Below are 56,382 nucleotides of genomic sequence, written 5' to 3'. Positions count from 1 at the left end.
GGCGGTGCCGGCCGCGTTGACGTCCATGCACTTGCCGAGGGCGCGGATCGTGCCGTCGGTGCCGATGGTCCAGTTCTGCGCGGCGTTGCCGTTGCAGTCGGTGATCTGGATCGGCGTGAGGTTGGCGGTGCTGGCGCCCGCGACGTCGACGCACTTGCCGCCGATGCCGGTGATCCGCCCGGTGCGCCCGGACGGCGGGGTGGTGCCGCCGCCGGTGTCGTTGGTGACGTGGACGTAGTCGACGACCAGCTGCTGCGGGAACGTCGTGCTGCTGTTGGGGTCACCGGGCCAGTACCCGCCGACGGCGAGGTTGAGGATGATGAAGAAGTTGTGGTCGTAGACCCAGCGGTTGCCGTTCAGGTCGGACGGCGTGCGCGTCTGGTAGAGGTTGCCGTCGACGTACCACTTGATCTGGTTGGGCGCCCAGTCGACGGCGTAGGTGTGGAAGTCGTCGGAGAAGTTGGGGCCGTTGTAGGCCGCGCCGATGCCGCCGGCGCCGGAGTAACCGGGGCCGTGGATGGTGCCGTGCACGGTGTTCGGCTCGAAGCCGACGTTCTCCATGACGTCGATCTCGCCGTCGGTCGGCCAGTTGCCGCCGCCGAGCATCCAGAACGCCGGCCACATGCCCTGCCCGCGCGGCAGCTTCATGCGCGTCTCGAAGTGGCCGTAAGCCTGGCTGAATTTGCCGGAGGTGTTCATCCGCGCGGAGGTGTACTCGCAGCGGCCGTACCAGCAGTTGTAGTTGCCGGGGTTTTCCTTCTTGGCCGTGATCACGAGGTGGCCCTGGCCGTCGAGCTGGGCGTTGTTCGTGCCGGAGGTGTAGTACTGGCGTTCGTGGTTGTTGACGTTGTCGCCGGTTTCGAGCTGCCACTTGGAGCCGTCGACGGCGGACCCGGCGGGGCCGTTGAAGTCGTCGGTGAAGGTGGCCGCGGCTTCGGCGGCGGGTGCGGTCAGTGCTTGCTGCCCGAGGACGAGCAGCGAGCCGACGGCCAGTAGCGCCGCTGCTCTTCGCAACTTGCGGAATTTCGAGGTGGACATCTTTGTCGCCTCTCTCACCGTGGGGACCGGCGTTCCGCGCGCAGCACGGAACGCGGGGAGGGGAGGGTGGCCGTGCATGCCGGGGCGGCGGCAGGCGTGACCGGGCATCGCGGTGCCGTCCGCGGTCCGGGGCGGGTGGATCGCGGGCGACGAGGGGTTCTACAGGGCTTTGTTGTGCCTGGCAACAAAGTATGCATGGTCCAGACAAGTCGGGCAACAGTCGGACCGTCATTTTTTTTCAACCCGAATTAAGGGTGGGTTGCTGACGGGTGTGGGCAGCCCGAGGTGCCGCTGAGCTGCAGAAGCCGGGTTCCCGCTCAGCGGGGCATGGCGGTTGTCCACAGGGTTGTCGGGTTGTGGATGGGGGGTGCTTCTGGTGGGGCTTTCGCCGGGGGTTGTCGGGTGGGGTCGATACGCTGGAGCGGGGATGGACCCCCGGGGAGGGTGGGTGCCGCTCTGGGGTCCCGGCGCGGCCGACACGGTGGCGGGAGTGGCCGACACGGCGGCCGGCGTGGCCGATACGGCGACGGGTGTGGCCGACACGGTGGCGGGTGTGGCCGATACGGCGACGGGTGTGGCCGACACGGTGGCGGGTGTGGCCGACACGGCGACGGGCGTGGCCAACACGGTGACGGGAGTGGCCAACATGCCGGCCGGCGTGGCCAACACGGCGACGGGAGTGGTCAACACGGCGACGGGCGTGGCCAACACGGCGACGGGTGTGGCCGACACGGCGGTCGGCGTGCCCGGCACGCCGGGGGTGTCGGGGATACCCGGCGTGTTGGCCGCTCCGGTGAGTGTGTTCGCCGCTGCGGGCGCCGTGTTGGCCGCTCCGGTGAGAGTGAGGGCGAGGGTGAGAGCCCGGTCAGGCCGCGTCGGAGTTTGATGCTCCTGGCTTGGCCAGCCGAGACGTCGCTCCCTGCTCCAGCAGGTCCGCCACCGGCAGCGTCGCCGCGCCCGTCGCCACTGCGTCCAGGCCCAGGGACCCCAGCTGGATCGACGTCTGGCTGAACGGGTGCCGTAGTGCGTGCTCGCCCGCGGCCTCGCGGATCCTGGGCAAGAGCTGCTCGCCCAGGGCCAAGCCCGCCCAGCCGCCGATCACTATGCGTTCCGGGTTGAACAAGTTGATCAAGTTCGCGATGCCCGCGCCCAGGTAGCCCGCCGTGTCGTCCAGGACTCTCGCCGCCGTTTTCGACTTCGGGGCCGCCTCCAGCAGGGCCGAGAACTGCGCCTGCTCGTCCGCTCCCGGGATGTCCTTGCCGCGCGCCCTCCGGTACCGCGTCAGCACGCCCTCCGCGCCGATGTACGCCTCCAGGCAGCCGTGTGCGCCGCAGCGGCACTGTGCGCCGCCGTACGCGATCGTCGTGTGGCCCCACTCGCCCGCGCTGCTCGTCGAGCCGCGGTACGTCGAGCCGTCCGCCACCACCGCCGCGCCCACTCCCGAGCCGATCAGCGCTATCACCGCGTGCTTCGCGCCGCGGCCCGCGCCGAACCACATCTCCGCCTGGCCCTGGGTCTTCGCGCCGTTGTCGACGAACAGCGGCAGCGTCACCCCGGCGTCGCGCAGCAGGTCCGTGAGCGGGACGGCGTCCCAGCCGACCGTCGGCGCGTGCACCAGCACCCGCTCGCCCTGCTCGACCGTGCCCGGGACGCCGATGCCGACGCCGAGCACGGCGGAGTCCCCGATGCCCGCGCTGGCGAACACCTCGCGCAGCCCGGACGTCACCTGCTCGACCGCGGTCGCCGGGTCCGGCGCCGCCGGGAGCGGGTGGTCGACCGTCGCGAGGCGGTTCATCGCCAGGTCGAACAACTCGATCTTGACGCCGGTCTCGCCGATGTCGACGCCGACGACGTGGCCGTACGCCGGGTCGACGCGCAGCAGCACGCGCGGCCGGCCGCCGTCCGATTCCACCTGGCCCGCTTCGGTGATGAGCCGTTCCTCGCCCAGTTCGGCGGTGACGTTGCTGACCGTGGCGGCACTCAGTCCGGTCAGCTGGCTGAGCTCGTGCCGCGACAGCGGGCCGTCGAAGTAGAGTTTCGACAGCAGCAGGGAACGGTTGTGCCGCCGCAGATCGCGGACGGTGGTGCGCTTGCTCGCCATGGGCAACCCATCTGAACTCTTACCGGCTACTGACAGGATGCCTGATCACCCTAAGTTGTGGCCATGTATTAACTGGTGAACTAAGTCCCGAACTGATGGTCGCACCGCATGTGTCTGGCACAATCCCCACCGTGACCCAGGTGGTGCGGCAGACGACCAGAGACCTCCGGCGGCACAACCGTGCGGCGCTCCTCTCCACCCTCTACCTCCACGGCCCCGTCAGCAGACTGGAACTGGTAGCTGAATCGGGACTTTCGGCCGCCACCGTTACGAACGTCGTGGCCGAGCTGATCGCGGACGGCGTCGTCGCCGAAGCCGGATCGGTCGAATCGGACGGCGGACGGCCGCGGACGCTGCTGGCCGTGCGGCCGGATTTCGGCCACGTCGTCGGCGTCGACGTCGGCGAGACGCACGTCGAGGTCGGCCTGTTCGACTGCGCGCTCGGGACGCTGGGCACCGTGCGCCACCCCCTCGTCGGCACCCGGCTCGACCCGGGTGAGGTCGCCGCGCTGGTGCGCGCCGGCATCGCCGAGGTGCTCGAGGGCGGGGACGCCGCCGCGGTGTTCGGCGTCGGCATCGGCGTGCCCGGGGCGGTCCGCGACGGCGGGATCGTCCACGCGCCCACCCTGGGCTGGCGCGGCGTGGCCTTCGCCGACCTCATCCGCCCGCACGTCGTCGCGCCGCTGCACTTGGACAACCGCGCCCGCACCCTGGGCCAGGCCGAGAGCTGGCTGGGGGCCGGCCGCGGCGCCGGCCGCGCCATCGTCGCCCTGCTCGGCGTGGGGGTCGGGGCCGCGGTCGCCACGGCCGGGCCGTCGCACCCGGGCATCACGACCAGCGAGTGGGGGCACACGGTCGTCAAGGCGGGCGGCGCGGCCTGCCGTTGCGGATCGCACGGCTGCCTGGAGGCCTACGTCGGTACCGAGGCGGTCGTCCGGCACTACGCCGATCGGGTGGGGAAAGATCCCGTCATCGGGGACGAAAGCGACGCCGAACTGGCCCACATCGTGGCGGAAGCGCAGGTCGCCGGGCCGGCCGCGGAGGTGCTGGCCGAGACCGGCGAGTACCTCGGGATCGGCATCGCGAACCTCATCAACCTGCTCAGTCCCGACCGGGTGGTGCTTTCCGGCTCCGCAGGGGCGATCATGGGTCCGGCGATCCTGCCCGCCGTGCGTGACGCGGTCGGCCGGCACGCGCTCGGCTACCTCGCCGGGCGCACCGAAGTCGTCCTCGGCCGGCTCGGGCCGGAGGCCGTCGCGCTCGGCGCGGCCACCCTGCCGGTCGCGCAGCTGCTCGCCGCGGGCGGCCGGACCGGCTGAAACCTTTGCGTCGCAAGGGGTAAACCGCCGGTCGGCCCAAGCCTGCGAGTTCTTTCAGGACTTAAACTTAGGTACAAAACGTTACCGCCGTGTTATTGACGTGACCCGAGTCACCCGGGTTGACTCGTGACGTCGTTCGGTCGCCGGCGGTCGGGGCTCGCTACCAGTCGACACGGAGTAGTCGTCGATGACCAGGAGGAACCGATGCGAGTCAAGCGCTCCATCGTCGCAGCGCTAGTGGCACTAATGGCCCTGGGGGGCCTGACCGCGTGCGGGGGAGGTAGCTCGAGCGCAGGTCAGGGCAACCCCAACGCCGTGCTCAACGTGGGGATGCCGAACGGCCCGCAGTCGGAGAACAACAACCCGTTCCTCGAGACGTCGGCCGCGGCCAACCTCGGGTACCGGTGGACGATCTACGAACCCCTGGTGATGCTCAACCGCGTCAAGCCGCAGGAACCCGGCAAGCCGTGGCTGGCCACCAAGTGGGACTGGTCGGACAACTACAAGAAGCTGGTCCTGACCGTCCGGGACAACGTGAAGTTCTCCGACGGCCAGCCGATGACCGGCGACGACGTGGCGTACACGTTCGGCCTGCTGAAGGACAACAAGGCGCTGAACATCGACGCCGTCCCGTACAAGGACATCACCGCGGCCGGCAACCAGGTCACGCTGGGCTTCGACAGCTCCCAGTTCGTCAACCAGGTCAAGATCCTGCAGACGATCGTGGTGCCGAAGCACATCTGGCAGGGCATCAAGGACCCGGCGCTCGACACGATCAAGAACCCGGTCGGCACCGGCCCGTACACGCTCAAGTCGTTCACCCCGCAGACGGTGATCGTCAGCCAGCGCGAGGGCTACTGGCAGGAAGCGCCGAAGGTCAAGGAGATCCGCTACACGTCCTACACGGACAACAACGCGCAGGTCTCGGCGCTGGCCAGCGGTGCGGCCGAGTGGAGCTTCGTCTTCATCCCGAACTACAAGGCCGTCTACACGAACAAGGACCCCGAGCACTACAAGCTCTGGTTCCCCGCGCAGCTGGCCGTCCACGGCCTGTGGTTCAACACCGAGAAGGCCCCCTGGAACAGCGCGCCGCTGCGCCAGGCGATCAGCAAGGTGATCAACCGCGACGACATCTTCAACCAGGGTGAGGCGGGTTACTTCTACCCGAAGAACGACCAGGTCACCGGCATCCCGACGCCGGCGGGCGACCCGTTCATCGCGCCGCAGTACCAGGGCCAGACCGTCAAGGTCGACGTCGCGGCGGCCAAGGCGCAGCTCACCGGCGCCGGCTTCACGTTCAACGGCGACAAGCTGCAGGACCCGTCCGGCAAGCCGGTCACCCTCAAGCTCACGGTCCCGTCGGGCTGGTCGGACTACATCACCGACCTGGAGATCATCAAGGACAACCTGTCGCAGATCGGCATCACCGCGACGGTCGACAAGATGAACCAGGACGCGTGGACGAAGTCGGTCGACACCGGTGACTTCGAGGGCCTGATGCACTGGACCAACGACGGTGCGACGCCGTACGACATGTACCGCGACGTCATGGACGGCAACCGCTACAAGCCGACCGGCCAGGGCAACATCAACGGCAACTACGGCCGCTTCAAGAACGACGAGGCGACCAAGGCGCTCGAGACCTACGCCAACGCCGAGGACGACGCCTCCCGCACCGCCGCCATGGCGACGCTGCAGAAGATCATGATCGACCAGCAGCCGATGATCCCGACCTCGGCCGCGAACTCGGGTGGCGAATACAGCACGAAGAACTGGACGGGCTGGCCCGAGGAGGCGAACCCGTACGCCCCCGCGCAGCCCACCCTGCGCAACGCGCTGGACATCATCCTGCACCTGAAGCCCGCGGCCTGATCGATGGCGGACTCAGGTGTGAAGACCGAATACGGGGACGGCCACGGCGACGCCGCGGCCGCCCCGGCCCCCTCCGATCCGGCCGCGGCCGGATCGGAGGGGGAAACCCCCGGTGCGGTGGTCCTCGAGGCGGAGGGCCTGACCAAGCACTTCCCGGTGCGGCGCAAGGGACGCGCCGGGCTCACCGGCCCGCGCCGCGCCGTCCAGGCCGTCGACGACGTCTCCCTGACGTTGCGGCGGGGGCGGGTCACCGCTCTGGTCGGCGAGTCCGGCTCGGGCAAGTCGAGCGTCGCGCGGCTGCTCGCGGGGCTCTACCCGCGCACCGGCGGCGACATCCGGCTGCACGGCGAGACCGTGAACGTGCGGCACGGCAAGGCGTTCCGGGCCTACTGCCGCCGGGTGCAGATGATCTTCCAGGACCCGTTCGCGTCGCTGAACCCGGTGCACACCGTCCGGTACCACCTGACGCGGGCGCTGAAGATCCACGGCCGGGCCGGCGACGACCTGGAGCAGGCGCTGCACGACCTGCTCCTGCGCGTGCAGATGACGCCGCCCGAGCGCTACATCGACAAGTTCCCGCACGAGCTGTCCGGCGGGCAGCGCCAGCGCGTCGCGATCGCGCGGGCCCTGGGCGCCGACCCGGAGGCCCTGCTGGCCGACGAGCCGGTGTCCATGCTGGACGTCTCCATCCGGCTCGGTGTGCTGAACCTGTTGCGGGACCTCAAGGAACGCCTGCACCTCGCGATCCTCTACATCACGCACGACATCGCGTCGGCGCGCTACTTCGCCGACGAGACGATGGTGATGTACGCCGGCCGGATGGTCGAAGGCGGCGACAGCGAGACGATCACGCAGCGCCCGGCGCACCCTTACACGCGCCTGCTCATCGAATCCGCGCCCGACCCCGACCGGCTCCAGGTCGCCGCCGGGGACAGCGACCTCGCACCCGGTGAGGTGCCCGTCGAACGCGGGGCCGGCGAGCCGCCGAGCCTGATCGACCCGCCGTCCGGCTGCCGGTTCCACCCGCGCTGCCCGGTCGCGATGGAACGCTGCAAGACCGACCTGCCGCCGCGGTTCGAGGTCGACGACGCGCCCGGCCACTGGGCCGCGTGCTGGCTGTACGACGGGGCCGCCCGATGAGGTACCTGCTGCAACGGCTGGCCTTCTACCTCTTCACGGCGTGGGCCGCCGTCACCATCAACTTCTTCATCCCGCGGCTGATCCCGGGTGACCCGGTGCAGTCGCTGATCACGAAGAACCAGGGCACGCTCAGCGCCGACGCGATCCAGTCCCTGTACGTCCTCTTCGGGCTGGACAAGAACGAAAGCATGGTGACCCAGTACTTCCACTACTGGGCCCAGCTCTTCCGCGGTGACCTCGGGCTGTCGTTCACGTTCTTCCCGACGCCGGTCACCGAGGTGCTCGGCGACAGTCTGCCGTGGACGATCATCCTCGTCGGCATCACCACGATCATCGGCTTTCTGATCGGCACCGGCCTCGGCGTGGTCGCCGGCTGGAAGCGCGGTTCGTGGGTCGACGGCCTGCTCCCGGTGACGACGTTCCTCTCGTCGGTGCCGTACTTCTGGCTCGGCCTGATCGCCCTGACGCTGCTGGCCGGGCCGGGGAGCTTCTTCCCGTCGTCCGGCGGGTACGACCCCGGCCTGATCCCCGGCTGGGACCCCGACTTCATCGGCAGCGCGATCCAGCACAGCCTGCTGCCCGCGATCACCATCCTGATCAGCTCGATGGGCAGCTGGATCCTGGGCATGCGCAACATGATGGTGACCGTCGCGTCGGAGGACTACGTCACCGTCGCGCACGCCAAGGGCCTGTCCGAACGCCGGGTCGCGGTCGGTTACGCGGCGCGCAACGCGCTGCTGCCGAGCGTCTCCGGGTTCGCGCTGGCGCTCGGGTTCATCGTCGGCGGCACGCTGCTCGTGGAGATCGTCTTCTCCTACCCCGGGGTCGGCTTCGAGCTGTTCCAGGCGGTCGGCTCGCAGGACTACCCGCTGATGCAGGGCATCTTCCTGATCATCACGCTGTCGGTGCTGGTGGCGAACCTCCTCGCGGACGTCGCCTACCTCGCGCTCGACCCGCGGACCCGGAAGGCGGGCTGACATGGCGGTACCAGCAGCGGACGTCAAGGCCGCCCAGGCCCTCCCGGTCGACGCCATCGCCGGACGCGCCAAGCGGCGCCGGTTCCGGTTCCTCACCGGCGGCAAGACGATCACCGGGCTCAGCGTCATCGTGTTCTTCCTGATCATCGCGGTGATCGGTGAGTGGATCGCGCCGTTCGACCCGTCGGCCCGCAGCAACGACCTGCTCGAAGGGCCGTCGGGGCGGCACTGGTTCGGCACCACGCACCTCGGCCAGGACATCTTCAGCCAGGTCCTGGTCGGCACCCGCAGCGTCATGCTCGTCGGGCTGACCGCCGGCGTCGTGGCGACGATCCTCGCGGTCATCGTCGGCGTCACGTCCGGTTACCTCGGCGGGACACCGGGCGAAGGACTCTCCGCACTGTCCAATGTGTTCCTCGTGATCCCGGCGCTGCCGCTGATCATCATCATCGGCAGCGCGCTGCCGAGCGGTGGTGACTACCTGGTGGCGGTGGTCATCGGGTTCACGTCGTGGGCGTGGGGGGCGCGAGTCCTTCGTGCGCAGACCCTTTCGCTGAGAGGCCGGGAGTACGTCGAAGCGGCGCGCGCCACCGGCGAGTCGACGTGGCGGATCATCTTCTTCGAGATCCTGCCGAACCTGACGGCGGTGATCGCGTCCAGCTTCGTCGGCACGGTGATCTTCGGCGTGATGTCGGAGATCACGCTGGCGTTCGTCGGCGTCTCGAGCTTTTCGAACTGGAACTGGGGCACGATCCTGTTCTGGGCGCAGAGCCAGCAGGCGCTGGCCCAGGGCGCCTGGTGGTGGTTCGTGCCGGCCGGGTTGGCGATCGCCGTCCTCGGCACCGCGCTGTCCCTGCTGAACTTCGGCATCGACGAGTTCGTCAGCCCGCGGCTGCGCGGCAGCGGCAAAGCGAAGGTGAAGGACATCCACGGACGCACGCAGCACATGCGAGTGGGCTTCACGCCCGTGCTCGGGCGGGAGGAACAGGCATCATGACACCGGTCCTGGAGATCAAGGGCCTCGACGTCGACTACGGCGTCGGCGACGAGGCCGTGCGCGCGGTGCGCGACGTGCACCTGACGCTCAACCGCGGCGAAGTCCTCGGCCTGGCCGGGGAAAGCGGCAGCGGGAAGTCCACTTTGGCCTACGGGCTGACGCGGCTGCTCGCACCGCCGGGCGTGATCCGCGGCGGCGAGGTGATCTACCACCCCGAGAACGCCGAACCGTACGACGTCCTGAAGCTGACCCACAAGCAGCTGCGCGACTTCCGCTGGGCCGAGACGTCGATCGTGTTCCAGGGTGCGATGAACTCGCTGAACCCGGTGCACAAGGTCGTCACCCAGCTCGTCGACGTCATCAAGGCGCACGAGCCGGACACGACCCGCGCCGGGCGGGTGGCCCGGGCGAAGGAGCTGCTGAAGCTGGTCGGCATCTCGGCCGACCGGCTGGAGGCCTACCCGCACCAGCTCTCGGGCGGCATGCGCCAGCGCGTCATGATCGCGATGGCGCTGGCGCTCGAACCGCGCGTGGTCATCATGGACGAGCCGACCACCGCGCTCGACGTCGTGATGCAGCGCCAGATCCTCGGCCAGCTCGTGGAACTGCGTGAACGGCTGGGCTTCTCGGTCCTGTTCATCACGCACGACCTTTCGCTGCTGGTCGAGTTCTCCGACCGGATCGCGATCATGTACGGCGGCCGGATCGTCGAACAGGCCCCGGCGTCGGCGCTCTACCGGGACGCGCTGCACCCGTACAGCTACGGCCTGCTGAACTCGTTCCCCGCGCTGCGGGGTCCGCGACGCGAGCTCAGCGGGATCCCGGGTTCACCGCCGGACACGCGGGGCATGCCGGCCGGCTGCGCGTTCCACCCGCGGTGCCCCAAGGCCTTCGAGCCGTGCGACTCGAAGATCCCCGTGCTGGGCCTGCCCGGCGGCGACGCGTCGCGCGAAGTGGCGTGTTTCCTGCACCCCGTCGCAACCCCCTGAACGTCGCCCGTCCTGTCCGGTACCACTGGAGGAGAGCCGCCTTGACCGAGACCACAGCCGCGACCGCGCAGCAGCAGGCGTTGATCGACAGCCTGCCGCCGGACTTCCGCTGGGGCGTGGCCACCGCCGCGTACCAGATCGAAGGAGCGGTCTCCGAAGACGGGCGCACACCGTCCATTTGGGACACTTTCTGCCAGGTCCCGTGGGCGATCGACAACAATGACAACGGTGACATCGCCTGCGACCACTACCACCGGATGCCCGAGGACATCGGGCTGGTCAGTGAGCTGGGCGCGGACACCTACCGGTTCTCCGTGGCGTGGCCCCGGATCCAGCCGCGCGGCCGCGGCCCGGTCAACGAGGCGGGCATCGGGTTCTACGACCGGCTGGTCGACGAGACGCTCGGCAAGGGCATCACGCCGTGGCTGACGCTCTACCACTGGGACCTGCCGCAGGAGCTCGAAGACGCGGGCGGCTGGCCGGCGCGCGACACGGCGTACCGCTTCGCGGACTACGCGATGCTGGTGTTCGACCGGCTCAAGGACCGCGTGCGGCACTGGACGACGTTGAACGAGCCGTGGTGCTCGGCGATGCACGGGTACGTGCACGGCGTGATGGCGCCGGGCCGCCGGGACTACGCGGCCGGGCTGCACGCGGTGCACCACCTGCTGCTGGGCCACGGCCTGGCGACGCAGCGGATGCGTGAGGCCGCGCCGGCGGACACGGAGTTCGGCATCACGCTGAACATGTGCACCGCCGACCCGGCGACCGACGCACCGGAAGACGTTCGCGCGGCGCGGCAGGCGGACGGCCTGGGCGTCCGGATCTACCTGGACCCGCTGGTGCGCGGGGAGTACCCGGAGGACGTGGTCGAGGACCTGGCCGCGCGCGGTGTCAAGCTGCCGGTGCAGGACGGCGACCTTTCGGTGATTTCGACACCGCTGGACTTCCTGGGCGTCAACTACTACTTCGGCCAGCAGTTCTCCGGCGTCGACGAGCAGGGCAGCGCGGTCGACTCGGACGGCGTCCCGACGTCCCGCACGGTGCCGTTCGGCGAGCCGACGACGGCGATGGGCTGGGAGATCCTGCCGGACAAGTTCACCGAGCTGCTGACCCGGCTGGGCCGCGACTACCCGGGCGTCCCGATGTACATCACCGAGAACGGCTCGGCGTTCGACGACGACCCGGACTCGAGCGGCTTCGTCCGCGACGAGCAGCGCACGGCGTACCTGGCCTCGCACATCGCCGCGGTGGCGGCGGCGCGCAACGCGGGCGCGGACGTCCGGGGCTACTTCGCCTGGTCCCTTTTGGACAACTTCGAGTGGGCCTACGGCTACGCGAAGCGGTTCGGCCTGATCCGGGTGGACTACGAGACGCAGGAGCGCACGGTGAAGCAGAGCGGCCTCTTCTACCGCGACACGGTCCGCCGGGTCCGCGGCAGCTGAGCGACGTCCGTGAAGGCCTCCTTACCGGCTCTTATGGCCGGTAAGGAGGCCTTCACGGCTTTTCGGCGGTAAGGCGGGCCCCACCAGGGTGGCGGTGGTGGGCCCCATGGTCCGGTTCGGGGGGTTTCCCTAGTTTCGTACGCGTAGCCGACCCTTGGGGGAACCATGAGTGTCCGGACCGAAATCAGACCCGCGCCACCGCAGCGGCCGCCGTGGTGGCGACGGCCGTGGATCGGGCCGCTCGCGTTGCTCGTGCTCGCGTTCCTGGCCTTCTCGCTGCCGCCGTACCTCGCCTTCGATCCCGCGCGGTCGCGGGTGCCGCAGCCGGGCGGTTTCCCGGCGCACTACTGGTTCCTCGTCGCCCACGTGATCTTCGGATCCGTCGCCATGGTGGGCGCCGTGCTGCAGATCTGGCCGTGGCTGCGCCGGACGTACCCCGTTTTCCACCGTTACGCCGGCCGCGCGTACGTCTTCGCCGGCGTGCTGCCGTCCGGGGTGATGGCGCTGACCATCGGTTCGCAGAGCCCCTTCGGGCCCACGACGCGGGTCAGTGACATCGTCGCGGCGCTGCTCTGGCTGGGCTGCACCTTCGCCGGCTGGCGCGCGGTGCGCGAACGGCGCTTCGGCGACCACCGCAAGTGGATGATCCGCAGTGTGTCGCTGACGTTCTCCATCATCGTCAACCGGCTGATCACGCCGATCGCGATGGTCGTGCTGGAGCCGCAGATCCCGACCACGTTCGGCGGCAGCGAGCTGGCCTACTCCCAGAGCGTCGCGGCGATCTCGTCCTGGGGCGGTGTGGCGATCGCGCTCGTCTTCAGCCAGTGGTGGCTCGAGCGGAAGCCAGCCACCGCGCGATGATCGTCCGCTGGATCTCCGACGCTCCTTCGTAGATGCGCGGCGCGCGGACCTCGCGGTAGAGGTGCTCCAGCAGGTGCCCGCGCCGCAGGGCCCGGGCGCCGTGCAGCTGGACCGCCGAGTCGACGACGAACTGGGCGGCCTCGGTGGCGAACAGCTTCGCCATCGCCGCGCGGCCGCCGAGGTTCCGCTCGCCCGCGTCGTACGCGCCCGCTGCCGCGTAGACCAGCAGCCGGGCGGCTTCGGTGCGCGTCGCCATCTCCGCCAGCGCGTGCGCGACCGCCTGCTGCTTGATCAGCGGTCCACCAAAGGCTTCGCGCTGCCCGGTGTAGTCCACAGTGGCGTCCAGCGCGGCCTGCGCCATCCCGACGGCGAACGCGCCGACGCTGGGCCGGAACAGGTCCAGGGTCCGCATCGCGACGGCGAACCCGCGGTTCTGTTCGCCGAGCAGCTCTTCGCGCCGGACCTCGACGCCGTCGAACGTGACGGTGCCGATCGGGTGCGGGCTGACCAGGTCCAGGTGCTCGCCACCCAGGCCCGGGCGGTCGCCGGGGACGACGAACGCGCTGACGCCGCGAGAGCCCGCGCCTTCGGTGGTCCGCGCGAACACCGTGTAGAAGTCGGCCTGGGGCGCGTTGGAGATCCACATCTTCTCGCCGGTGAGCCGCCAGCCGTCGCCGTCGGGTTCGGCTTTCAGCGAGAGCGCGGCGGCGTCCGAACCGGCGTCCGGCTCGGTCAGCGCGAACGCCGCCACGGCGTCGCCGGCCGCCACCGCGGGCAGCCACTTCGCGACCTGATCGTCCTGTCCGGACTGCAGGATCGGGTAACTTCCCAGGCCCTGCAACGCCAGCGCCGTCTCGGCCTCGGTGCTGACCGTCGCGAGGTTCTCGCGCAGGATGCACAGGTCCGTCGCGGCGGCCTGGCGTGACGGCTTTCCGTCGGCGACGCCGGGGAAGAGCCGCGCCAGCAGGCCGAGCGCGCCCATCGCCTTGAGCAGCGGGCGGTTGACCGCACCCGCCACACCGGACTCGGCGAGCGGGCGCAGCTGCTCCTCGGCCAGCTTCCGGACGTCCGCCGCGAAGGCGAGCTGGTCCGCGTCCAGGGTGAAAGTCATCGGTCGCCTTCCGGTCGCCAGCGGGCGTGGGCGGTACCGGCCGGGCCCGACCGGACGAGGTCCAGCCGCGGTTCCGGGCCGTCACTGCGGCCGGTCTGCGGCTTGCGGTTGCCCGCGGCGAACTGCTTCGGCCAGGCGATCGGATAACCCTGCTCGGCCGCCGCGTGCAACGTCCACTGTGGATCGTAGAGGTGTGTGCGGCCCAGCGCGCACAGGTCCGCGCGGCCGGCCAGGATCAGCGAGTTCACGTCGTCGTACGACGAGATCGCGCCGACGGCGATCACCGCGACGCCGTACTCCTGCCCGATCTCGTTGCGGATCCGGTCGGCGTACGGCGTCTGGTAGCTGCGGCCGTACTGCGGCTTCTCGTCGCACACGACCTGGCCGGTCGAGACGTCGATGCCGTTGGCCCCGTGGGAAGCGAAGGCGCGCGCGATCTCGACGGCTTCGTCGGCGTCGATGCCGCCGTCCGCCCAGTCGGTCGCCGAGATCCGGACGGTCATCGGCCGCTCGGCGGGCCACACCGCACGGACCGCGTCGAAGACTTCGAGCGGGAAGCGCAGCCGGTTCTCCAGCGAGCCGCCGTAGCCGTCGGTCCGCTGGTTCGTCAGGGGTGAAAGGAACGAGGACAGCAGGTAGCCGTGCGCGCAGTGCAGTTCGAGGACGTCGAACCCGGCGCGGGCGGCGGCTTCGGCGCACGCGACGAACTCGTCCCGGATCGCCGTCATGTCCGCTGTGGACAGTTCACGGGGGACCTGGTTTCGCTCGGAGTACGGCAGCGCTGAAGGTCCGCAGACTTCCCAGTTGTCCGACGGCAGCGGCTCGTCGATGCCGTCCCACATGAGCTTTGTCGAACCTTTGCGGCCCGAATGTCCTAACTGGACGCCGATGCGAGCGGACGACTGGGTGTGCACGAAGTCGACGACCCGCTTCCACCCGGCTTCCTGCTCGGCCGTGTAGAGGCCGCCGCAGCCGGGCGTGATCCGGCCTTCGGGCGAGACGCAGACCATCTCCGTCATCACCAGCCCGGCGCCGCCGAGGGCCTTGCTGCCCAGGTGCACCAGGTGGAAGTCGCCCGGGACACCGTCCACCGCGGAGTACATGTCCATCGGCGACACGATGATCCGGTTGGGCAGCTCCAGCTCGCCGAGCCTGAACGGCTGGAACATCGGCGGCCGCGACGTCGTGCCGAGCGAGCGCGCGAACCAGTGGTCCAGCTCGGCGGCGAACTCCGGGTCGCGCAGGCGGAGGTTGTCGTAGGTGACGCGGCGGCTGCGCGTCAGGATGTTGAACGCGAACTGCGGCGGGTCCTGGTGGGCGTACTGCGCGATGTTCTCGAACCACTCCAGGCTGGCCTGCGCGGCGCGCTGGGTCGACGTCACGACCGGCCGCCGTTCCAGCTCGTACGCCTTGAGCGCCTCCGCGACCCCCGCGTTTTCGTGCAGGCACGCGGCCAGCGCGAGCGCGTCCTCCATCGCCAGCTTCGTGCCGGAGCCGATCGAGAAGTGCGCGGTGTGCGCGGCGTCGCCGAGGAGGACGACGTTGCCGTGCACCCAGGTCTCGCAGCGCACGGTGCCGAACGTGACCCACTTCGAGTTGTTCGCAAGGACGCCGTGACCCTGCAGGACGTCGGCGCAGAGTTCGCGGATCAGCGAGATCGAGTTCTCGTCGCTCTCGCCGGGCTTGAGCGAGGTTGCCGCGACGGGGGCGAACGTCCGCTGCCAGACGTCCTCCTGCACCTCGAGGATGAACGTGCTGCCCTCGCGGCCGTACGGGTAGCCGTGGATCTGCATGATGCCGGCCGGCGTCTCGAGGACGTAGAACTTGAAGGCGTCGAACACCAGGTCCGTGCCGAGCCAGATGTAGCGGCACCGGCGCGTCTCGACGCTCGGCCGGAAGCGCTCGGCGTGCTTCGCGCGGACCGCGGAGTTGACGCCGTCGGCGGCGATGACCAGGTCGTAGGCCGACAAGTCGACCGGCGCCTCTTCGCGGAAACGCAGCTCGACGCCGAGCTCGGCGCAGCGGTTCTGCAGGATGCCGAGCAGGCGCTTGCGGCTCATCGCGGCGAAGCCGTGGCCGCCCGAGGTCGTGACGGTGCCGCGGTAGTGGACGTCGATGTCGTCCCAGCGGGCGAACTCGGCGCGCATGGCCTGGTGCACGGCCGCGTCGGCGTGCTCGATCCCGCCGAGCGTCTCGTCCGAGAACACCACGCCGAAGCCGAAGGTGTCGTCGGGCGCGTTGCGCTCCCAGACGGTGATGTCGTGACCCGGGCCGAGCTGTTTCGTCAGCGCGGCGAAGTACAGGCCCGCCGGGCCGCCGCCGATGACCGCGATACGCACGCCGTCCAGGGTATGTCGTTATGCGTACGACCGTCAATGAGGCGAAAGATGGGCTACCGTGTCCGCATGGAACGCATCAACCCGCCGGAGCTGGGCAAGCCGTCCGGGTTCTCGCACGCGGTGGTCGCCGAGGGGCGCGTCGTCTTCCTCGCCGGCCAGACCGCGCTGGACGCGTCGAACCGGATCGTCGGCGACGGCGTCGTCGAGCAGTTCGAACGCGCGCTGGGCAACCTGCTGACGTCGCTGCGCGCGGCCGGCGGCGCACCCGCGGACCTCTGCAGCGTGACGATCTACATCGTCGACATGGCCGGCTACCGGGCGCACGCACGCGAGATCGGCGCGGTCTGGCGGCGCCTGGCGGGCACCGAGTACCCGGCGATGGCCGGCATCGGCGTCGACCGGCTGTGGGACGAAGAGGCCCTGGTCGAGGTCCAGGGCTTCGCGGTCGTCAGCCGAGGTTGATCGCCTTCGAGACGTACGCACGGGCCGGGTCCTCCAGCCGGGCGTGCAGCTCGAAGAACAGCTCGGCCGCGCGGATGCCCGACCAGTCGCGCGGCAGGAACTCCGCGGGCAGGCCGGGGTCGAGGTAGGGCATCCGCCGCCAGCCGGTGAGCACGCGGACGTAGTCGCCGAAGGCCTCTTCGTCGGCGACGGACTTGCGCCGCTGCCAGCGCCGCAGCGCCGGGCCGTGCTCGTCGAGGAACGTCGTGTACAGCTCGTCGAGCCGGTCGAGGTCCCACCAGTCGCGGACCTTCGCCGCGACGTCGCCGAAGGCCAGGTGGTCGGCCCGGAAGAGGTCGGCGTACCCGGCGAGGCCGAGGCGGGTCAGCGCCTCGGCCGTGACGTCGTGCAGGTGCGCGGGCGCGATCCAGACGCCCGAGGCGGCGGTGCCGAAGCCCATCCGGGCGAGCTGGGTGCGCAGCAGGTGACGCTTGTGCCGCTCGGTCTCGGGCACCGAGAACACCGCGAGCAACCAGCCGTCGGCCGGGGTCGCGCGCTCCCGGCGGAAGATCCGCTCGTCGCCCTCGCGCAGGATCCCGCGGGCGTCGTCGGACAGCTCGTAGCCCGCGGTGGCGTTGCGACGCACGGCCTCGAGGATCCCGCGCCGCTTCAGCCGGGAGATCGACGAGCGCACGGCGGGCTCGTCGACCCCGACGGCGGCCAGCAGATCGATCAGCGACGCGACGGAGAGCCAGCCGCCTTCGGTGCGCGAATAGAGGCCGTACACCGTCACGATGAGCTGACGAGGCTGGGCCGCACGGCCGGAGCCGTCCAGGTCGGTCGCCTCGGGTACGGCCGTCATCGGGTCACAATAACAACCGGCCGCCGACGGCTCCGCTACGATTTCGCCGCGATGCTGCGGGAGCCTGGGGCGATGACGCGGCCCCGGCGGCCAGGTTCGGCGCGAGGTGCCGGCGGCGGCCGGAGCCGCGACGACCACTCGGGCGGACGGCCGCCGCGATTCGCGAGCCGCGCCGGAAGAACGGGAGCACTCCAGGCGTAGGTGCCGGCGGCCGGAGCCGCGTCCTGGCCGTGATGACCACTGCCGCGCGGACCACTCCGCTACGATTTTGCCGCGATGCTGCCAGCCACCAAGGGGATCTTCGACCGGCTCAGCCGGCGCGGGCGCCTGATGTCCAAGCGGGCCTGCGACCGGTCCGGCCATGTGGTGCGCTCCGGGCGCTTCCTGTTCCGGACGCCCACCGCCTGGGAGTACGCCGCCGCCGTCGCCTGTGGGAGTGATCCGGCCGCGCAGCGGTGGCTCGGCTGGCAGCGCGACTCCATCGTCGCGCGGGGGGCCCGGGCGGACGCGTTGCGCGTCGTGCCCGGTACCGGGCCGGACTGGGTGTCGCCCGATCCGCAGTCGATCGACCTGGTGATGATCGACCTCGAGGCCGGCCGGTGCGTCGGGCTGGTCAGCGTGCACACCGGCGAGGACGGCGGGCCGGAGACCGGCGGCTACCTCGCCCCCGACTACCGCGGCCGCGGGATCGGCCGGACGCTCTTCGCCACCGGGCTCGTCCTGGCGCACGACCACCTCGGCCTGCCGCGGGTGCGTGCCGGCGCGGAGGTCGGCAACGTCGCGAGCGCGCGGTCGCTGCAGGCCGCGGGGCTCGCCCGCGTCGCCGGCCCGCCGACCTACCGGCTGCCCGACGGCCGCGTCACCGAGGCCTGGTGGTTCGAGCACGCCGTCCCGCGGGTGACGCGCTGCGCCGGCCCGCAGGCGACCTGGTTCCCGGCGACGTCGGCGCTCTGAAACTTCGGCGGGCGCCGACGTTTCCCGCGCCTACGGTCACCGCATGACCCAGCTGACCGCCCCGGTGCCACCCGTTCCCGCCGACGTCCCGCCCGGTGGCGTCGCCTGGCTGCGCGCGTCCGTCGCCCGTTTCAGCAACGGCGCCGACCACGTCCGGCGGCGCGCCCTCGCCGTGTCGCTGCTCGCTGGGATCGACGAGAAAGCGTTGCGGGACAAGGCTTTTGCGTGGACCCAGCGGATCGTGGAGTCAGTTGAAGACGTCGACGTGATGGCCGTGATCGCCCGGCCGGTGCCGGTCGGCGTGCTCGCGGAGGCGCTCGGGCTGCCGGACGTCTCGGCGGAGGTGACGGAAGTCGCGGCCGCGTACCACCCGCACGTCACGCCGTCCGATGCGGCGGAAGCGGCGATGGGACGGCTGGTCGAGGTGTGCGGGGGAGCCGGCGAAGAGACGGCCGCCCGGATCGGGCTGCTCGTCCAGGCCTGCGACGCCACCGCCGGCCTGATCGGCAACGCGCTTTCCGCGCGGCTGGCCGGAAAACCGGGCGAGCTGCTGGCCGACCCGCCGGTGCTGCGCACGCGCCGCCGCGTCGACGGCGAGGACGTCTCCGTCGAACTCACCGGGACGCCGTTCGGTGCCGGACCGCGCGAGTGCCCGGGGCCGGCGCACGCGATCGCCCTCGCGACCGGGGTTCTCCGGGCGTTGCGGGGTTTCCGCCTGACAGAAGCGGAAACGGCGTGGGTGTCGTCGCCGAATCTCCGGATGCCCCGAGTACTGCGGGTGACCCGCGGAAGTTCCGCCGGTGGCCTCTGCTAGAACTACCGCGTTCATTTCTCTGGGGGAAGGCCGGAATTTGCTGTACATGGATGGGCTGCTCGGCTTCGTCACGCTCGGGCTGTGGATCTTCTGCCTGGTCGACGTGATCACCACGGACGAGTCGTCGTGCCGCAACCTGCCGAAGACGTTGTGGCTGCTGCTCGTGCTGCTGGTGCCGCTGGTCGGGTCGATCGTCTGGCTGGTCGCGGGGCGGCCGCAGCAGGTGTCGCGCGCCACCGGCCGCTACGAGCGCACCGCGCCCGCGTTCCCGGAGTACGACCGGCCGGGCCGGTTCGCGGCGACCAGCGCGGACGACGACGAGGAGTTCCTCCGCAAGTGCCGCGAGCGCGCCGAAGCGCAGCGGAAGCTGGCGCGCGAGAAGGGCAGCGACGCCTGAGCTAGCAGGCGGGGCCTTCGCAGGAGCCGCGTTCGTAGGCCTCCAGCGTCGAGATCACCAGCTTGCGCTCGGCCGGCGTCAACGGCGTGAGCGCGTTGCTCCACGCTTGCGCGCCGCGGGCCAGCCAGGCGTCGACGGCCGGGCGCTTGTCCGGCTGGATGCTGACGATCGTGCGGCGGCGGTCGGCGGGGTCTTCGGCGCGGTTCAGCACGCCCTGGCGGCTGAGGTCGCCGACCATCAGGCTCGCCGTCGTCGGCGCCACCTCCAGGCGGCCGGCCAGCTCGGTGACCGTCATCGGGCCGTCGAAGAGCAGGTAGGACAGCAGCGAGAGGTGCCGCGGCGCCAGCGTGCAGCCGTTGAGCTCGTCGGGGACCGGAGTGCGCTTCGCCCGGCCGACCAGGCGCGGCATGAGCAAGAGGAGCTGCCGCACGCCGTCCTCGACACTCGGCCCGGCTTCCGTTGACATCGCACTCCTCCCGTCGGTAGCTTTGTTTGCAAAACAAACGCTTCGACCGCTCCCGAGCCTACCTCGGGGCACCGATCGAGCGTACCGGCAAGAAACAGGGGTTGAGATGACGTCCGAGGTTCCGGGTTTGACCGAAGTTCGCGCGATGAACAAGGGGGTCGCCGAGGAGTTCCGCGCGAACGAGGGTGTCGTCGGCGGCATGTTCGAGGGCAAGAACGTGCTGCTTCTCACGACGATCGGGGCGAAGAGCGGCGAAGAGCGCCTGTCCCCGCTGGTCTACACCCGCGACGGCGACCGCCTGGTGATCGCCGCGTCCATGGGTGGCGCGCCGAAGAACCCGGCGTGGTTCCACAACCTGGTCGCGAACCCGAAGGTGACGCTCGAGGTCGGCACCGAGAAGTTCGAGGCGACGGCCACCGTGATCGCCGACCGCGCCGAGCGCGACCGCCTGTACGCGGGCATGGTCGCCCACGCCGAGGGCTTCGCCGACTACGAGAAGAAGACCGACCGGATCATCCCGATCATCGTCCTGGAGCGCTAGGAAACCGGCGTCTTCGCCGACGCCGGGGACGGCTCGACGCGAGGCTCGGCAGGCTGCTCGACGGCCTCCCGCTCCTCGCGCCGGGCCTCCTTGCGCGTGATGAGCCGCTTGCCGACGTCGATCAGCGGCTTCTCCACCCAGCGGTGGATCAGGTCCGCGATCGCCAGGCCGACCAGGAACACCGTCAACGCCGTGACCGTGCGGTTCACCACGAGCCCCGGCACCGCCTGGACGACGGCGAAGTGCACCGGGCCCTGCAGCAGGTAGAGCGAGTACGACCGCTCGCCGACGAAGCGCATCGGCGCCGTGCCGAGCAGCCAGCGCAGCGGGCCCGGGCTGACCAGGACGATCAGCAGCAGCATCGTCAGCACCGTGTACCCCACGAGCAGCAGCAGGTTCTGCCGCGTCTCGTTCCACAGGGTGTCGAGGTTCGTGTGCAGCAGGCCGAACGCGGCGACGATCGGGATCGCGGCCAGCGGGTGCGTCAGCGGCTTCAGCAGCGCGTACCCGCGGCGGTAGTGCAGCAGGATCGCCAGCAGGCAGCCGCTGGCCAGGATGAAGTAGTGGATGGTCGAGCGGTAGATCGCGACCTTCGAATCGCCGAGGATCCAGCCGCCGGTGGTCAGCGGGACCAAGGCCAGCAGCGTGACCATCGCCACGCCGACCAGCACGAACTTGCGCTTGGCCGCGCCGATCCCGATCGCGACCAGCAGGAATGGCCAGACCAGGTAGAACTTCTCCTCGATGCCCAGCGTCCACGAACCGCTGAAGAAGTTGTCCGTGCCGTTGGTGAACGACGGCAGGAACTCGTTGAGGAACGTCAGGTAGAACTTCAGCGCGTTCGGGAAGTCGCGGGCGTGGAACTCGCCGCGCAGCACGACGAACGCGACGATCCCGCCGAGGATCACCAGGTACGGCGGCAGGATCCGGAAGACACGCCGGATGTAGAAGTTCGACAGCGAGATCCGGCCGGTGCGGTCCTGCTCGCGCAGCAGCAGCGTCGTGATCAGGAAGCCGGACAGCACGAAGAAGATGTAGACGCCGACCCAGCCCGACAGCCAGCCCCACTTCGGGCCGCCGAAGTGGAAGAAGATGACCATCGTCGCGGCCAGCGCGCGCAGGCCGTCGAGCCCGGGGAAGCGCCGGCTGCCGAGGTAGTCCTCATGGCTCATCGTGCGCAAGACGTTCCCCCATCAGTGTCACAGTCGGGGGCGAGTATAGGGCGTGGCTACGGACGCCCCGGCCGAGTGGGGCGGGGCAGGTGCGTCCGGGCGAACGCGATCAGGGCGCGGGCCGCCGGGCCGATCGGGCCCTCCGCGCGCCACGCCAGGGCCAGCACCCCGCGCAGCCGCGGCCGGACGATGCCGAGCACCCGCACGTCACCCTCGTGGTAGCGGGCCAGTGACTCCGGCACCACCGCCACGCCGAGGCCGCGCACCGCCAGCTGCACCAGCACGTTCGGGTCCGCCGCCTCGAACGCGATCCGCGGCGTCAGCCCTTCGGCCGCGAAGGCCCGGTCCAGCGCCGTGCGCAGGCCGGTGCCCTTCGGCAGGGCCATCAGCGGCGGTCCGGCCAGGTCGGCCGGCGCGACCTCCGCGCGGCCGGCCAGCGGACCCGACGGCGCCGTGACGGCCAGGAACGGCTCGTCGATCAGCACCTGCGTCGCGATGCCCGGCGGCGGCTCGGCCGCGAGGCCGACGATCGCCAGGTCGAGCCGGCCCTCCCGCAACGCCGTCAGCATCGTGTCGGAGTTGGCCTCGGCCAGCGTGATCTCCACCGCCGGGTAGCGCTCGTGGAACCCGGCAAGCAGGTCCGGCAGCCCGACCGGGCCCGCCGACGTCACGGCGCCGAGCGCGACCTGGCCGCGGACCAGCCCGGCCAGCTCGTCGACGGCTTCGCGCACGCCCTGCACCGCCGCGAGCGCGGCCCGGGCGTGCGGCAGCGCGGCCGCGCCGACGTCGGTGAGCCGGACGGTGCGGCCGGAGCGCTCCAGCAGCTCCTGGCCCAGCTCGCGCTCGAGCCGCCGGATCTGCGCACTCACCCCGGGCTGGGCGACGTGCATCCGCTCCGCCGCGCGCGTGAAGCTGCCCTCCTCCGCGACGGCGACGAAGTACGCGAGCTGGTGCAGTTCCATAAGCACTGATTCTAGCTGGGATACCAACCAGATCTTGGACTTCTGATCGTCGCGGATCGAAGGTGGACGGAGCACCGAAGGAGGAGTTCACGATGGACGTCACCCCGCTCACCGGCCAGGTCTTCGAGCCGGGCCAAGACGGCTACGCCGACGAGGTCGCCGGCTTCCAGCTCGCCGTCACCAGCCGGCCCGCCGTGGTCGTCGGCGCCGAGACCGCCGCCGACGTCGTCACCGCCGTCCGGTTCGCCGCGGCCCACGGCCTGCGCGTCACCGTGCAGGCCACCGGGCACGGCCTGACCGCGGGCACCGACGGGCTGCTGATCAGCACCCGCCGGCTGACCGGCGTGGAAGTCGACGCCGAGGCCGGCACCGCCCGCGTCGAGGCCGGGGTCCGCTGGGGCGCGGTGCTCGAAGCCGCCGCGAAGCACGGGCTCGCCCCGCTCAGCGGCTCGTCGCCGGACGTCGGCGTCGTCGGTTACACCCTCAGCGGCGGCTTCGGCCTGATGGCGCGGAAGTACGGCCGCGCCGCCGACCACGTGCGCGCGATCGACGTCGTGACCGCCGACGGCTCGGTGCGGCACGTCGAGGCGGGTTCGGACCTGTTCTGGGCGTTGCGCGGCGGCCGGGCGGACTTCGGCATCGTGACCGCGCTGGAGATCGGCCTGGTCCCGGTCACCGAGCTGTACGGCGGCGGCCTCTACTTCGGCACCGAGGACATCCCCGCGGTGCTGCGGGCCTGGCGCACGTGGGCGTCGAGCGCGCCCGACACGCTGACGACGTCACTCGCGATGATCCCGTACCCCGACCTGCCGATGGTGCCGGAACCGTTGCGCGGCAAGCACATCGCGCACGTCCGGGTCGCCTACCTCGGCGACGGCGGTGACGACCTCGTCGCGCCGCTGCGGGCCGCGGCGCCCGCGTTGCTGGACACGCTGAAGCCGATGCCGTTCCGCGAGTCCGGCTCGATCGCGGCCGAGCCGCCGCACCCGCACGGCTACCACGGCACCAACGCGACGGTCACCCAGCTCAACGACGCCATGCTCGACGCGATCGTCGAGCACGCGGGCCCGGGCGCGGACGTCGGCACCGTGCTGATCGTCGACCGGCTGGGCGGCGCGCTCACCCGGCCGCCCGCGGTGCCAGGCGTCGGCTGGGACAGCGCGGCGGAGTTCGTCGTCCGGGCGCTTTCCGTGGTCGAGGCCGGGATCGAGCCGGTCCGGCGGGCACACGCGAAGCTGTTCGACGCGCTGACGCCGTGGTCGAGCGGGCGGCTGCTGCCGTTCGTGTACGGCGAGCACGACCCGGCGGAGGTCGCCGAGAGCGTCTACCCGGCGGGCGACCTGCGGCGGTTGCGCGAGCTGAAGCGCGAGTACGACCCGAAGGCCACCTTCGGTGCTTGATGTCGGAAGCGCCCGGTTACAGTGCCGGGTCGGCACCAGCCATCCGAGGGGATTCCATGACGGCGATCGAGGCGGACGTCGAGCCACCGGTGACCGCGCCCGCCCGCCGCCGGCCCCCGGTCGTCGTCTCGGTGCTCCTGCTGGCCGTGTTCCTCGTCGGTGCCTGGGCCGCGTGGTTCCTGACGATCGACGACGCGTTCATCAGCTTCCGCTACTCGGCGAACTTCGCGGCCGGGCACGGCCCGGTGTGGAACGTCGACGGCCCGCGCGTCGAGGGCTTCACGAACTTCGCCTGGGTCGTCTGGTCCGGGCTCGGCGCGTGGCTCGGGCTGGCGCTGCCGCTGTTCACCAAGGTGACTTCGCTGCTGCTCGGCCTGGGGACGCTGTACCTGCTCATCCGCGAAGGCCACCGCCGCGCGGGGCTCACCGGTGTGCTGGTCGGCGCGGGTGCGTACGTCGTGTTCCTGCCGACCTACTTCCACATCACCGCCGGGCTGGAGACGGCCGCGTTCGCCGCGGTGCTGCTGCGCGTCGTCGTGCTCGGCCTGCGGGTGCCGGCGAACGAACGCGTGCGCGTGTGGGAGCCGCCGGTCCTGCTGCTCCTGCTCGGCATGCTCCGGCCCGAAGGCGTGCTCGCCGCGCTGCCCGTGGTGGCCCTGTGGTTCTGGCGCGAACGCGGTGCGGCCCGCTGGTGGTGGACCGGCGGCGCGGCGGTCGTCGGCGCGGTGTACTTCGTGTGGCGCTGGCGGTTCTACGGCCAGCTGCTGCCGAACACCTTCTACGTCAAGTTCGGCAACCTCGACTCCGGCTGGGTGTGGACCAAGCACACGACACTGCTGCTGCTCCCGCTCCTGCTGCTGACGCTCTCGCTGCTGCTGCGCCGGGCAACACGCGCGATCGGCGCGCTGCTCGTGGTGACGGTGGCGGTCACGTATCTGACGTACGCGGTGTCCGGGCCGACCATGGACTACCTCGACCGCTTCGCCGACCACGCGATCCCCGTGCTGTGCCTGGGCGCCGGGATCGCCGCCGGGACGCTGGCGCCGCGTCTCGTGGGTGCCCTGCTCGGGCTGGTGGCCGTCGGCTGGTCCGCCGTCGCCGGAGCGAGCGCGCCCGACCTGGGCGTGATCGCGAACTACGGTCCCGACCTGCAGCGCGCGCACATCGCGATCGGCAAGGGGCTGGCCGAAGCCGACGTCCCGGCGCCGGCCCGCAGCCTCGCCGTCACCGACGCCGGCGCGATCCCGTACTACAGCGGCTGGCAGTCGATCGACTACATCGGCCTCAACGACGCGGCGATCTCCCACGGCGCCAACCCGACCCAGGTCGTCACGCAGGCGCGGCCGACGGTGATCGTGGTGACCGCGAACGGCCCGGAGCCGTCCGGCATCCGCTACGGCTTCGACTTCGCGCAGGGGACCGCGGGCTACCAGCAGGTCGCAGCCGTCGAGATGCGCGCCGGTTACTGGCAGGACGTCTTCGCGCTGCCGCGGTACGCGGACACGATCGGGCAGCACGTCCGGCAGGAGGCCGACGCCGCCGGACGGGCCAACGACCCGGGGCGGCCGGAGGACACCGTCGACCGCTGGCTGGACCGGCTCCGCTCGCAGCTGCCGTTCTGAGGAAGGCTCGCAACGAGTTGACCGCTTCGCGCGCGCGGGCGAAGGTGGGCCGATGAGCAGCGATGAGCTCCGTCACGGCGTGAAGCTGAGCAGTCTCGACCAGGAGGTCTTCCCCGGTGCGGGGGCCACCAAGCGCGAGATGCTCGACTACCTCGAAGCGGTCGCCGACCGGATGGTGCCGGAGCTGCGCGACCGGCCGTTGTCGGTGGTGCGGGTGCTGCGCGGCCAGGGGCCGTTCATGCAGAAGAACCTGCCGAAGTACACGCCGGACTGGGTCGAGCGGATGCCGCTGTGGGCCGACCGCTCGCGCCGCGAAGTCATCTACGCGCTCGGCAACGACCTGCGCACGCTGATCTGGTTCGGCAACCAGCGGGCGATCGAGTACCACGTGACGCTCTTCCGCGGCGAGCCCACGACCGGGCCGACGCACCTCGTCCTCGACCTCGACCCGCCGGAGGAAGGCCCGTTCACGCTGGCGATCGACGCCGCGAAGCTGGTGCGCGAGGCGCTGCAGGCCGACGGCCTCGACGGCGCCGTCAAGACCAGTGGTTCGAAGGGGCTGCACGTCTTCGTCCCGCTCGCCCCGGGCCAGTCGACCGAAGACATCGCGGCGGCCACGCGGGCGGTGGCGGCCCGCGCTGAGCGCATCGACCCCGCGCGCGGCACGACGGAGTTCGTCAAGGACCGCCGTGACGGCAAGGTCTTCCTGGACTCGACCCGCTCCGGCGGCGGCACGGTCGTCTGCGTCTACAGCCCCCGCAACCGCCCGGGCGCGCCGGTGTCGTTCCCGGTCCGCTGGGCCGACCTGGACGGCGTGAAGCCGTCGGACTTCACGGTCCACACCGCGCCGGGCCTGCTCGCCGACGGCGACCCGTGGACGGCGGAGATGCCGGAGCCGTTCGTGCTGCCGGCGGACCTGGTCGAGGAGGGCCACACGATCCCGGTCGCCCGGGTGGCCGCGATGCACGAAGGCAAGCGCCGCGCCAAGGCCGCCCGCGAGTCGGGCTGACCCGGGTTCGCCCAAGTCCGTGAATGCCACATTGAGGGACGCTATGTCCCTCAATGTGGCATTCACGGACTTGGAACCAGCGGCTAAGCGGCCTGGTTGTGGCCCGGCAGCGCGGTGCCGTGGCCGAGGCGGCGGGTGAGGACCACGATCGGGGCCGGGCTCGCCGCCTGGACGCGCGTCCGGGCCAGCCAGACGACGTCGCGGCCGAACGACCAGACCAGCGACGTCAGCGCGAAGACCACCGCCGCGAACGTCCACGCCACCGGCAGGATCTCCGACACCGCGACCACCAAGACCACGCCCTGGACCGCGGCCACCGTCTTGCGGGCCATGCTCGGGTACAGCGGCGCCGTCAGCCACGGCATCGCCCACGACGCCGCGACGAACGCGTAGCGCATCAGGCCGATCGCCAGCACCCACAGGCCGAGCTTCTCCGACACCTGGACGCACAGCAGCAGGATCAGGAACGCGTCGACCTCCATGTCGAAGCGCGCGCCGAACTCCGACGTCGTCCCGGTGCGGCGGGCGACCTGGCCGTCGACGCCGTCCAGGGCCAGGGCGACGGCGATCAGCGCGACCAGCCACGCGATCGGCTGGTGGGCGTCCGCGATCAGTTCCGCGGCGGAGCCGACGAGCGTCGCCCGGGCGAAGGTGATCCAGTCCGCCGGACCGAAGCCCCCGCGGCCGGTTCGTCGCAGGCCCCAGCCCGTCAGCAGCACCAGCGCGAGGCCGAACACGAGCCCGGTCGCCCAGGCGATCGGCGCGAGGCCACCGGCGACGGCCCCGGCGGTGAGCACCCACGCCGGCACCGCCGCGCGTAGGAGAAGTCCGTGCTTGATCATCGTCCGCTCCGCGAATTTGCTCATAGGGTGGCGGCGACACCAGCCTCCGGTCGCCTGCTAGGAGAAACACGTGGAACGCGCTTTCTGGGTTCAAAAGCCGGGCGAAGGCGAGATCCGGCCCGTGACGCTGCGCGACCCCGGACCGGGCGAAGTCCTTGTGCGCACGCTGTGTTCGGGCGTCTCGCGCGGCACCGAGACCCTCGTGTTCCGCGGCGGCGTCCCGGCGAGCCAGTACGACGTCATGCGCGCGCCGTTCCAGGACGGCGAGTTCCCCGGCCCGGTGAAGTACGGCTACCTCAACGTCGGCGTCGTCGAAACCGGCGAGCTCCGGGGCAAGACCGTCTTCTGCCTCTACCCGCACCAGACCGCGTACGTCGTCCCGGTGAGCGCGGTGACCCTCGTGCCCGACAACGTCCCGCCCGGCCGCGCGATCCTCGCCGGCACCGTCGAGACCGCGGTCAACGCCGTGTGGGACGCGCGGCCGCGGCTCGGTGACCGGATCGCCGTGATCGGCGCCGGGATGGTCGGCGCCAGCGTCGCGAAACTGCTCAACGGCTTCCCCGCGACGCGCGTGCAGCTCATCGACGTCGACCCGCGGCAGAAAGAGATCGCCGACGCACTCGGCGTCGGCTTCGCGACACCGGAAGCGGCGCTGGGCGACTGCGACCTCATCGTCCACGCGAGCGCGTCCGAAGCCGGCCTCGCTAAGGCGCTGGAGCTGCTCGCGCCGGAGGGCGAGGTCGTCGAGCTGTCCTGGTACGGCGACCGGAAGGTCAGCGTGCCGCTCGGCGAGAACTTCCACTCGCGACGGCTGACGATCCGCAGCAGCCAGGTCGGCACGGTCGCGCGCCCGGACCGCGACTACGCGCAGCGGCTCGGCGTCGCTCTCGATCTTCTGGCCGATCCGGCGTTCGAGGCGCTGGTCAACGGCGAATGCGCGTTTGACGACCTGCCGTCGGTGTTACCCCGGTTGGCCACGAATGAACTTTCCGCCCGCTGCCTCCGTGTCATGTATCAGCCGCAGTAACCACGTCCACCCCGAACGCATCGGAGGTCTTGGTGTTCAGCATCACCGTCCGTGACCACGTGATGGTCGCCCACAGCTTCCGCGGAGAAGTCTTCGGACCCGCGCAACGCCTGCACGGCGCGACCTTCGTGGTGGATGCCACCTTCCGCCGGACCGACCTCGACGAGGACAACATCGTCGTCGACATCGGCAAGGCCACGGAAGAGCTCGGGGCGGTGCTGAGCGACCTGAACTACCGCAACCTCGACGACGAGCCGGTGTTCAAGGGCATCAACACCTCGACCGAGTTCCTCGCGAAGGTCGTCGCCGACCGCCTCGCCGACGCGATCCACGCCGGCCGCCTCGGCGAAGGCGCGCGCGGGCTCGAAGGCATCACCGTCTCGCTGAAGGAATCGCACGTCGCCTGGGCGAGTTACGAGCGTGCGCTGTGAACGCCCTCTACGTCATCCTGCCCGGCGACGTCGACGACCCGGCCGTCCCGAGCGGCGGCAACACCTACGACCGCCGGATGTGCGACGGCCTCACCGCGGCCGGCCTCGACGTCCACGAGATCGCCGTCAGCGGCAGCTGGCCGCGGCCGGACACCGAGGCGCGCGCGGTCCTCGGCCACCTGCTCGCGGCGCTGCCCACCGGGTCCGCCGTGCTGCTCGACGGCCTGGTCGCGTGCGGTGTGCCCGAGGTGATCGTCCCGCAGGCGCGTCGCCTGTCGCTGTCGGTCCTGGTGCACCTGCCGCTGGCCGACGAGACCGGCCTGCCGCCCGCGCTCGCCGCCGAGCTGGACGCGCTGGAGCGCGAGACGCTGCACGCCGCGAGCTCGGTCGTCGCGACCAGCGAGTGGGCGGCGCGGCGGCTGATCCGCCACCACGGCCTGGCCCCGCACCGCGTCCACGCCGTGACGCCCGGGGTCGACCCGGCGCCGCTGTCGATCGGCACCGACGGCATGTCGCGCCTGGTCTGCGTGGCCAACGTGACCCCGCGCAAGGGCCAGGGCGTGCTCGCCCAGGCCCTCGAAACCGTCGCCGACCTGCGCTGGACCTGCGAATGCGTCGGTGGGATCCGCCGGGAGACGAAGTACGTCGAGCGGCTGCGCGAGCACCGCCTCGGCGCCCGGTTCACCCTCACCGGCCCGCGGACCGGCCCGGCGCTCGCCGCGACCTACCACTCCGCCGACCTGCTCGTGCTGCCTTCGCGCGCCGAGACGTTCGGCATGGTCGTCACCGAGGCCCTCTCCCGCGGCGTGCCGGTGCTGACCACCGACGTCGACGCGCTGCCCGACACCGTCGGCGTCGCGCCGGACGGCTCGGTGCCCGGGATGCTCGTGCCGGGCGACGACGTCGAAGCGCTCGGGGCCGCGCTGCGCCGCTGGCTGACCGAAGCCGACCTGCGCAAGCGTTTGCGCACGTCGGCGCAGCTGCGCCGCGAGACGCTGACCGGCTGGGACGCCACCGCGCGCCGGATCGCCGAGGTGCTGCAGCGGCAGGAGGCCGCCGCATGAGTACCTATTCGCCCGAGTGGCTGAGCCTGCGGGAGCCCGCTGACGCGGCGGCCCGCGCACCCCAGCTGCTCGAACCGCTGCGGGACTACCTGCCGGAAGACGAAGACGTCGTCATCCGCGACCTCGGCTGCGGCACCGGCTCGCTCGGCCGCTGGCTGGCCGCGCGCCTGCCCGGCACCCAGCACTGGATCCTGCACGACCGCGACACCGCCCTGCTCGCCCACGCCCAGGCGGGCCTGCCGCGGACCGCGCTCGACGGCAGCCCCGTCGACGTCGTCACCGAGCAGCGCGACGTCACGGCGTTGCGCGCGCCGGACCTCGCCGGGACGTCGCTGGTCACCGCGTCCGCGCTGCTCGACCTGCTGACCAAGGACGAGGTCACGGCGCTGGCCGGCGCGATCGTCGGGGCCGGCTGCGCGGCGCTGCTGATGCTCTCGGTGGACGGCCGCGTCGAGCTGTCGCCCGCCGACCCGCTCGACGACGAGATCGCCGCCGCGTTCAACGCCCACCAGCGCCGGATCACCGCCGGCCGCCGCCTGCTCGGCCCGGCCGCGCTGGACGTCGCCGCGACCGCGTTCGGCCGGCTCGGCGCGACCGTGGTCCGCGCGGCCAGCGCCTGGCGCCTCGGCCCCGGCCAGGCCGAACTGCAGGCCGAGTGGCTGCGCGGCTGGGTCGGCGCCGCTGTCGAACAGGTCCCGGACCTGCTCCCGGCCGCCGACGTCTACCTGCAGCGCCGGCTGGAGATGGCGCAGGCCGGCGAGCTGCACGCGGTGATCCACCACGGCGACCTGCTGGTCCTGCCGCCGAGCCTGGAGGTGGCGGCGTGAAGCGCGCGCTGGCCTGGCTGCGCATCCTCGGCGCCGTCGGCATCCTCGCCGTGCTCGTCTGGCAGCTCGGCAGCGGTGCCTTCCTCGACGGCCTCGGCCGGATCGACACCGTCGGCGTGGTGGCCGCGCTCGGCATCGGCTTCGCGACGACGCTGTTCAGCGCGGGCCGCTGGCAGATCGTCGCCACCCGGCTCGGCCTGCGGCTTTCGCTGCGGACCGCGGTCGGCGACTACTACCGCGCGCTGTTCCTCAACGGCGTGCTGCCCGCGGGCGTCCTCGGCGACGTCCACCGCGCGGTCCAGCACGGCCGCGAGTCCGGCGACGTGCCGCGCGGCGTGCGCGCCGTCGTCCTCGAACGCACCGCCGGGCAGGTCGTCCTGATCGGCTCCGCCGTCACCGTCGTGCTGGCCTGGCCGGGGGTCGTGCCGGGCGCGTTCCGCCAGGTCGTGACGCTCTGCGGGGTCGTCGTGGTGCTGCTCGCGGTCGCCGCCGCGGTGATCGGCCGGACGCTCGGCGGCCGCTGGATCCACAGCCCGTCGAAGGTGCGCCGCGGCTTCGCCGCCACGCTCGCCGACGTCCGCCTGGGCCTGCTGACCCGCGAGACGTGGCCCGCCGTCGGCTTCCTGTCGGTCGCGACGCTGGCCGGGCACCTGGCCCTGTTCGTCGTCGCCGCCCGCGTCGCCGGGGTGGATGCGCCGGTCGGGCAGCTGCTGCCCCTGATGATCCTCGCGCTGCTCGCGATGGGTCTCCCGCTCAACGTCGGTGGCTTCGGCCCGCGCGAAGGCGTCTGCGCCCTGCTCTTCGGCGCGGCCGGCCTCGGCGCCGCCCAAGGTGTCACCGTCGCCGTCGTCTACGGCGTGCTCTCGCTGGTCGCGAGCCTGCCCGGCGCCGGTGTCCTGCTCGTCCGGAGCATCGCCGGGTTCCGCCTGGCCCGCGCTCCGCACGCCGGAACCGTCCCCGCCCCGCGCACGGCGGCCGACGTTCCTGTCGAATCGGAGATGGGATTGAAGTCATGACCGCAAGCGAAGCCGTCGAAAACCTGCCGCACCGGGCCGTGGTCGAGCGGGTGGTCGACACCCGGCTGCCGACGCGGCACGGGACCTTCCGCGCGGTCGGCTACCTCGACCGGACCGGCACCGAGCAGGTCGCGCTGGTCCACGGCGAGATCACCGAGCTCGGGACGCTCACCCGCGTCCACAGCGAGTGCCTGACCGGGGACGTCTTCGCCTCGACGCACTGCGAATGCGGCGACCAGCTGGCGGCGGCCCTGGACCGGATCGTCGAAGAGGGCGCCGGCGTGCTGATCTACGTCCAGGGCCACGAGGGCCGCGGGATCGGCCTGCTGGCCAAGCTCAAGGCGATGCGCCTGCAGGACGAAGGCCTCGACACGGTCGACGCGAACGTGGCCCTCGGCCTGCCGATCGACGCCCGCGACTACCACTCGGCGGCGGGCATCCTGCAGGACCTCGGTGTCCGCTCGGTGCGGCTGCTGTCGAACAACCCGGAAAAGGCCAACCAGCTCACCCGCTACGGAATCCGCATCAGCGAGCTGGTTCCACTGCTGGTTCCGCCGAATCCGGAGAGCCTCCGCTACCTCCGGACGAAGGCCGAGCGGATGGACCACCTGCTCCCGCACCTGTCAGGCGCTTAACACCTCCAGCACCGCGGCGAAGCGCTGGACCAGCGTGTCCAGCACGACGTGCCCCTTCGCCGCGGTCGCCAGCGACGGCCGGCCGACGACGCCCGACTCCGTGTACGCCCGCAGGCCCAGCGTCAGCAGGTGTTCGCGGTCGGTGACGTGGTCGGCCGTCTCGTAGCCGGGCCGGACCAGGTGCGGGTGCGCGTGCAGCAGGATCGACGTCTCCAGCTCGCCCGCGTGCATGTCGTCGTCCAGCGACGTCCGCAGGCCGGCCGCGGTGTGCGCGGCCTGCCAGTCCGCGACGCCGGGGAACAGCGCCATCGACCCTTTCGACTCCTGGACCACATTGGACAGTACGTAGTTGCCGCCGTGCCCGTTGACCAGCACGAGCCGGTCCACGCCGGACGCTTCGAGCGAGTCCGCGACGTCGGTGACGACGGCGTGCAGCGTGCGCGCCGAGACGCTGACCGTGCCGGGCCACGCGGCGTGCTCGTGCGAGCAGGAGATCGGGAGCGGCGGCAGGTGCAGCACGGGGTAGGCGTCGGCGACGGCCTTGGCCAGCGTCGCGGCGATGACGGTGTCCGTCACCAGCGGCAGGTGCGCGCCGTGCTGCTCGAAGCTGCCGACCGGCAGCACCGCGACCGCCGCCCGCCGCCGCTGCTCGTCGGCCGTGGTCGCGAGCGGGAACAGGTCGGTCATGACGCACCCCTTCTCTATGTTGGTGGCATGAGCGAGCATGCCGCACTGCTGGACGTCGCGCGCGAAGCCGTGGCGAAAGCGACCGCGATCATCCGGTCGCGCCCGAGTTTTTCCGTTTCCGCGAAAGGTGATCGCGACCTGGTGACCGACGTCGACACCGCGGTCGAGGACGCGCTGCGCGAGTTCCTCGCCGCCGAGACGCCGGAGATCGGCGTCCTCGGCGAGGAGCGCGGGCACAGCGGCGACGGCGGTGATCGCTGGTGGGCGCTCGACCCGATCGACGGGACCGCGAACTTCGCCCGCGGGATTCCACTGTGCGGGATTTCCCTGGCGCTGGTGGACGGCACGCAGAGCACGGTCGCGGCGATCACGCTGCCCTATCTGGGCGTCACCTACACGGCCGCGGAAGGTGAAGGTGCGTTCGCGAACGGGGAGCGCGTCCGCGCGTCCGCCGCGACCGAGATGTCGGACGCGATGATCGCCGTGGGTGACTTCGCGATCGGTGAACTCGCGGACGAGAAGAACCGCGCCCGGCTGTTGCTCCTTTCGGACCTCGGCGCGCGGGCGCAGAAGATCAGGATGTACGGCAGCGCGGCGATCGACCTGGCGTGGGTGGCGGACGGAAAGCTCGACGCAGCACTGATTCTGGCCAACAAACCGTGGGACACGATGGCCGGCGTGCTGCTGGTGCGCGAGGCCGGCGGCGCCGTCGTCGACCGCGACGGCAGCGAGCATTCGGTCGATTCCACGGCCACGATCGCCGTCGGTGCCGGGCTGCGCAAGGAGATCGTGGACGCGCTTGATCGTGCCCATGGGGTTGTTCGTTAAGATTCCGGGTACACGGTGGGCAGCGCCACGTGCGTGATTGCACTGTCCGCGCAAGGTTTTCGGTTACGTTGGTACCGGTCGGCGGATGAGCCTGGCATGCTGGCCGGATCTCGTGGGCCGCTTCGGAGAATGGTGGATGCTCGTGGAAAGTCGCCGGATCCGCGATCGGTACCGGCTGATCGAGCCGATCGGCGGCGGCGCGATGGGCACGGTGTGGCGCGCGCAGGACGAGCGGCTCGACCGCACGGTGGCGATCAAGGAACTCCTGCTGCCGCACGACCACGACGAGGACCGCACCGAAGAAGCGAAGAACCGCGCGATGCGCGAGGCGCGGATCGCGGCCCGGTTGCAGCATTCCCACGCGATCACGGTGTTCGCCGTCCTCGAGGAAGAGGACCGGCCGTGGCTGGTGATGGAGTACCTGCCGTCGAAGAGCTTCGCCGTCCTGATCCAGGAGGAACCGGTTCCGGTCGACGACGCCATCCGCGTCGGCGCCCAGATCAGCTCCGCGCTGGCGGGCGCGCACCGCGTCGGGATCGTCCACCGCGACGTCAAGCCGGCCAACATCCTGGTCTCCGACGACGGCACGGCGAAGATCACCGACTTCGGCATCTCCCGCGCGATCGGTGACGTCAAGCTCACCGCCACCGGCGAGATCGCCGGAACGCCCGCGTACCTCGCGCCCGAGATCGCCCGCGGCGAGGACGCGAGCTTCGCCGCCGACGTCTTCTCCCTCGGCGCCACGCTGTACGCCGCCGTCGAGGGCTCGACGCCGTACGGCACCTCGGACAACCCGATCGCCTTGCTCTACAAGGCGTCGAGCGGGGAGATCGAGCCGCCGGTCAAGGCCGAGCGGCTGACCCCGCTGCTGCTGCGGATGCTCGCCCCCGAACCCGACGAGCGGCCGTCGATGGACGAGGTCGAGCGGGAGCTGCGGGCGCTGCTGACGGACGACGAGCCGGGGGAGGCCGTGCTCGCGGCGACGATCCCGGAGGCGCCGGCCGCCATGCCGGCCTCGGCCGTCATCCCGCCCCCGCCGGGTGAGGTCGCCGCGGTGTCGCCGGGCGCGCGCAAGGGCATGATCGCCGTCGGTGCGGGCGCGGCGCTGCTGTGCGTCGCGGTCGTCGTGGCGATCCTGCTGGTCGTGCGCCAGAAGCCGCCGCAGGACAACGCCGCCCCACCGGCCTCGCCGGCGCCGTCCACGTCGGCTTCGGCCCCCACCTCGGCCTCGCCGTCCCCGACACCCCCGTCCACGTCGGCGCCGTCGACCTCGGCGCCGCCGACGTCACCGACGATTTCGACGGTGGCGTCCGCGAAGAACGCCGCCGACGCGCTCAACTCCTACTACCAGTTGCTCCCGGGCAACCCGGCGGAGGCGTGGAAGCTCCTGACCGCCCACTTCAAGGCGTCGCGCGGCCAGACGTACGAGACCTACACGCGCTTCTGGGGCCGGTTCAAGTCGGTGAACGCCAGCGGCGTGAAGGAGGTCGGGCCCAACCGGGTCACCGCGCACGTCGTCTACGACGGCGGCCAGGCTGAGAACGACACCTTCACCATGGTCCAGGAGAACGGCGTCTGGATGATCGACGGACAGGTCTGAACCGGCCCGGTGCCGGCCACGTGTGACAGATGAGCCGTCATCGTCGTCGACCGCGCCTGGAGGTAGCCGTGTCCGTTTCCACCGCCCTGCCCCGGCGTCCGCGATGAGGCCCGCCGACCCGATGGTCTTCATCCTCCCGGCCGCGCCGCCGGGCAGCGACAGCTACAACAAGCGCATGTGCCAGAACCTGCCCGCCGTCGGGCAGCCGGTGCTGGAGCTGCCGATCGTGGGCGACTGGCCGGAGCCGGACGCGACGGCCCGCAGACGGCTCGCGCGGTCGCTGATGGCGCTGCCCGACCGCACGGTGGTGCTGCTCGACGGCATGATCGCGGCCGGCGTCCCCGAGATCGTCGTCCCGCACGCCAGACGGCTGCGGCTGGCCGTGCTGGTCCACCAGGCCCTGGCCGACGAGCCCGGCCTCGACCCGGCGCGCCGCGCGGAGCTGGACGCGTGCGAGCGCGAGACGCTGCGGATGGCGGGCATGGTCGTCGCGACCAGCCCGTGGCTGGCCCGGCTGCTGATCGACCGCCACGACCTGGACCCGAGCCGCGTCTACGTGGCGAAGCCGGGCACGGACGCGGCCCCGCTGGCCGCCGGCGCGGACGGCGTGTCCCGCCTGCTGTGCGTCGGCGACGTCACCCGCCGCAACGGCCAGGACGTGCTGGTCGAGGCCCTGGGCGAGGTCGACCACCTCGCGCTGTCGTGCGTCTGCGTCGGCTCGCTCGAGGTGTCCCGGGGTTACGTCGACGAGCTGGGCTGGTCGATCGAACGCCTCGGGCTGGGCGGCCGGATCACGCTGTCCGGCGACGCGGTGGACCTGGGCGCGGCCTACAACGCGGCGGACCTGCTGGTCATCCCGTCACGCGGAGGTGCGTCGGGCATGTTCGTGGCGCAGGCCCTGGCCCGCGGCATCCCGGTCCTGGCGACCGAGGTGGGCGGGGTGTACGACGCCCTGGGCGTCGACGCGGACGGCGAGATGCCGGGCCTGCTGGTCCCGCCGAACGACCCCTTCGCCCTGGCGGACGCCCTGCACCGCTGGTACGCGGACCCGGAGCTACGCAGATCCCTGCGCACGGCAGCGCTGGGCCGGGGAAGCGCACTGGAGGAATGGGACGTCGCGGCCCGTCGGCTGACGCAGGTGCTGTCGAGGTTGGCGTCGGAGCCACGCATCGTCGCCTGACCCTTGTGGTGAGGCCGCGGGGTCCGAGAACCTGACGCGATGTGGCCCAGACGCCGGACCTCGTCGCCGACCGAACTCACGTCCGAGCGGGGTTATCTGGAGCTGGTCGGGCGGCAGCCCGACCAGCCGCTCCGCGATGCCTTGCTCGGTTTCCGCGATCTCGTGTCCGCGGACATCGAGTGGATCGACTCGCGCAAGAAGCGGTTCAAGCGGCCCGCGTCGCAGGTCCGAGTCGCCACACTGGCGCTCACCGGCCTGTCCACGATCGTGCTCGGCATCCCGGAGATCCCGGCGCGGGCGTCGATCGCCCTGCCGCTGGTCGCGATGGTCACGCTGCTGGGTGGGCTGGAAACTTTCTTCACCTGGCGTTCGCGCTGGTTGCTCATGGAGGAGACGCAGTACCGGATGAACCACCTGCGTGACCACATGGACTACTACCTGGTCACCACACCGACCGCGGACCTCCGGCGAGACCGGCTCGATGGCTTCTACGCCGAACAGCAGGATCTGTGGGCCGAGGTGAGCCGCCGGTGGGTGGAGTTCCGGAAGCACGACCGGGCGCCGCAGCCGGAGGTCCGGCCGTCCTGACCTTCCCGCGAAGTTCCCCGGACGCGGCCGAAAAGCCGTGAAGGCCTCCTTACCGGCCATAAGAGCCGGTAAGGAGGCCTTCACGGCTTTCAACCAGCGCTCACACCAGGGTGAGCGCGTAGATCTCCACCCGCGGGTCGTTCGGCAGGCTCACCGACTGCAGGGTCTTCCCGCCGTCCAGTGCGGCCGAGATGCCGAACAGCCGTACCGCCGGGCCGTCGACGCCGCTGCCCGCCTTGATCCGGTGCGGCATGTCCAGCACCACCGGGCTGCCCGATCCCGCCCAGTCGCCGAACGTCGCGGCGAGGTCGGCGCTCGTGCCGTCCGTGTAGTGCGCGGTCAGCGTGGTCGTCACCGGGCCGTTGTGCGACGACCCGACCAGCCGCAGCGCCGCGTGCGCACCGGCCGGGAGCAGCAGCGACTGGCCCCGCGCCTCGACGAAGTTCGCCGCGGTCCCCGATGCGTCCGGCGCCGCGTACGCGACGCCGTCCCAGGTCACCGGGCCGGCCGCCGGCAGCAGGGCGGCGTCGTAGCTCCAGCCGCCGCCGTCGAAGTTGCCCTCGGCAGACGCCGCGACCGTCGCCGTGCCGTCGTGGTTGTAGTCGCGGCCGAGGTCGACCGCGCACTGCGTCCCGGCGGAAGCGCACGCCGACGGCGTCCGGACCTCGATCGACACCGAGCGAGTCACCGTGTTCGCGCCCAGCCCGGCCGCCTTGACCTGCACCGGGTACGTCCCGGCGGCGGTGCCCGCGGGCACCGTCACCGTGATCGGCACCGTCTTCGACGTCGGGAGCCGTCCGGACCAGATCACCTGGATCGGCTGGACCTTCGTCTTCCACCCGGCCGGCGCGGTCGCCGTCACGGTCACCGGCTGCAGCAGCGGGTTCTGCGCGACGACGTCCAGGTCGAGGTGCACCTGCTGCGCCGCGCCGGCCGGGATCACCACGGACGTCTGCCGCAGCGACGCGTCGACGTGCCGCCGCAGGTCACCGACGGCGTTGTTCACCGACGGCGGCTGGGCGCCGGCCGAAGTCCCCCACGAAGACGGCTTCGACCCGAGCTTGTGGTTCAGCGTGCCGCCGTGGGCCAGGGCCGGCCAGTCCAGCGACGTCTGCCGGACGTCGCGGCCGTTGAGCGACACGCTCTGGACGTACCGGTTGGTGTCGCTCGCACCCGGCGCGTTCACCGTGAGCGTGCCGCCCTGCGACCGCCCGTACTGGCCGATCCGGACGGTCGCCGACTCGAACTGCGGGCTCGACACGGCGAGGAAGTTCGCGCCGCTCATCGTCGGGTACAGCCCGAGCGAGGAGAAGACGTACCACGCGGACATGGTGCCGAGGTCGTCGTTGCCGGTCATGCCGTCCGGGCCGGTGGTGAACAGCGTCATCGCCGCGCGGACGACGGTCGCGGTCTTCGCCGGCGCGCCGACCCAGTTGTACATGTACGGCGCGAGCAGGTCGGGCTCGTTGTTCGGGTTGTACGTCGGCTTGCCGTAGTAGTCGTACGGGCTGGCGATCCAGTCGTTGCGCGCGGTCCCCGCCGGGTCGGTGAGCAGCTTGTTGTAGACGAAGAACGAGTCGAGCCGCTTCTCCGTCGCGGGCTTGCCACCCATCAGCGAGACGAGCCCGGCCGGGTCCTGCGGCACGAGCCACTGGTACTGGTAGGCGCCGCCCTCGTGGAACTGGTGGTCGGCGTCGACCGGGTTGTACGGCGTGAGGAACGTGCCCTCGGTGGTGCGCGGGCGGAACGCCTGCGTCGAGGAGTCCCAGAGGTTCTTGTACCACTGGCCGCGGTCGGCGAACATCCGCGCGTCGGCCTGGTGGTTCAGTCCCTTCGCCATCAACGCGAGTGCCGCGTCGGCCGCCGAGTACTCCATGGTCGCCGACGCCGGGTGCTCGCAGTCGTTGTCGCCGCCCTTGGCCGCGCAGTCCGTGCCGAGCGTCAGCCCGCTCGGGATGTAGCCGCGGTCGTTGTAGTAGTCGACGCCGGAACGCCCGTTGTACGGCGAATCGGCGGGCGGCGTGCTCGTCGCGTTCTTCTTGAGCAGCGCGTACGCCTCTTCTTCGTGCCCGGCGAGCAGGCCCTTCGACCACGCCTCGACGAGGAACGGCGTCACCGGGTCGCCGGTCATGATGTTCGTTTCGCTCTCCGCCAGCGCCCAGCGCGGCAGCCAGCCGCCGTCCCGGCCGATGGCGACGACCGACAGCGCGACGTCCCGCGCGACCTGCGGTTCGAGCATTTCGAGCAGCTGGTTCTGGGGCCGGTAGGTGTCCCAGAGGGAGAAGTTCTGGTACGGCGTGTAACCGGCGGCCGTGTGCACCTTGGCGTCGAAGCCGGTGTACGTGCCGTCGGTGTCGCCGGCGAGGTTCGGGTGCAGCTGCGAGTGGTAGAGCGCGGTGTAGAACGCCGTCTGCCGGTCGGTCGTGCCGCCGCCGATCTTGATCGCGCCGAGCCGGTCGGCCCACTGCTGGTGCAGCGCCGTCTTGGTGGCGTCGAAGTCGAAGTCCTTGGTCTCGGCCGCCAGGTTCTTCCGCGCGCCGTCGAGCCCGGTGTAGGACAGCCCGACCTTGAGGACGACGTCGTGGTCGGTGGTGGCGTCGAAGCTCGCCCAGGCGCCGTTGCCGCCGGTGCCCGCGGCGTCGCGGCTCGCGGGCGTGCGCGTCGAGCCGCGCCAGGTGCCGTAGGAGCTGAACGGCCGGTCGAAGGTGGCGGTGAAGTAGACGGTGTGCTCGTCGTGCCCGGCGCAGAACCCGCCGGCGCGCACGCGGCCCTCGAGCGTCCGGTCGCCGACGACGTGGATCTCGGAGTCCTTGACGGACTGGTTGGCCTGGCCGGTGTTGAACAGGACGTTCGCCTGGCCGGTCGAGGGGAAGGTGTAGCGCTGCCAGCCGGTGCGCGCGGTCGCCGTCAGCTCCGCGTTCACGCCGTACTTCTGCAGGCCGACGCGGTAGTAGCCGGGCTCGGCGTGCTCGTCGTCGTGGCTGTAGGCAGACTTGTAGGCGTCTTTGTCAACGTTGTCGACGGCGCCGGTGGTCGGCATGATCGGCAGCTCGCCCATGACGCCGCAGCCCACGCCGGACAGGTGCGTCTGGCTGAAGCCGTAGATCGCGTTCTGCAGGTAGTCGTAACCACCCTGCCCGCCGGTGTCCGGGCTGACCTGCACCATGCCGAACGGCGCGCTCGCGCCGGGGAAGGTGTTGCCGAAGTTCTGCGTGCCGACGAACGGGTTCACCAGCGACACCGGATCGGCGGCCGCCGGCGCGGCGTGCGCCACGGCGGGGGCCAGGCCGACGACCACCACCCCCGCGGCCACCGCGGCGGCCAACCGTCTGCTCTGCGACCACATGGGCGCACCTCCCAGGAGATGACAACGTTGTCAGAAGCGGACCTTCGGTCACGTCCTCGGTCCGGTGAGCACCTTTCCACCTCGATGGGCGTTTGAGAAGCCCTCAACCGGCCGTTTCGCGCGGTAACCGAACATCGTCACGCGCGACGCCGAGCAGCGCGGCGATGCTCGGCTTGCGCTCGTCCCGCCGCCGCCAGGTCATGGTGACGCTGGTTTCCGCGCCGGCCAGCGGAATCGCCGTCGCGCCGGCGTGCTCGACGATCCCGGGCACGATCCCGCACCCCAGCCCCTGCGCGACGCACCGGCACAACGCGGCCAGGCTCCCGACCTCGGCCTCGATGACGGGCCCGTCGATCCGGTCCAGCATCTCCCGGAAGCCACAACCTCGTTGCGTGGCAAGGAATCCGACGCCGTGCAGATCGCCGGGCCGGATCTCCGCCTTGGCCGCCAAGGGATGCCCGCTGGGCACGATCACGACGAGCGGTTCCGTGCCGAGCACCTCGCTGGCGAAAGCGGGATCGGCGGGCGCGTCCCCGAAGGTGAAGCAAACGTCCACTTCGGACTCCCGGACGGCCGCGTACAGCTCGCCGCGGCCGCCTTCCCGGACCGAGACCCGCACCCGCGGCCACCGCTGCCGGTACTCCTTGAACATCCCCGGAACCCGGTGCGCGCAGAGGGTTTCGAGCGCGCCGATCGTCAGCTCGCCCTCGGGTTCACCACGTTCGTCGTCCACGGCGGCCTTGGCCTCCTCGACGAGCGCGAGCACCCGATCGGCGTACCCCACCAGCCGTTCCCCGGCCGCCGTGAGCGCCAGCCGCCGGCCGCGCTCGAACAACGGCGTCCCGAGTTCGCCTTCGAGGGCCTGGACTTGCTCGGTGACGCTGGACTGCGCGTAGTGCAGCTCACCGGCGGCCCGGGTGAAGTTGAGCGTCCGCGCGACGACGCGGAAAGTGCGCAGGTGGCGCAGTTCCATGGTGTCCCCCATCGGCGTTCCCGATACCGGCCATCGTAACTCCCTGCTTCCGTCCACGTCACGCAGCGTCCAGGCTCGAAGCCGTGCCAAGACTCCTCACCGGCCTCTCGCTGGGCTACTTCCTGGTCATGCTGGACACCACGATCGTCACGGTCGCGCTCCCGGCCCTGGCCCCATCGCTGGCTGATCAGCAGTGGATCTCGAACGGCTACACGTTGACGTTCGCGGCGTTCCTCCTGACGGCGGGCGCGTGGTCCGACCGCTACGGCGCCCGCCGGATCTTCTTCCTGGGCTTGCTGTCGTTCGCGCTGCTCTCCCTGCTCTCGGCCATGTCGGTTTCCGTCCCGATGTTGATCGCTTTACGCGCCCTGCTCGGCATCGCCGGCGCCCTGCTGGTGCCGTCGTCGCTGTCCCTGATCGCGGTCGCCTACCCGGAACCCGCGTCCCGCGCGAAGGCCATGGGCGTGTGGGCGGCGGTGAGCGGAACCGGCCTGGTGGCGGGCCCCCTGCTGGGCGGCCTGCTGACTGAGACGTTCGGCTGGCGGGCGATCTTCGTGGTGAACGTCCCGGTGGCGCTGATCGCGCTGGCCCTGTCCCGCAAGGCCCCGGCAACCCCACCCAAACCCCGCCACACCGACCTGACCGGCCAGCTGTCCGCGGTGATCGCGTTGTCGACCCTGACGTACGCCTTGGTCGAGCGGAACTGGTGGGCACTGTTGCCATCCGCATTGGCGGCGGCGGTGTTCGTGATGACCCAACGCCGCCCGGACGCGATGCTCCCGTCCCGCCTCATTTCCCGGAACCTGCTGGCGGGCGCGATGGTGAATTTCGCATTGTCGGGTGTTCTGTTTGTGCTGTCGCTGTATTTCCAGAATACCCGGGGATATTCATCGTCGTCGACGGGCTTGGCGTTCCTCCCGCTGACGATTCCGACGGCGTTCAACCCGATCTTCACCGGCCGCCTGGTGGCCCGGATCGGCCCCCGGATCCCGGCGGTGTCGGGCTTCCTCCTGATGTCGGCCGGCACGCTGCTCCAGGCGCTCGCACCTGCTCTTTCGGTGGTGGCGTTGGTGCTGCTGGGTTTCGGGGTCTCACTGGCCATCCCGTCACTGCTGACCGCCGTGGTCGGCTCTGCGCCGCGGGAACTGGCGGGCATCGCGGGCGGCGCGTTGAACGCCGCCCGCCAAACGGGCGCGGTCCTGGGCGTGGCGATCCTCGGCTCCCTGCTGAACGTCGCCACGACTGCCGTCGTACTCGTCGCGGTGAGTGTCCTGCTGGTCGCCGGCGCGTTGATTGTCGCGGGCCGCCGAGCCTGATGACAGCGCCTGTTTCCTGTTTCCTGCTTCATTGGTCAACAGGCAACTCCTTGTTGTGAATTCGTGCGTGACGAATCCTGATCGCAGGGCGCGGAAATTCCGCAGAAAGCCTCGATCAAACACCTTTCCCAAGGAGGATTCGTCATGTCCTTGCCCAAGAAGCTGGCCAAAATCGGCGGCCCGGTGCTCGCGTTCTGCATCATCGCGGCGTCCCCGCTGATCGGTTCCACCTCGGCGTTCGCGGACGGCGACGACGGCGGGACCCCGCCCCCGCCGCCCACCAGCAGCACCCCGCCGCCCGCGGGCACCAACGGCAACCCCTGGCACGGTTGAGGTGCGCCGGACCGGTCGCGAACGGTTCGCGACCGGTCCGGTGAGGGGCGGTGGAACGGCGTCGCCGGGTCATTCGGCGAGCATCAGGGCCGGCGGCAGACGCACTCCAGTTTCGCGCGTTCCCCGCGCACCCGCTCGACGTCCGGCAGGTCGAGCTCGGCGAACCCGTGCTCGGCCGCTTTCCAATGCGTCACGGCGTTTTCGTGGTCGCCCATCGCGTGCAGCGTCTTCGCGATGTCGTGGTGGGCGCGGGCCTCGTACGTACGGTTTCCGTGGCCATCGGCCAGGTCCAGTGCCGCCTTGCCGGCGGTGAGCGCGTCGCGGTGGGCGCCCTGGGCGAGGGCGGTCGCGCCGCGGTCCAGGTAGAGCTGGGTCTGCAGGTCGGCGTCCGGCGCGTTCGCCGCCACCTCGCGCGCCTTGTCGTGGTAGCGCACGGCTTGGGGGAAGCGGCCCTGTTGGCGGTGCACGTTGCCGATGTTGTTCAGCGCGTACGCCTCGACGACGTGGTCGCCGACTTCGGCGGCGTGCCCGTGCGCCTCGGTGTAGCTGGCCAGCGCCTCGGTGAGCAGGCCGAGCTTCTCCTGCGCGGCCCCGAGGTTGTTCAGCGTGTGCGCGACGCCCTGGATGTGGCCGATTTCGCGCAGCATCCGCGCGGCCGCCGCGTTCTGCTCCATGGCGACGGCGAAGTTGCCGTGCAGCTCGTTGAGGTAACCGAGCATGCTCAACGCGTGGGCCTCGCCCCGCCGGTCCTCGGTCTGTTCGTACTTCTCCCGCGCCGCTTCGAGGTGGGCGATCGCCTGGTCGTGCTTGCCCAGCTCCATCGTCGGGATCGCGAGCGCGCACAACGTCGCCGCTTCGCCACGCGGGTCGCCGAGGCGGCGCCACTTCGGCAACGCCCGGGCCGCGAGTTCGAGCGCTTCGGACAGCTGCCCGCGCCGGTCGTGCGCGGTTGCCAGCCGGAGCAGCACGTGCGCCTGGCCGTAGTCGTTGCCCGGGTCGGCGGCGACGGTCTCCCAGGCCAGTTCGAGCGTGCCGATCCAGTCCTCGAACTGGTTGGTCGTGTTGAAGTAGCGCCACAGCAACACGGCCAGCTGCCACGTGTGCTCGGGCAGGTCGTGCTGGGCTGCGTACCGGATGGCGGCCACGAGGTTGTCGCGCTCGGCGACGATCCACCGCAGCCCCGCGCCGGTGTCGGCAAAGGTTGGCGTGACGGCGGACGACCGGTCGGTCGCGGGCAGCTGGGCCTTGTCGAACGGGTACGCGGCGCCGACCGCGGCCGCCAGCGTCACCAGGTAGAAGTCGAGCAGCCGCACGAGGGCTTGCCGGGGCGCCGGTTCGGCGCCGGCGAACTCCTTGAGCGGGTCGAGCATCAGGTACCGCTCCGGCGCGGCCTCCTCCAGCAGGCTGACCTCGTGCAGGTCGTCGAGCAGTGACCGCGCTTCGCCGACGTCGCAGCCGGCCAGCGCCGCGCCACCGGTGACGTCGACTTCCGGCCCGGGCAGGCTGCCCAGCAGCGTGAACATCGCCCGCTGCGGCTCGCCGAGCTGCTGGAAGGACACCCGGACGGCGGCGATGCCGTCCTCCTCGCCCCACGGCCCGCTCTCTTCGAGCAGGTGGAGCAGGTGCTCCAGCGGCCACCGCTCGTGCCGCCGGAACAACGCGGCCGCCACCCGGACCGGCATCGGCAGGAACCCGCACCGCTTGACGACCTCGGCCACCGCCGCCGCCCGGCCGCGGACCCGCGGCGGCTCGGTCAGCGCGTGGAACAGGTCGACGGCTTCTTCGGGAGCCAACGGCGAAAGCCGGACGGAGTCGCCGGTGTCGGCGTCGCCCATCCGGCGGCTGGTGACGACGACCAGGCAGCCGTCCGCCTCGGGCAGCAGCGGCCGGATCTGCTCCGGCGACGCGGCGTTGTCCAGCACGATCAGCGTGCGCGTGCCCCAGAGCGTCGTCTGGTAGAGCGTGGCCTTCCGGCCGACGGTGGCCGGGATCTGCTCGGCCGGGACGCCGAGCTCGACGAGCAGTTCGGAGAGCGCGTCGCCGACGTTCGTCGGGTCGACGCCGGGGGTGAACCCGTTCAGGCGCGCGAGGAGCTGCCCGTCGGGGAACCGGTCGCGGAGCCGGTGGGCCGCCTCGACGGCCAGCCCGGTCTTGCCGACGCCGGGCGCGCCGCTCACCCAGACCGCGCGCCGCCCGGTCGTGGCCGCCGTCTCGATCGTGGCGAGCTCGGCGGCGCGGCCGGTGAACCCGCCGGGCCGCGACGGCAGCGAGCTGGGCGGTTCGCCGTGTTCCGCCCGCGCGGCGAGGTTGCGCAGCACCGGACCCGGTTCCATGCGCAGCTCGGCGAGGGCGTCGCGGGTGCCGTTGAAGACGCGCAGGGCGCCGACCCGGTCGCCGCCGGCGATCAGGGCGCGCATGAGGAGTTCGGCGTGCATCTGGCCGGCCGGGTCGGAGCGGACGAGCGGCCGCAGCCGGTCGCGTGCCGAGCGGTGGTCGCCGGTTTCCAGCTCCAGCTCGGCCAGGTCGCCGACGGTGTCGGGCAGGCTTTCCTCCGGGAAGACCACCTCCGGGCCGCCGACGCGGTCGATGTCGATGTCCTCGAGGAACGTCCCGCGCCAGAGGCCGGCGGCCTCGCGCAGCAGCTCGACGGCCCGGCGCGGATCACGCGTCCGGACCTCGGCGGCTTCGGTCCGCAACCGGTCGAACCGGACGGTGTCGAGCTGCGCGTCGCCGATCCGCAGCAGGTAGCCGGTCGGGGTCGTCTCGATGGTCACGTCGGTGTCCTGCACGACGTCGCGCAGCCGCTTGATGTAGCCGCGCACCATGGTGGGTTTGGCTTCCCGGCCGGCCCAGACGATCTCCGCGAGGCGCGCGGGTGTCACCGGCTTGTTCGCGTTCAGGAGCAGCACGACGAGGACGAACCGTTGCTGCTGGTCACCCAGCTGCACCGGGGCGCCGTCGTGCCACGCCTCGAGCGGGCCGAGCATCCGAAACTCCACGCGGCCTCCCCGGCGCCAGCTTGCTGTCCGCAAATGACATCGCGCAATCGGCCGAAAGGGTTTCGAAAATCCGCATTTCCTGCACGTTCGATACACACGGCCTTGCCAGGCTGCGCCGGTGAACCAGGGGCGTGAGGGAGAAACCGGTATGGGGTCCGACGTGTTGCCGTGCTACGTCGCTTGCGATGTGTCGCTTTCGATGGCGGATCACCTCGACGAGCTGAACACCGGGCTGCGGGAGTTCCGCGGCGCGGTGGACGCCGACGCGTCGGTCACCGGCCGGATCCTCTGCAGCGTGATCGGGTTCGGGGAGACCCCGCACGTGGTGCAGCCGCTGCTCCCGATGGACGACCTCGCCGAGCTGCCCGCGCCGCGGGCGGGGGCCGGCACCAACTTCGGACCGGCGTTCACGTTCCTGCGCGAGGCCATCGACGGGGACGTCGGCGGGCTGGAGAAGCACCGGCTGCAGGTGCACCGCCCGGTGGTGTTCTTCCTGTCCGACGGCCAGCCGACGGACCCGGTGACCTGGCCGGCGGCGTTCGCTTCGCTGACCGATCCGGCGTGGGCGCGCCGGCCCCGGGTGGTGGCGTTCGGCGTCGGCGACGCGGACGAGGACGCGCTCGGCCGGATCGGGGAGTTCCGCACGTACTTCGGCCGCGACGGCGTCCGCGTGGGCACGGCGTTGATCGCCTCGGTGATGCACGTTCTGTCCACTTCCCGTCCACCGGCCGATCGCATCCTGTCCAGAAAGGAGACGTCATGGAAACGCACTGAAGGAGACCGGCTGTGAGAGGGCGCGCAGAACTGGTCCAGGAGCTGAAAACCCTGCGCAAGGGACGCGGCTTGCTGGGCAGGCTCGAGGAGCGGGTGGGCCCGGTGCTGCGGTCGGCCTGCGAAGTGACCGAAGAGGACGGCCTGGCGACGGTCCGCCAGAAGGTGGCCGGCCGCCTGTCCGAACTGGCCGAACACCTGCCGGAGGACCTGCGGCTGGCGGCGTTGGCGGCCTTCGCGATCTGCGCGGAGGCCCGCCAGCCGCTGTACCAGGACCGGGTGAAGTGGGCGGCGATGCGCGTCGACCGCGACCCGCGGACGGTCCGCCGTCGCGTGGACGAGGCCATCGAGCTGCTGGCCGAGCTGGCCACCGGAGCTTCGGCCGCGCCGGCCGCGTCCCCGGCCGACCGCTGGCACTCGACGTCGCTGACGGTGGCGATGGTCCTCGACCAGCCGCAGCCGGAGATCCTGGAGCAACGCCGGATCGTCGCCGACCAGGACGGCTTGCGTTCGCTGGACCTGGCGGTGTCGTTGCCCGCCGGCCGTCAGGACCTGACGGTGACGGTGTTGTACGGCGGCACGCTGGTGGACCGCGGGATGGAGGCGAGCGACCGCTGGGGCTACGGCCTGGAACTGCCCCGCCCGCTGGCCCGGGGCGAGTCGTGGGAAGTCGCGGCCCTGTTCCGCCTGCCGTCGGCGGCGGCGCTGAGGCCGTACATGGTGTGCGTGCCCCGGCACCTGTGCGACTCGTTCGACCTGCGCGTCCGCTTCGGACTGGAGCACCCGCGCGAGGTCCGCACCTTGGAGGGCGCATTCCAGCGAGACGCCTCAGACCCGGCGTACAGCGGCCGCCGTCACCCGGTCGACTCGGCGGGGGAGGTCCACCTGCGGTTCCGGGGGCTGACTCCGGGGCTCGCGTACGGCGCGAGGTGGGACGACGAGCCGTGAGCGGTCAGTCCAGAAGTCGTTGTTCCTTCGCCACCGCGACGGCGCCGGCCCGGGTGTCGACGGCGAGCTTGCCGTAGATCCGGCTCAGGTGGGTCTTGACCGTGGCCTCGCTGATGAACAGCGCGCGGGCGATCTCGCGGTTGCCCAGCCCCTGCGCGAGCTGACGGAGGATGTCCCGCTCGCGATCGGTGAGCGACGGCCGCGGCGTGCGCAGCTGCGCCATCATCCGGTCGGCGACCGGCGGGGACACCGCGGTGCGCCCGGCCGCGGCCGCCTCGATCGCCGCGTACAGCTCGTTGGCGGACCCGGCTTTCAGCAGGTACCCGGTGGCGCCCGCGGCGATGGCGCGGGTGATGTCCGCGTCGGTGTCATACGTGGTCAGGACCAGGATCCGGGGCGCGCCGGGATCGGCGAGGATCCGCCGCGTCGCCTCGATCCCGTCGATGCCGGCGCCCAGCTGCAGATCCATCAGGACGACGTCCGGGCGCACGGTGGCCGCGGTCGCGACGGCTTCCTCCCCGCTCGCCGTCTCCGCGACGACCTCGATGCCGTCCGCGCCCGACAGCAGGGCGCGCAGCCCGGCCCGCACGACGGCGTGGTCGTCGCACACCAGCACGCGAATACTCATGGGGCAGTCTCCAACGGGATCGCAGCCGAGATGACGGTGCCCTGGCCGGGGGCTGATTCGACGGTCAGCCGGCCACCGAGTTGCTGAGCCCGGGCTCGCATGGCCGGCAGGCCGTGGCCGCGTTCGCCGGGTTCTGTTTCTCGGGCAGCAAAACCCCGTCCGTCGTCGGCGACGTCGAGCACGACCTGGTCGTCGAGGTAGGTGAGCGTGACGACGGCGCGGCCGGCTCGCGCGTGCTCGAGCGCGTTGGCCAGCGCGCCCTGGGCGATGCGGACCAAAGCGGACTGGACGCGCTCGGGCAGCGGCCGCTCGGCGCCGTCGACGCGGACCTCGGCGGGCAGCCCGGCCCTCGTCTGCCGATCGGCGACGGCGTGGAGCGCGTCTTCGAGCGTGGCGTCGGCGAGGTCGGCGGGCGCGAGGTCCTGCACGAGCCGGCGCGCTTCCGACAGGTTGCCGGCGCCGACGCGCAGCGCGGAACGCAGGTGCTCGCGCGCCAGCTCGGGCCGGGCCCAGGCCTGGTCGGCGGCCTGCAGCAGCATCGCCTGGCTGGACAGCCCCTGCGCGAGGGCGTCGTGGATCTCGCGGGACACCCGGTGCCGCTCGGCCAGCACCCCGGTGTTTCGTTCGGACTCGCGCAGCCGCTCGGTTTGCCGCCGCATGAAGGTGATCACCGCGGTCGTGACCAGGGCGATGGCGATCGGCACGATGGTGAGGTTCGGGTCGAAGCCGTCGGCCAGCCGGTTCTGCGAGACGACCACGAGCGCCGTGACCACGGCGACCAGGGCGACGGCCGGGCCGGTCGGCAGCGTGCGCAGGCCCGTGACGAACAGCGGGATCGCCGACCACGCGAAGCTGGGCGCGAGCACCACCAGCACCACCCAGAACACCAGGACGACGATCAGCCAGACGAGGCCGGGCTTCAGCAGCCCGACGCCGTACGCGAGGACGAGGGCCGCGGTCAGCGCGATCACCCAGGGCGCCAGCGGGGTGCCGTCGTGGCGCGTCAGGAACCGGACCGCGGAGGCGAGCACCAGCAGCAAGAACGCCGAGTGCATGACCGCGGCGAGCCACCGCGCGTCGGAGTCGGCTGTCGTCATGTTCGCTCCCCTCCGCTCTCAGCGTCAACCGGGCCCGGTGCCCGCGCATCAGCCGATCGGCTGACCCGGACGTCGGCCGGTCGACGCGGGAAACGTCGCCGACGCGTCGACCGCGTCGAGGTCATGGCGGGCTGAAGCTGGAGTCATCGAACCCCACGATCCCGAGGAGCGCACCATGATCTCGACCCGCACCCGCATCGCCGCCGCTGTCGCCGCACTCGCCGTCACGACGGTCGGCGCGGTGTCGGCCACCGCGGCTCCGGCCACCGGCCTCGTCCAGACGTCACACTTGACGATCGCTTCCGCGCAGAAGGCCGCCCAGGCCGCACTGAACGCCGCGACCAAGGCCGGCCAGCACGTGTCGGTGGCGGTGGTGGACCGCGACGGCAACACGGTCCTGACCCTGCGCGGCGACGGCGCGGGCCCGCAGTCCTACAGCTCGGCGCAGCAGAAGGCGTTCACGGCGGTCTCGTGGAACGCGAAGACGTCCGAGCTGGTGGGCCGCCTGCAGCAGACCCCGACGTTGAAGGACATCGAAGGCACCCTGTTCCTGGCCGGCGCGGTCCCGGTGACCGCGGGCGCCACCCCGATCGCCGCGGTCGGCGTCGCGGGAGCGCCGTCGGGTGCCCAGGACGAGACGTTCGCCCAGGCCGGCGTGGACGCGCTGGGCAAGTAACGTGTCTCCGGTGTTGATCAGTGACGTCCGCCCCTGGGGCGGCGAGCGCAGCGACGTCGAACTGGACGGCGACCGGATCACGGCAATCCGCCCCCACGCTCCTTCGGCGTCTCCTTCGCTCGAGGGCCGAGGCCGCCTGCTGTTCCCGTCGTTCAGCGACGTCCACGTCCACCTGGATTCGACGCGCATCGGCCTCCCGTTCCGCCCCCACACGGGCGGCCCGGGAGTGGTCGCGATGATGACGAACGACCGTGAGAACTGGCGGACAGCGGAGGTCCCGCTACCGGAGCGAGTGGCCGGAACCCTGGAGCGGATGATCGGGTTGGGTACGACCCGAGTCCGCAGCTACGCCCAGGTGGACGTCGACTGCCGCCTGGAGAAGCTGGACGCGGTCCTGGCCGCCCGCGAGATGTACGCGGACCAGGCCGAGGTCCAGGTAATGGCATTCGCCCAGGCAGGCATCCTCCGCGAGCCGGGCACGCTGGACCTCCTGGACGCGGCAATGCGCTCCGGCGCAACGGTCATCGGCGGCATCGACCCGTGCACGCTGGACCGCGACCCGAAAGGACACCTGGACGCGGTCTTCGCCCTGGCCGAGAAGCACCAAGCCGAGATCGACATCCACCTGCACGAGCCGGGCCACCTGGGCCTGTTCTCGACGGACCTGGTGATCGAGCGCGTCCGGGCGCTGGACATGCGGGGCAGGGTGACGATGTCCCACGCGTACGACCTGGGCTCGATCTCGGAGTCGGTAAGCCGCAGGGTGATCGACGACTTCGCTTCACTCGACATAGCGATGACCACAGTCGCCCCTTCTGCCTCGGGCCAGCTACCCCTGCTGGACCTGGTCGCCTCAGGCGTCCGCATCGGCTTGGGCGAGGACGGCCAGCGGGATTACTGGAGCCCCTACGGCAACTGCGACCTACTGGACCGAACCTGGCAGCTGGCCTTCACCCGAGGCTTCCGCCGCGACTCGCACATCGAGCTGGCTCTGGCGGTGGCGACGATGGGCGGAGCATCAATCCTGAGCCACGACGTCCCCCGCTTGACGGGTCTCGACGACCGCCCAGGCCTGGTAGTGGGCGACCGCGCAGACTTGGTCCTGGTGGACGGAGAGACCCCGACAAGCGCGGTGATGGACCGAGGCAAGGACCGAACAGTCCTCCACAACGGCGTCTTGGTGGCGGACGGTCTCGCCGTGCTCAAACGATGATCGAAGGATCAGCGGCCGTGATGGGTGAACGCGGCCCAGTACCGGGGATCGGACAGCGCCGCTGAGGTGGCGGTCACGGTGAGTTCGGTGGGCAGCCCCGCGAGCGGAGGCCGGTGGGGATCGATGGCCCAGAGCTGCATTGCGAGCAGCGCCTCCGACGGACTGCGGCCGAGCTGCAGCTCGTGGTGGAAGTAGCACATCAGCACAGCCGTCTGGTGGGTCGAGACCCGCCATTTTGTACCGATCACCGACGACGCGCCGGTGGCGAGCAATGCGGTGGCAATGGAAAGCCCCTCGTCGGAGTCACCGCCGAGATCGGTCTCGCAAGCCGCGGTCACCACCAGCCCGCCCGGTGTCCGTTCGGAGCGCGGGACAGCCGGGTTGAGCAGTTCCAGGACCGACATCGCCGCCTCGCCGGTGCCGATGCGGGCGTTGACCGGGTCGGGCTCCGCCACCGCGTGGCTGGCCAGGTGGAGTACCGCCGGACGACGATCGCCCAGCAGCACGTCGATCAGGACCTCACGGGAAACGGCAACCGCCCCGGGCCAGGAGCTGTGGCCGAAGAACCGGCCCTGCGGGTGGAGAGCCGCGAGGTAGCGCGCCTCCTGTCCGCCGATTCCGGCGTCGTCCCCGTCCGCCACGAAAGTCATACCGGCCTCGGCCGGGAGCACCGGACGGCGAGCCACTTCGCCGAGCTGGTGGGCGGACGCCGCGTAGGTCACTTGGAGCCGCTCGGGGAGGAACTGCCCTCCGCCGGGCTCGCGGGCCGCGTGCCAGGGAATGCGGTCGAGGCTTCCGCACGGGATGAGCGCGATGCGGCGCGCATCGCAAAGGTGCTCGCTCAGCCGGCCCATGGTCGTTCGCCATGCCCACTCACAGGAGGCGTTGATGTCCGTCGGGGCTTGTTCCGGCGGCCCGAGGTCCGGTAGTTCGAGGCGCCCCAGCTCGCCGGTACGCGAAAGGTGGACGGCGTGCCCGGCGGTGTTGTTCCCACCCGGCACCAGGTAGACGAGGAAGTCGAGTCCCAGTTCTCGCAGTACACCTGCCACCTCACCGGCGACCGGCTGAGGTGGCCACTGGCCGACGTCCTCCGGGGCGATCGAATCAAGGGCTCGCCGGCGCAGGTCGTCGGGGATGGCGACTCGGCCTCCGGCGATCGCCGACATCTCGGCGCCGGTGAGGGCGTTCGCCGGAACGGCCCGCGTGACCGCGGGCGTGACGCGTTCACGCAGGACCGCGGGCAGGTTCGTGGCGGCGTGCAGGCGCAGAGTGCGGCCGATCTCGAGCATCGCGAACGCGGGTTGTGGCCTGTCCCGCTCGAGGCAGCGCCGGGCCCAGCCGACCGCTGTCGCGGCCGCCGACGCGGCGAGCGAGGCGCACTCCGCGAGGTCGCGCTGGATCAGGATCTGCCGCGCGTACCTCCGGAGGACCAGGCAACCGGTGGTGACAGCGGCCTCGAGATCGGCCTCGGTGCCCCGGAGCCACCACGCCTCGATCAGGGGCTCGATCCTGCCGAGTGCGACCGGAAGATCGAGCAGCCCGTCAGCGAGGCTCTTCTCCACCAGGCCGATCGCGTCATCGAGTGCGGCCGGATCACCGCTCACCCGGTAGACCGTCAGGCACGCCAGGCTCGCCATCGTGGTCATGACGACGCCGGTCTGCCATTCGACGGCATCCTCGCCTGCCACGGCCCTGAGCTTCTGCGCCGCGTCGAGGATACCTGGCTGGTTCCCCGTTCTGGTGTTCTCGAGGAGGTCCAAGAACACGCCGAAGGCGGCCGGGTAGGGACCGAAACCCACGGTGAACTCGCGAAGCTTGATCAGCGAGGCGGCGGCGTCGGCGGCGGCAGCAAAGTCGTCCGACAACAGCTTGCCGAGGTCGATCTCATCGTGCCGCACGGGGCCGGTGCCGCCGAGGAGACCGATCATCGTTTCCAGCTTCTCGAGGTCGTGGAGCTCGTACAGGGCGTTCGCGGACCGTGGCCTGCCGCCCACGTCCCGCAGGTGCTCGGCGGCCGCACGAAGGTCCGCCGTGTCCCCGACCGTCAGGTAGCGCATGAGCAGGCTCCACGCGAGGCCGCAGACGGCGTCGTGGCGGACACTGTCGCCGAGCGGGAGCCGATCGAGCATCTCCTGGTGCCGGAGGACGCCGCTGTTGACCATGTCGTGGTCGCGGTTCTCGGCGCCGAGCAGGACTTCGGTGCGAGCGAGCGCGAAGCGCGCCAGCGCCCAGATCGGTTCGTCGAGCTGGTTTCCCGGGTCGGCGGTCAGCAGCAGCTCCCGGACTCCGTGGAGGTCGACCGGCTGCTCGAACTGGTTGTGCCGGTGGAGCAGCGCTGTCCCGAGAAGGATCTTGGTGAGCGGGTTCAGCGGATGACCGGCGGGACAATCGGTCAGCAGCTTTTCCAAGCTTCTCAGGACCTTCTCGAGCCCGGGAGGATCACCCAGCACGGCCGTACGGTTCATGCGCTGCAGTGCTAGTTGAAGGCGCAGAGGCAACCGCAGCGGATCGTCCGATCGCAAGCGGGCGGCAGCCCCGGACAACTCCTCGATGATCACTTGCTGTTCTTCCAGTTCTTCGGTCGCGTCCGGGCCCGGAACCTCGCCGCGCAGGTGCGACCGGAACAACACGACCGACGTCCGGAGTTCCTCGCGGCCCGCCGTTCCGGCGGGCAGTGCTTCATGCCAGCCGCGCAGGAGAGCCAGTTCGCGGGTGCCGGTGACTGCGTCGAAGTCAGCCATCGCGCCCAGCGGCGACCAGCCGAAGGCGCGCAGCCCGTGGCGTCGAGCGAGGACGTGGGCGCCTGCCACGAGCAGGGTCAGCAACGTCTTGTGGTCCGCCACGTCCGCCCGCGCGGCCGCCCACATCCGCTCCGCCACCCGGGCCGTCTCGTCGTCGGCGCACGGCCCGTCAAGTGCCAGCTCCGCGCGGGCGAGCGCTCGCCACGACTGGACGAACTGCTCGGTGATCGGCAGCTCGTCCAGCAGTTCGATCAGCCGTCCGACGTCGTTCTGCGGCCGGGAGCGGCGCAGGCTGTAGGCCTCCGCCAAGGCGAGCCGCACAAGCAGGCTTTCGTCCCGCATCCGGTCCTTCAGCGCTTCGAGCTTGCCGATCGCCGTGGCCATTTCTTGCGGTTCGCCGTCCCGGCAGAACGTCACGTAGAGCTCGCTCAGTTCTTCGGCGCACAGCTCCGCCCCGGATTCGGGCGGCCCGTTGGCCAGTACGCGTTCCAGGGTGCCGATCGCATCTCGGCGGTCCTGGTCGTCCGCGGATATCGCGAAGCGCAGGCTGAGCATGTGAGCGAGATCGAAGGCCTGGTCCGAGGCGTCCAGATCACCACTGCGTGCGTGCGCGATGGCGGTGTCCAGCTGCGAGAGCTTGGCCAGGCTCGCGGGGCTCGTGACGTGCTGATTGAAATGCAGGCGCGAGAGGCGGTGGGTCACGAGGTCGAGCAACGGCTCAGCGAGCTCCTCGCTCTGGAGCACGTCTCGCAGCAGGGGCAACGCTTCCCGTTCGCCCTCGTCGTGCAGCTCCAGCCCGATGCCGAGGAATGCCTGCGTCGCGTGATCGGCGCCGGGCTTGGCCCGGGCGATTCGCAGCCACTTGACCGCCGCCTCGACGTCGCCCTGGGACCGTTCGTCCTCGTTGCGCGTGAGCAGCAGCCGGCCGAGCATGGTGAGCAGGGGTGCCCATTCGAGGAACGGCGCGATCTCGCTGAGGTGATCGATCGCCCGGGTGAGATCGGCGGGATCACCGTTCGCCTCCCAGCGCTCCTCGTACCGGAACGGGAGTTCGGTGTGGAGCTCGAAGCGCAGCGCGGGATCGTCGCGGGCCCCGGCCATCGCCACTTCGCCGTGTCTGATGGCTTCGTCGAACTCGTCCTCCGGAAGCAGGCGGGCGAGCAGAAGCCTGACGTGCAGCCCGGTCTCGTCGCCCGGATCGAGCGAGGCCAGCAGCCGCCGGAGGTCGGCGGGATCCGGTTCGCGACCGAAGAAATCCTCGTCTTCATCGTCGGCCACGCGTACCTCCGCTCCTCGTCCGACACTACGCGCCGGATGAGTCGTTAGGGGTGGCAACAAGTTGTCACCCCTCGATCCTGGCGCACTCGAGAGCGCCGGCGTAGACACAGGACTCGAGGAGGACGGAATTGGCGTACCACAACGGGATCATCGAGATCACGAGGCAGCTCGAGCACGTCCTGGCGCGGATGGGTGCTGCGGACGCGACGAAGCTGCGCTCATTGCTGGGTGCGTTCGCGACGAGCGTCGAGGAGAACCGCGATCAGCTGGCCTCCGACATCGCGACGCTGGTGATGCCCTGGTACGAGCCCGGTGAACCGATCTACGAAGCGTTGAACGAGACGCGGTACGCGGAGGTGCGTCAAGCTCCCGTAGTGGCGCTATTCCTGGTTCGCCTCGCCCTGGGGCTGCCGGCCGCGGACGACCCGCGTGAGCGAATCCTCGGCATCCAGCAGGTGACGACGGCCACCGAACTCCGTCGCCGGGGAGCCGATCCGGACGTCCGCGAC

50 protein-coding genes (2 of these 50 running past the window's edge) are annotated in these 56,382 nt (G+C 71.2%); 34 read left to right on the top strand and 16 right to left on the bottom strand.

Annotation, left to right across the window (positions count from 1 at the left end; all coding sequences use genetic code 11):
• Window positions 1-1,038, bottom strand: the 5' portion of a protein-coding gene (locus MUY22_RS06905; RefSeq protein WP_247058253.1) for a glycoside hydrolase family 16 protein. 195 nt of this gene lie to the left of the window's left edge; the window shows 1,038 of its 1,233 coding nt (coding positions 1-1,038); the start codon lies at window positions 1,036-1,038; its stop codon lies off the left edge, out of view.
• A gap of 490 nt (window positions 1,039-1,528) precedes the next feature.
• Here MUY22_RS06905 and MUY22_RS06900 point away from each other — a divergent pair, with 490 nt between their 5' ends.
• Window positions 1,529-1,924: a hypothetical protein gene (locus tag MUY22_RS06900; RefSeq protein ID WP_247058251.1), complete on the top strand. Its 396-nt coding sequence runs from the start codon at window positions 1,529-1,531 to the stop codon at window positions 1,922-1,924.
• On the opposite strand, the gene MUY22_RS06895 is transcribed toward MUY22_RS06900, so the two are convergent.
• The gene (locus tag MUY22_RS06895) at window positions 1,904-3,139 is read right to left on the bottom strand and encodes an ROK family transcriptional regulator (RefSeq protein ID WP_247058249.1); all 1,236 of its coding nucleotides are present in this window, start codon (window positions 3,137-3,139) and stop codon (window positions 1,904-1,906) included. The two genes, MUY22_RS06900 and MUY22_RS06895, sit on opposite strands and share 21 nt — an antisense overlap.
• A gap of 131 nt (window positions 3,140-3,270) precedes the next feature.
• On the opposite strand from MUY22_RS06895, the gene MUY22_RS06890 reads away from it, so the two are divergent.
• The 8 genes from MUY22_RS06890 to MUY22_RS06855 all read left to right on the top strand — a co-directional run bounded on the left by MUY22_RS06890 (window position 3,271) and on the right by MUY22_RS06855 (window position 12,739).
• Window positions 3,271-4,458, top strand: coding sequence for an ROK family transcriptional regulator (locus MUY22_RS06890; protein WP_247058247.1), 1,188 nt, complete (start codon window positions 3,271-3,273; stop codon window positions 4,456-4,458).
• A gap of 246 nt (window positions 4,459-4,704) precedes the next feature.
• Window positions 4,705-6,330 carry an ABC transporter substrate-binding protein gene (locus tag MUY22_RS06885; protein WP_247058245.1) on the top strand — a complete coding sequence of 542 codons (1,626 nt, stop codon included), beginning with the start codon at window positions 4,705-4,707 and terminating at the stop codon, window positions 6,328-6,330.
• Between the two features lie 117 nt (window positions 6,331-6,447).
• Window positions 6,448-7,470, top strand: a complete 1,023-nt coding sequence (locus MUY22_RS06880; protein ID WP_371827659.1) for an ABC transporter ATP-binding protein — start codon at window positions 6,448-6,450, stop codon at window positions 7,468-7,470.
• The gene (locus MUY22_RS06875) at window positions 7,467-8,447 is read left to right on the top strand and encodes an ABC transporter permease (protein WP_247058240.1); all 981 of its coding nucleotides are present in this window, start codon (window positions 7,467-7,469) and stop codon (window positions 8,445-8,447) included. Before MUY22_RS06880 ends, MUY22_RS06875 begins: the two co-directional genes overlap by 4 nt.
• A gap of 1 nt (window position 8,448) precedes the next feature.
• The gene (locus MUY22_RS06870) at window positions 8,449-9,444 is read left to right on the top strand and encodes an ABC transporter permease (protein WP_247058238.1); all 996 of its coding nucleotides are present in this window, start codon (window positions 8,449-8,451) and stop codon (window positions 9,442-9,444) included.
• Complete coding sequence (locus MUY22_RS06865; RefSeq protein WP_247058236.1) at window positions 9,441-10,433, top strand: ABC transporter ATP-binding protein; 993 nt, start codon at window positions 9,441-9,443, stop codon at window positions 10,431-10,433. The genes MUY22_RS06870 and MUY22_RS06865 overlap by 4 nt, the downstream gene beginning before the upstream one ends.
• A gap of 41 nt (window positions 10,434-10,474) precedes the next feature.
• Entirely contained in the window at window positions 10,475-11,878 is a 1,404-nt protein-coding gene (locus tag MUY22_RS06860; protein WP_247058234.1) for a GH1 family beta-glucosidase, read from the top strand.
• A gap of 231 nt (window positions 11,879-12,109) precedes the next feature.
• Window positions 12,110-12,739, top strand: a complete 630-nt coding sequence (locus MUY22_RS06855) for a DUF2306 domain-containing protein (protein ID WP_371827658.1) — start codon at window positions 12,110-12,112, stop codon at window positions 12,737-12,739.
• Here MUY22_RS06855 and MUY22_RS06850 read toward each other — a convergent pair.
• Together MUY22_RS06850 and MUY22_RS06845 are read right to left on the bottom strand one after the other, a co-directional pair.
• Window positions 12,696-13,850, bottom strand: a complete 1,155-nt coding sequence (locus tag MUY22_RS06850; protein WP_247058232.1) for an acyl-CoA dehydrogenase family protein — start codon at window positions 13,848-13,850, stop codon at window positions 12,696-12,698. The genes MUY22_RS06855 and MUY22_RS06850 overlap by 44 nt on opposite strands.
• Complete coding sequence (locus tag MUY22_RS06845) at window positions 13,847-16,189, bottom strand: bifunctional salicylyl-CoA 5-hydroxylase/oxidoreductase (protein WP_247058231.1); 2,343 nt, start codon at window positions 16,187-16,189, stop codon at window positions 13,847-13,849. Before MUY22_RS06845 ends, MUY22_RS06850 begins: the two co-directional genes overlap by 4 nt.
• 66 nt (window positions 16,190-16,255) lie before the next feature.
• On the opposite strand from MUY22_RS06845, the gene MUY22_RS06840 reads away from it, so the two are divergent.
• A complete protein-coding gene (locus MUY22_RS06840; protein WP_247058230.1) occupies window positions 16,256-16,651 on the top strand; it encodes a RidA family protein in 396 nt (131 codons plus the stop codon).
• On the opposite strand, the gene MUY22_RS06835 is transcribed toward MUY22_RS06840, so the two are convergent.
• Window positions 16,638-17,492, bottom strand: coding sequence for a PaaX family transcriptional regulator C-terminal domain-containing protein (locus MUY22_RS06835; RefSeq protein WP_247058228.1), 855 nt, complete (start codon window positions 17,490-17,492; stop codon window positions 16,638-16,640). The genes MUY22_RS06840 and MUY22_RS06835 overlap by 14 nt on opposite strands.
• A 276-nt stretch (window positions 17,493-17,768) precedes the next feature.
• Between MUY22_RS06835 and MUY22_RS06830 the strand changes: the two genes are divergently transcribed.
• The 3 genes from MUY22_RS06830 to MUY22_RS06820 are packed head-to-tail and all read left to right on the top strand — an operon-like array spanning window position 17,769 to window position 19,657.
• Window positions 17,769-18,446: a GNAT family N-acetyltransferase gene (locus tag MUY22_RS06830; protein ID WP_247058226.1), complete on the top strand. Its 678-nt coding sequence runs from the start codon at window positions 17,769-17,771 to the stop codon at window positions 18,444-18,446.
• Between the two features lie 43 nt (window positions 18,447-18,489).
• A complete protein-coding gene (locus tag MUY22_RS06825; protein ID WP_247058224.1) occupies window positions 18,490-19,260 on the top strand; it encodes a cytochrome P450 in 771 nt (256 codons plus the stop codon).
• Between the two features lie 37 nt (window positions 19,261-19,297).
• The gene (locus tag MUY22_RS06820; protein WP_247058222.1) at window positions 19,298-19,657 is read left to right on the top strand and encodes a PLDc N-terminal domain-containing protein; all 360 of its coding nucleotides are present in this window, start codon (window positions 19,298-19,300) and stop codon (window positions 19,655-19,657) included.
• A 1-nt stretch (window position 19,658) separates the two neighbouring features.
• Here MUY22_RS06820 and MUY22_RS06815 read toward each other — a convergent pair whose 3' ends face one another.
• On the bottom strand, window positions 19,659-20,123 hold the full coding sequence (locus MUY22_RS06815; protein ID WP_247058219.1) for a MarR family winged helix-turn-helix transcriptional regulator: 465 nt from the start codon (window positions 20,121-20,123) through the stop codon (window positions 19,659-19,661).
• Between the two features lie 145 nt (window positions 20,124-20,268).
• On the opposite strand from MUY22_RS06815, the gene MUY22_RS06810 reads away from it, so the two are divergent.
• Window positions 20,269-20,664: a nitroreductase family deazaflavin-dependent oxidoreductase gene (locus MUY22_RS06810; RefSeq protein WP_247063699.1), complete on the top strand. Its 396-nt coding sequence runs from the start codon at window positions 20,269-20,271 to the stop codon at window positions 20,662-20,664.
• On the opposite strand, the gene MUY22_RS06805 is transcribed toward MUY22_RS06810, so the two are convergent.
• Together MUY22_RS06805 and MUY22_RS06800 are read right to left on the bottom strand one after the other, a co-directional pair.
• The gene (locus MUY22_RS06805; RefSeq protein ID WP_247058218.1) at window positions 20,661-21,836 is read right to left on the bottom strand and encodes an acyltransferase; all 1,176 of its coding nucleotides are present in this window, start codon (window positions 21,834-21,836) and stop codon (window positions 20,661-20,663) included. The two genes, MUY22_RS06810 and MUY22_RS06805, sit on opposite strands and share 4 nt — an antisense overlap.
• A 56-nt stretch (window positions 21,837-21,892) precedes the next feature.
• A complete protein-coding gene (locus MUY22_RS06800; RefSeq protein WP_247058217.1) occupies window positions 21,893-22,798 on the bottom strand; it encodes a LysR family transcriptional regulator in 906 nt (301 codons plus the stop codon).
• A 92-nt stretch (window positions 22,799-22,890) separates the two neighbouring features.
• Here MUY22_RS06800 and MUY22_RS06795 point away from each other — a divergent pair, with 92 nt between their 5' ends.
• The 3 genes from MUY22_RS06795 to ligD are packed head-to-tail and all read left to right on the top strand — an operon-like array spanning window position 22,891 to window position 26,829.
• Entirely contained in the window at window positions 22,891-24,198 is a 1,308-nt protein-coding gene (locus tag MUY22_RS06795; protein WP_247063692.1) for an FAD-binding oxidoreductase, read from the top strand.
• A 56-nt stretch (window positions 24,199-24,254) separates the two neighbouring features.
• The gene (locus MUY22_RS06790; RefSeq protein ID WP_247058216.1) at window positions 24,255-25,820 is read left to right on the top strand and encodes a hypothetical protein; all 1,566 of its coding nucleotides are present in this window, start codon (window positions 24,255-24,257) and stop codon (window positions 25,818-25,820) included.
• A gap of 52 nt (window positions 25,821-25,872) precedes the next feature.
• Complete coding sequence (gene ligD, locus MUY22_RS06785; protein ID WP_247058215.1) at window positions 25,873-26,829, top strand: non-homologous end-joining DNA ligase; 957 nt, start codon at window positions 25,873-25,875, stop codon at window positions 26,827-26,829.
• Window positions 26,830-26,912: 83 nt separating this feature from the next.
• Here the strand turns inward: ligD and MUY22_RS06780 are convergent, their stop codons facing one another.
• Window positions 26,913-27,671 (bottom strand): CDP-alcohol phosphatidyltransferase family protein, encoded by a 759-nt coding sequence (locus MUY22_RS06780; protein WP_247058214.1) that lies wholly within the window; start codon window positions 27,669-27,671, stop codon window positions 26,913-26,915.
• A 70-nt stretch (window positions 27,672-27,741) separates the two neighbouring features.
• Here MUY22_RS06780 and MUY22_RS06775 point away from each other — a divergent pair, with 70 nt between their 5' ends.
• The 6 genes from MUY22_RS06775 to ribA are packed head-to-tail and all read left to right on the top strand — an operon-like array spanning window position 27,742 to window position 32,671.
• Window positions 27,742-28,698, top strand: coding sequence for a zinc-binding alcohol dehydrogenase (locus MUY22_RS06775; protein ID WP_247058212.1), 957 nt, complete (start codon window positions 27,742-27,744; stop codon window positions 28,696-28,698).
• 32 nt (window positions 28,699-28,730) lie between these two features.
• Window positions 28,731-29,129: a 6-carboxytetrahydropterin synthase gene (locus tag MUY22_RS06770; protein ID WP_247058211.1), complete on the top strand. Its 399-nt coding sequence runs from the start codon at window positions 28,731-28,733 to the stop codon at window positions 29,127-29,129.
• On the top strand, window positions 29,126-30,193 hold the full coding sequence (locus tag MUY22_RS06765) for a glycosyltransferase family 4 protein (protein WP_247058209.1): 1,068 nt from the start codon (window positions 29,126-29,128) through the stop codon (window positions 30,191-30,193). The genes MUY22_RS06770 and MUY22_RS06765 overlap by 4 nt, the downstream gene beginning before the upstream one ends.
• Entirely contained in the window at window positions 30,190-31,020 is an 831-nt protein-coding gene (locus tag MUY22_RS06760) for a class I SAM-dependent methyltransferase (RefSeq protein WP_247058207.1), read from the top strand. Before MUY22_RS06765 ends, MUY22_RS06760 begins: the two co-directional genes overlap by 4 nt.
• On the top strand, window positions 31,017-32,036 hold the full coding sequence (locus MUY22_RS06755) for a lysylphosphatidylglycerol synthase transmembrane domain-containing protein (RefSeq protein ID WP_247058204.1): 1,020 nt from the start codon (window positions 31,017-31,019) through the stop codon (window positions 32,034-32,036). The genes MUY22_RS06760 and MUY22_RS06755 overlap by 4 nt, the downstream gene beginning before the upstream one ends.
• Window positions 32,033-32,671 carry a GTP cyclohydrolase II gene (gene ribA, locus MUY22_RS06750; protein ID WP_247058202.1) on the top strand — a complete coding sequence of 213 codons (639 nt, stop codon included), beginning with the start codon at window positions 32,033-32,035 and terminating at the stop codon, window positions 32,669-32,671. The genes MUY22_RS06755 and ribA overlap by 4 nt, the downstream gene beginning before the upstream one ends.
• Here the strand turns inward: ribA and MUY22_RS06745 are convergent.
• Window positions 32,660-33,358: a creatininase family protein gene (locus MUY22_RS06745; protein WP_247058200.1), complete on the bottom strand. Its 699-nt coding sequence runs from the start codon at window positions 33,356-33,358 to the stop codon at window positions 32,660-32,662. The genes ribA and MUY22_RS06745 overlap by 12 nt on opposite strands.
• Window positions 33,359-33,385: 27 nt before the next feature.
• Here MUY22_RS06745 and MUY22_RS06740 point away from each other — a divergent pair, with 27 nt between their 5' ends.
• The 4 genes from MUY22_RS06740 (at window position 33,386) to MUY22_RS06725 (ending at window position 37,554) form a co-directional block, all read left to right on the top strand.
• The gene (locus tag MUY22_RS06740) at window positions 33,386-34,186 is read left to right on the top strand and encodes an inositol monophosphatase family protein (RefSeq protein ID WP_247063690.1); all 801 of its coding nucleotides are present in this window, start codon (window positions 33,386-33,388) and stop codon (window positions 34,184-34,186) included.
• Window positions 34,187-34,322: 136 nt separating this feature from the next.
• A complete protein-coding gene (locus tag MUY22_RS06735) occupies window positions 34,323-35,786 on the top strand; it encodes a serine/threonine-protein kinase (RefSeq protein WP_247058198.1) in 1,464 nt (487 codons plus the stop codon).
• A gap of 121 nt (window positions 35,787-35,907) precedes the next feature.
• A complete protein-coding gene (locus MUY22_RS06730; protein ID WP_247063689.1) occupies window positions 35,908-36,966 on the top strand; it encodes a glycosyltransferase in 1,059 nt (352 codons plus the stop codon).
• A gap of 39 nt (window positions 36,967-37,005) precedes the next feature.
• Entirely contained in the window at window positions 37,006-37,554 is a 549-nt protein-coding gene (locus tag MUY22_RS06725; RefSeq protein ID WP_247058196.1) for an SLATT domain-containing protein, read from the top strand.
• 100 nt (window positions 37,555-37,654) lie between these two features.
• Here MUY22_RS06725 and MUY22_RS06720 read toward each other — a convergent pair whose 3' ends face one another.
• Window positions 37,655-40,900, bottom strand: coding sequence for a GH92 family glycosyl hydrolase (locus MUY22_RS06720; RefSeq protein WP_247058193.1), 3,246 nt, complete (start codon window positions 40,898-40,900; stop codon window positions 37,655-37,657).
• Between the two features lie 103 nt (window positions 40,901-41,003).
• A complete protein-coding gene (locus MUY22_RS06715) occupies window positions 41,004-41,885 on the bottom strand; it encodes a LysR family transcriptional regulator (RefSeq protein ID WP_247058191.1) in 882 nt (293 codons plus the stop codon).
• 71 nt (window positions 41,886-41,956) lie between these two features.
• On the opposite strand from MUY22_RS06715, the gene MUY22_RS06710 reads away from it, so the two are divergent.
• Both MUY22_RS06710 and MUY22_RS06705 read left to right on the top strand, forming a co-directional pair.
• Window positions 41,957-43,189 carry an MFS transporter gene (locus tag MUY22_RS06710; protein ID WP_247058189.1) on the top strand — a complete coding sequence of 411 codons (1,233 nt, stop codon included), beginning with the start codon at window positions 41,957-41,959 and terminating at the stop codon, window positions 43,187-43,189.
• 144 nt (window positions 43,190-43,333) lie between these two features.
• Window positions 43,334-43,522, top strand: a complete 189-nt coding sequence (locus MUY22_RS06705; protein WP_247058187.1) for a hypothetical protein — start codon at window positions 43,334-43,336, stop codon at window positions 43,520-43,522.
• An 83-nt stretch (window positions 43,523-43,605) separates the two neighbouring features.
• Here MUY22_RS06705 and MUY22_RS06700 read toward each other — a convergent pair whose 3' ends face one another.
• Window positions 43,606-46,521 carry a tetratricopeptide repeat protein gene (locus MUY22_RS06700; RefSeq protein WP_247058185.1) on the bottom strand — a complete coding sequence of 972 codons (2,916 nt, stop codon included), beginning with the start codon at window positions 46,519-46,521 and terminating at the stop codon, window positions 43,606-43,608.
• Between the two features lie 148 nt (window positions 46,522-46,669).
• On the opposite strand from MUY22_RS06700, the gene MUY22_RS06695 reads away from it, so the two are divergent.
• Together MUY22_RS06695 and MUY22_RS06690 are read left to right on the top strand one after the other, a co-directional pair.
• The gene (locus MUY22_RS06695) at window positions 46,670-47,311 is read left to right on the top strand and encodes a hypothetical protein (protein ID WP_247058183.1); all 642 of its coding nucleotides are present in this window, start codon (window positions 46,670-46,672) and stop codon (window positions 47,309-47,311) included.
• Window positions 47,308-48,240 carry a hypothetical protein gene (locus MUY22_RS06690; RefSeq protein ID WP_247058181.1) on the top strand — a complete coding sequence of 311 codons (933 nt, stop codon included), beginning with the start codon at window positions 47,308-47,310 and terminating at the stop codon, window positions 48,238-48,240. The genes MUY22_RS06695 and MUY22_RS06690 overlap by 4 nt, the downstream gene beginning before the upstream one ends.
• Window positions 48,241-48,244: 4 nt before the next feature.
• On the opposite strand, the gene MUY22_RS06685 is transcribed toward MUY22_RS06690, so the two are convergent.
• On the bottom strand, window positions 48,245-48,868 hold the full coding sequence (locus tag MUY22_RS06685) for a response regulator transcription factor (protein WP_247058179.1): 624 nt from the start codon (window positions 48,866-48,868) through the stop codon (window positions 48,245-48,247).
• Window positions 48,865-49,965 (bottom strand): sensor histidine kinase, encoded by a 1,101-nt coding sequence (locus MUY22_RS06680; RefSeq protein WP_247058176.1) that lies wholly within the window; start codon window positions 49,963-49,965, stop codon window positions 48,865-48,867. The genes MUY22_RS06685 and MUY22_RS06680 overlap by 4 nt, the downstream gene beginning before the upstream one ends.
• Before the next feature lie 175 nt (window positions 49,966-50,140).
• On the opposite strand from MUY22_RS06680, the gene MUY22_RS06675 reads away from it, so the two are divergent.
• Both MUY22_RS06675 and MUY22_RS06670 read left to right on the top strand, forming a co-directional pair.
• Window positions 50,141-50,641 carry a heme-binding protein gene (locus tag MUY22_RS06675; protein WP_247058174.1) on the top strand — a complete coding sequence of 167 codons (501 nt, stop codon included), beginning with the start codon at window positions 50,141-50,143 and terminating at the stop codon, window positions 50,639-50,641.
• A 10-nt stretch (window positions 50,642-50,651) separates the two neighbouring features.
• Entirely contained in the window at window positions 50,652-51,854 is a 1,203-nt protein-coding gene (locus MUY22_RS06670; protein WP_247058172.1) for an amidohydrolase family protein, read from the top strand.
• 8 nt (window positions 51,855-51,862) lie between these two features.
• Here the strand turns inward: MUY22_RS06670 and MUY22_RS06665 are convergent, their stop codons facing one another.
• On the bottom strand, window positions 51,863-55,873 hold the full coding sequence (locus tag MUY22_RS06665) for a CHAT domain-containing protein (RefSeq protein WP_247058170.1): 4,011 nt from the start codon (window positions 55,871-55,873) through the stop codon (window positions 51,863-51,865).
• Between the two features lie 128 nt (window positions 55,874-56,001).
• Between MUY22_RS06665 and MUY22_RS06660 the strand changes: the two genes are divergently transcribed.
• Window positions 56,002-56,382, top strand: partial view of a hypothetical protein gene (locus MUY22_RS06660; RefSeq protein ID WP_247058168.1) — the 5' portion only. Its footprint extends 249 nt past the window's final position; the window shows 381 of its 630 coding nt (coding positions 1-381); it begins with the start codon at window positions 56,002-56,004; the stop codon falls past the right edge of the window.

The sequence above is a fragment of the Amycolatopsis sp. WQ 127309 genome (genome assembly GCF_023023025.1).
In the GTDB taxonomy this organism is placed as follows: Bacteria; Actinomycetota; Actinomycetes; order Mycobacteriales; family Pseudonocardiaceae; genus Amycolatopsis.
Note: the sequence above shows the minus strand (reverse complement) of the source record. Positions and strands in the feature narration are given on the sequence as shown.

What these genes read in the sequence shown, in the direction of transcription:
- MUY22_RS06895 (WP_247058249.1), bottom strand. Translation starts at nt 3,139, where the DNA reads ATGGCGAGCAAGCGCACCACCGTCCGCGATCTGCGGCGGCACAACCGT.
- MUY22_RS06885 (WP_247058245.1), top strand. Translation starts at nt 4,705, where the DNA reads ATGGCCCTGGGGGGCCTGACCGCGTGCGGGGGAGGTAGCTCGAGCGCA.
- MUY22_RS06875 (WP_247058240.1), top strand. Translation starts at nt 7,467, where the DNA reads ATGAGGTACCTGCTGCAACGGCTGGCCTTCTACCTCTTCACGGCGTGG.
- MUY22_RS06870 (WP_247058238.1), top strand. Translation starts at nt 8,449, where the DNA reads ATGGCGGTACCAGCAGCGGACGTCAAGGCCGCCCAGGCCCTCCCGGTC.
- MUY22_RS06865 (WP_247058236.1), top strand. Translation starts at nt 9,441, where the DNA reads ATGACACCGGTCCTGGAGATCAAGGGCCTCGACGTCGACTACGGCGTC.
- MUY22_RS06850 (WP_247058232.1), bottom strand. Translation starts at nt 13,850, where the DNA reads ATGACTTTCACCCTGGACGCGGACCAGCTCGCCTTCGCGGCGGACGTC.
- MUY22_RS06840 (WP_247058230.1), top strand. Translation starts at nt 16,256, where the DNA reads ATGGAACGCATCAACCCGCCGGAGCTGGGCAAGCCGTCCGGGTTCTCG.
- MUY22_RS06835 (WP_247058228.1), bottom strand. Translation starts at nt 17,492, where the DNA reads ATGACGGCCGTACCCGAGGCGACCGACCTGGACGGCTCCGGCCGTGCG.
- MUY22_RS06830 (WP_247058226.1), top strand. Translation starts at nt 17,769, where the DNA reads ATGCTGCCAGCCACCAAGGGGATCTTCGACCGGCTCAGCCGGCGCGGG.
- MUY22_RS06825 (WP_247058224.1), top strand. Translation starts at nt 18,490, where the DNA reads ATGACCCAGCTGACCGCCCCGGTGCCACCCGTTCCCGCCGACGTCCCG.
- MUY22_RS06815 (WP_247058219.1), bottom strand. Translation starts at nt 20,123, where the DNA reads ATGTCAACGGAAGCCGGGCCGAGTGTCGAGGACGGCGTGCGGCAGCTC.
- MUY22_RS06810 (WP_247063699.1), top strand. Translation starts at nt 20,269, where the DNA reads ATGAACAAGGGGGTCGCCGAGGAGTTCCGCGCGAACGAGGGTGTCGTC.
- MUY22_RS06805 (WP_247058218.1), bottom strand. Translation starts at nt 21,836, where the DNA reads ATGAGCCATGAGGACTACCTCGGCAGCCGGCGCTTCCCCGGGCTCGAC.
- MUY22_RS06800 (WP_247058217.1), bottom strand. Translation starts at nt 22,798, where the DNA reads ATGGAACTGCACCAGCTCGCGTACTTCGTCGCCGTCGCGGAGGAGGGC.
- MUY22_RS06795 (WP_247063692.1), top strand. Translation starts at nt 22,891, where the DNA reads ATGGACGTCACCCCGCTCACCGGCCAGGTCTTCGAGCCGGGCCAAGAC.
- MUY22_RS06790 (WP_247058216.1), top strand. Translation starts at nt 24,255, where the DNA reads ATGACGGCGATCGAGGCGGACGTCGAGCCACCGGTGACCGCGCCCGCC.
- ligD (WP_247058215.1), top strand. Translation starts at nt 25,873, where the DNA reads ATGAGCAGCGATGAGCTCCGTCACGGCGTGAAGCTGAGCAGTCTCGAC.
- MUY22_RS06780 (WP_247058214.1), bottom strand. Translation starts at nt 27,671, where the DNA reads ATGATCAAGCACGGACTTCTCCTACGCGCGGCGGTGCCGGCGTGGGTG.
- MUY22_RS06760 (WP_247058207.1), top strand. Translation starts at nt 30,190, where the DNA reads ATGAGTACCTATTCGCCCGAGTGGCTGAGCCTGCGGGAGCCCGCTGAC.
- ribA (WP_247058202.1), top strand. Translation starts at nt 32,033, where the DNA reads ATGACCGCAAGCGAAGCCGTCGAAAACCTGCCGCACCGGGCCGTGGTC.
- MUY22_RS06745 (WP_247058200.1), bottom strand. Translation starts at nt 33,358, where the DNA reads ATGACCGACCTGTTCCCGCTCGCGACCACGGCCGACGAGCAGCGGCGG.
- MUY22_RS06740 (WP_247063690.1), top strand. Translation starts at nt 33,386, where the DNA reads ATGAGCGAGCATGCCGCACTGCTGGACGTCGCGCGCGAAGCCGTGGCG.
- MUY22_RS06735 (WP_247058198.1), top strand. Translation starts at nt 34,323, where the DNA reads ATGCTCGTGGAAAGTCGCCGGATCCGCGATCGGTACCGGCTGATCGAG.
- MUY22_RS06730 (WP_247063689.1), top strand. Translation starts at nt 35,908, where the DNA reads ATGGTCTTCATCCTCCCGGCCGCGCCGCCGGGCAGCGACAGCTACAAC.
- MUY22_RS06725 (WP_247058196.1), top strand. Translation starts at nt 37,006, where the DNA reads ATGTGGCCCAGACGCCGGACCTCGTCGCCGACCGAACTCACGTCCGAG.
- MUY22_RS06720 (WP_247058193.1), bottom strand. Translation starts at nt 40,900, where the DNA reads ATGTGGTCGCAGAGCAGACGGTTGGCCGCCGCGGTGGCCGCGGGGGTG.
- MUY22_RS06715 (WP_247058191.1), bottom strand. Translation starts at nt 41,885, where the DNA reads ATGGGGGACACCATGGAACTGCGCCACCTGCGCACTTTCCGCGTCGTC.
- MUY22_RS06705 (WP_247058187.1), top strand. Translation starts at nt 43,334, where the DNA reads ATGTCCTTGCCCAAGAAGCTGGCCAAAATCGGCGGCCCGGTGCTCGCG.
- MUY22_RS06695 (WP_247058183.1), top strand. Translation starts at nt 46,670, where the DNA reads ATGGGGTCCGACGTGTTGCCGTGCTACGTCGCTTGCGATGTGTCGCTT.
- MUY22_RS06685 (WP_247058179.1), bottom strand. Translation starts at nt 48,868, where the DNA reads ATGAGTATTCGCGTGCTGGTGTGCGACGACCACGCCGTCGTGCGGGCC.
- MUY22_RS06680 (WP_247058176.1), bottom strand. Translation starts at nt 49,965, where the DNA reads ATGACGACAGCCGACTCCGACGCGCGGTGGCTCGCCGCGGTCATGCAC.
- MUY22_RS06675 (WP_247058174.1), top strand. Translation starts at nt 50,141, where the DNA reads ATGATCTCGACCCGCACCCGCATCGCCGCCGCTGTCGCCGCACTCGCC.